The sequence below is a fragment of the Gluconacetobacter dulcium genome (assembly GCF_014174165.1).
Classification (GTDB): domain Bacteria; phylum Pseudomonadota; class Alphaproteobacteria; order Acetobacterales; family Acetobacteraceae; genus Gluconacetobacter; species Gluconacetobacter dulcium.
In genome coordinates, this window is sequence record NZ_JABEQN010000005.1 from 1 (window position 1) to 56,399 (window position 56,399).

Sequence of the window (56,399 nt, forward strand, 5' to 3'; positions counted from 1 at the left end):
GCTATGGTCCAGCCCGGGCGACCCGTCCCCTTCCCGTTCAGCCGGGGTGGCCACCCCGGCTGAACGGTCCTTTATCGCTCAACGCGACAAAAAAATCATAAGACAAGCCCTGAGACCTGGGCTTGCCACGAACGACAACAGGAGCCTCCCCAGACCGCCGCCGCTGTCACGGCATGGCGGGGCGGTCGGCCATGGACAGGTGAAGCAAGGGCTGGTTGGTGTTCAGCCAGATGCCGTGCGGCGAACGACCGGTGCGAATGGTGTCGACGATCTCGCCGCTCGTGGGGTCGATGATCGCGACATGCTGCCGCCAGCGCAGCGTTGCCCACATCTTGCCATCGGGCGCGAAGACGATGTCGTCCGGGCCGCCGGCCACATGATAGGACTGCACGACGTTCAGCGTATCCCAGTCCAGCCGCTCGATCACGCCCGAGGCGCGGCAGGTTACATACAGGTGCTTCTGGTCGGGGGAGACGAACAGGTTGTGCGGGCCGGGCGCCATTTCGATCTTGCGCGCGATATGCCCGTCGGCCGGGTCGAGGACGGCGACGTAGTTGGTGCCCATTACGCCCACCAGCACCTGCCCGTTATGCCACAGCACGCCGGCGGGCGTGGACCCGACATCGGAGGTCCACAGCACGTTGCCGGTCGCGGTCTCGATGGCCGTGACCTTGCCGGTATCCTGGAGGCTGACATACACGACCGAGGAGTCCGGCGCGTAGTTCATGTGGCTCGGCATCGCGTCGACATGCAGGCGGTGCAGCAGGTGATAATCCGAGCCGTCGTAGATATCGACCTGGTTGCGCGCCAGTCCGGCGATGGTGAAGAAGCGGCCGTCGGGGCTGAACTGAAGCTGGTAGGGGTCGGCCAGGGGGATCTGCTTCAGCCGTTCGCCGGTGACGGCGTCGAGAAAGAACAGCATGTTGCCGGCGGTGTCGCCGACCAGCAGGTATTTGCCGTCCGGCGTGGGGGCCGTGTGGTGCGGTTCGCGCAGGACCGAGACCCGCCGGACTTCCTGATGGGTGTCGATATCGAATTCGCTGATGGTGGCATCGGCGGAATTCAGCACGAAGGCCAGGCGCTCGGCCCGCGCCGCTCCGGCGGACAGGACGGCCAGTGCCGCGCCGGCCATCATCAGCACGCTGGCGCGGTGAACAAGACGGGTGCGGCGGAACGGAACGGAACGCATGGTGGATTCGATGCCTCGGTTGTCAGAACGGGCCTTCGCCGTGGATCGCACGTCCGTCGCCGGGCCTGAGATCATGCAAGGCCAGAGCCCTTCCCGTGTGTCAACGCATTTCAGAGATATGGTGCGTCTTTCGCCATGACTTCGCGCAAGGATACATTGCGTTTCGGTCATTTTCACGAATTTTGCACGATATACGCAGTCGTCCGGCAGGCACGGACATGCCTCCATTCCGCCATCGGGGCTTGTTTCGCCGCGCATCTTGGCACATCTGGACAGTAACCGGACCGCTGCGGTCCGCCTTGCGCTGCCCCCCCCTGCCGGATAAGGCGATTATTGATGTTCATCGAAACCGAAGACACCCCCAATCCCGCGACCCTGAAATTTCTGCCTGGTCGCACGGTCATGCCCGGCCGCACCACCGCGGATTTCGTCAGCCCCGACGGCGTGGCCGGCCGGTCCGCGCTGGCGGAGGTCCTGTTCGACCAGCCCGGCGTGGCGCGGGTCTTCCTCGGGGGCGATTTCGTGGCGGTGACGAAGGACGAGAGCGTCGAGTGGTCGGCGCTGAAGCCGCAGATCCTGTCGGTCCTGGTCGATTTCTTCGTGTCCGGTCGCCCGGTCATTGATGAGGATACGGCGATCGAGGAAGACCTGATCGCGCCGGAGGACGAGGAAATCGTCCGCCAGATCAAGGAACTGCTGGATACTCGTGTTCGTCCGGCCGTGGCGGGCGATGGCGGCGACATCGTGTTTCGCGGCTATCGCGACGGCGTGGTGCGGCTGACGATGCAGGGGGCCTGCTCGGGCTGTCCGTCCTCGCGCGCCACGCTGAAGCATGGTGTCGAGAACATGTTGCGGCATTATGTGCCGGAAGTGGTGTCGGTCGAGCAGGTGGACGCCTGATCCGCCGCATACCGGTCACGTAAGGTGGGAGACGACATGGTTCTGGACGAAGCCGGGCTGGATCTGCTGTTCCGTACGGCGCGTACGCCCGAACGCTGGCGCGACGAGGCGGTGACGGACGATGTGCTGCATCGTCTGTATGATCTGGTGCGGCTGGGGCCGACCTCGGGCAATTGCTCGCCGGCCCGGTTCGTCTTCCTGCGGACCGTCGACAATCGCGAACGGCTGCGTTCCACCCTGTCGGAAGGCAATGTCGAGAAAGTGCTGTCGGCGCCGGTGACGGTGATCGTGGCGCACGATCCGCTGTTCTTCGACCGTTTCGCGACGCTGAACCCGGAGCCGGGCCTGCGGTCCTGGTTCGCGGCCGATGTCGGGCTGGCCGAGGAGACGGCCTTTCGCAACGGCACGCTCCAGGGCGGATACCTGATCATGGCCGCGCGGGCGCTGGGGCTGGACGTGCTGCCGGTTTCCGGTTTCGACGCCTATGCGGTCGAGGATTCGTTTCTGGCCGGGCAGGGCTGGCGGGTCAATTTCCTGGTCAGCCTCGGCTATGCCGACGGGCAGCCCGAGCGCCCGCGTGCGCCGCGCCTGTCCTTCGACGATGCCTGCATGATGCTCTGATCCCGCGTGCGGATTCTGGTTGTCAACGGTGCGCCGGCCGGGGCGGACGCAACGGCCCTGCTCGGTTGTGTCGAGGGGGACGAGGGGGCGTTGCGGCCGGTGCGCCTGCGCGACCTGCCCGGACGCGGCGGGGCCGAGGCGATGCCGGCCCATTGCAACGCGCTGCTGGCCGAATGCGGGTGGCGGCCGGCCGATCTCGACCTGATCGCGGTGGTGGTCGGGCCGGGTTCGTTTACCGGGCTGCGGGCGTCGCTGGCCATGGCGCATGGTCTGGCGCTGGGCACGGGTTGCCCGCTGGCGGGCGTGACCGGCGGCGAGGCCATGGCCCGCGCCCTGCGGGAAGAGGCCGGGCCGGGGCGGGCGGTGTTGTGCCTGTCGTTCGCGCGGCGCGGGCGCATCTTCGTGGAGCAGGACGGCGTGGTGTGCGCCGCGATGGGGGACGATTTCGTCTTTCCGCCCGGCAGGCTGCTGGTGGCGGGGGATGACGCCGCCGGAGTGCTGGCCGCGCGCGGCGAGGGACGGGAGGATATCGCCCTGTCGTCGTGGCGCGTGCCCGATGGGGTGATGATCGCCCAGGCGGCTCTGGACCAGCGGGCGGGCCGGGTGGCGGCGCGGGAAATTCTGCCGCTCTATGTCGATCCGCCGGAAGCGAAGCTGCCGGCGGCGGGGTTGCGGCCGGCGCCCTCCGCGCCATGATCGGGGGCGCTTGACCGGCATGGCGGCGCGGCCCGTCATCGTGGCGGGCGGCAGGCATGCGGGGGCGCTGCTCGCGGCCCTGCATCGTGCCGCTTTTCCGCCCGCCGAATGCTGGGACGAGGCCGCGATGGCGGCCGTGCTGGCGATGCCGGGCGTGCTGGTCGGGCTGGGCAGCCTGGGTGAGGAACCGGTGCCCGGCGGGTTCGTCATCGGCCGGGTGGCGGCCGACGAGGCGGAGATCCTGACGCTGGCCGTGACCGGAGGGGCACGGCGGCGGGGGCTGGGGCGCGCGCTGCTGGACTGGATGGCGGACCAGGTGGCGGCCCATGGCGCCGGGCGGCTGATCCTGGAAGTCTCGGCGGGCAACGATGCCGCGCGGGCGCTGTATCGGGGGGCGGGTTTTACCGAAATCGGCCGCCGCCGCGCCTATTATCCCGATGGGTCGGACGCGCTGGTGCTGGAACGGGCGTGGGTGGGCCAGGAGCCCGCCGCGCCCTGACGGGCGGTGAAATTTTCATGACGGGCCGGTGTCAGGCCGGTGACTTGACGATCAGGATTTCGTGGATCTCGTGACCGTGATCGGTCTGCGCCGCGATCGTATGGCCCAGTTGCCGGACGCTGCGGCTGACATTGTCGAGCGGTACCGCACCCCGGAGCCGGACCCGCAGCTTTCCGCCATCGGGCAGTCGATCGAGGGCCAGGCGGGTGCGCACGAAAGTCATCGGGCAGCTCTCCGCAGTAATGTCGAGTGACGCATTTTCCAGATCGTTCATCACTATCTCCTTCTGCCCGATGTGGTTGCGGCGGCGCGGGGTTCAATTATAAGGGACGCGATTTATTTGACTGGCAGGATCTTGGGTATGGCCACTGAAATGGAAAACAACACTCTGCGCGACCTGACGGCGCAGATCGCGGCGGCCTATGTTTCGGGCAATGCCGTCGAGGCGGCGGCCCTGCCGGACCTGATCCGGCAGATCTATGGCACGCTGGACGGGTTGGGCCGCGTGGCGCCGGAGCCGGAGCGCCCGGTGCCGGCGGTTTCGCCCAAGCGGTCGGTCTTTCCGGACTATATCGTGTGTCTGGAAGACGGCAAGAAGCTGAAAATGTTGAAACGGCACCTGAAGACGGCCTATGATCTGACCCCGGACCAGTATCGGGAGCGGTGGGGCCTGCCCCATGACTACCCGATGGTGGCACCGAACTATGCGAGCCACCGGTCGTCCCTCGCGCGGAAAATCGGACTGGGTACGAAGCGCGAGGAGTGAATATGGGGCGCCCGACGGCGGGTCGGCCCTTCTCGGAGGAGGCGGTAGCTTCGTTGGACCACACGTCTGAGGTTCGGGCCGGACTGCCAGCATGGTAGCGTCGGGCGATGTCATGGAATCGCGCATCGGCCAGATGTGCATCGAGCGTGGCCTGAAAATGACGGGGCAGCGGCGCGTGATCGCCCGCGTCCTGTCCGAGGCCGAGGATCATCCCGATGTCGAGGAGCTGTACCGCCGCGCGGTCAGCCTCGATGCGCGGATTTCGGTCGCGACCGTCTATCGGACGGTGCGGCTTCTCGAAGAGAAGGGCATTCTCGAACGCCGGGATTTCGGCGGCGGGCGTGCGCGCTACGAAGCGACCGAGGACGGCGACCATTATCACCTGATCGATGTGGACACCGGCAAGGTCGTCGAGTTTGAAGACGCGGAACACACGGCCCTGATGCATCGGATCGCGGCACGGATGGGTTTCGACCTGGTTTCCCACCGTTTGGAACTGTTCGGGCGCCGCAAGCCGACGCCGCCGGAAGAAAAGCCGGCCAGGGCTGCCCGGACGGCAAGCAAGGATGGATCACGTCGTTGAGCCTTGAAAAACCGATCCGGTCGCTGTCGACCCTGGAATTCGAACGGGATGGGTTTCCCGAACTGCGCGGCGGCAATCTTGGTGTGCGCATCGCCGCCACCGACGCGGAGCGCGATGCCGCCCAGGCGTTGCGCTATCGCGTCTTCTATGAAGAGATGGGCGCGCGGCCCGATGAGCGGACCCTGCGCACCCGCCGGGATGTCGATGAATTCGACGAACATGCCGATCATCTGCTGGTCATCGACCATGCGATTTCCTCCGGCCCCAAAGGGGTCGTGGGGACCTACCGGCTGTTGCAGGGCGACAACGCGCGCAAGGTGGGGCGTTTCTACAGTTCGGGCGAATATGACCTGTCGCCGCTGACCGATTTTCCGGGGCGGCTGCTGGAAGTCGGCCGGTCGTGCGTCGACCCCAACTATCGCGGCCGGGCGGCGATGCAGTTGCTGTGGCGCGGCATCGCCTCTTACATCTTCCTGCACCGGATCGACGTGCTGTTCGGGTGCGCCAGCCTGCCGGGGACCGATCCCGCGCCGCTGGCCGACGAGCTGACCTATCTCTATCACAATCATCTGGCGCCGCCCGCGCTGAGACTGCGCGCCCTGCCGCATCGGCGGGTCGAGATGCTGCGCGGCGATCCGAACCTGCTGGATCATCGCCGCTGCCTTGCCCGCCTGCCGCCCCTGATCAAGGGCTATCTGCGGCTGGGCGGCTATATCGGCGACGGCGCCGTGGTGGACGATCAGTTCAATACGACCGATGTCGCGGTGATCGTGAAGAGCGAACTGCTGGCCGACAAATATTACCGTCACTACGAACGACGGCTGCGTGACGCTCTCGACTAGGGCCATGCCCGCTGGCGCGCTGCCAGGGGGCGCCCTGCCCGTTGCGCCGGTTCCGCCCGTCTGGCTGGGGAATGGCTTGGCGCGGGTGATCGGGGCCGGCGGATGGCGGACCGACCTGCTGATGCTGCTGGCGGGCGCGCTGGCGGCGCTGGCCTTTCCGCCGGTCGATCTGTTTCCGATCCTGATTCCGTGCTTCGCCGTGCTGACGGCGGCGATCGACGCCGCCAGTTCGTGGCGGGGGGCCGCGCGGCGGGGTTTTCTGTTCGGGCTGGGGCTGCATACCGCCGGGCTGTACTGGCTGACCGATGCGATCCTGGTCCGTGCGGATACGTTCTGGTGGCTGGTGCCGCTGGCCTCGCCCGGCTGCGCGCTGATCCTCGCGCCCATCGCGGCGTTTCCGGCGGCCCTGTGCCGTCTGGCCCCCGCAGGCTGGCGGCGCCTGCTGGCATTCGCCGGACTGTGGACGCTGTTCGACATGGCGCGGGTCTTCATCTTCAGCGGCTTTCCGTGGAATCCGCTGGGCACGACCTGGGAACTGCCGGGCCGGCTGGGCGACGTGATGATTCAGCCGGCAGCCTGGATCGGGGTCGATGGACTGACCCTCTGTACCGTTCTGCTGGCCCTGCTGCCGCAGGCGGGGCGGCGCGGTGTGCTGGCGCTTGTGGCGGGACTGGCGGTCTGGGGGCTGGCGGGCTGGGGGCGGCTGGCGCTGACGCCGCTGCCTGCCGGTCGGAACCCGATGGTGGTGCTGGTTCAGGGCAATGTGCCGGAAACCGAGAAGATCGGCGGCCGCGACAATGTCGCGATCTTTCGCCGCTATCTGGCCCTGACGCGCTCCGGCATTGCCGACGCGCTGCCGGAGACCGGCGGACGACCATTGGTGTATGTCTGGCCCGAGACGGCCTTTCCCGGCCTGCTGGCGGAAGACGATATCGCGCGGCGGATGATCGCGCGGGCCGGCGCGGGGGCGGCGGCGGGGGTAATCGGCACGATCCGCAGCGATTCCGAGGGGCGCTGGCGCAATAGCGTGATGGCGGTGACCGGGCCTGACGGGCGGGTGGCCGATCTCTACGACAAATCGCATCTGGTGCCGTTCGGCGAATATCAGCCGCGTTTCCTGCCGTTCCACGTCGTGCCCGGCGAGGGCATGGCGGCGGGGAACGGCGTCCAGACCTGGCATCTGCCGGATGTGGCGCCGGTCGGGCCGCTGATCTGCTATGAGGTGATCTTCTCCGGTCAGGTCGTGGACGCGAAGGATCGTCCGGACTGGCTGGTCAATGTGACCAACGATGCCTGGTATGGCGACAGCGCCGGGCCGCGCCAGCATCTGGCGGCGGTGCGGATGCGCGCGGTCGAGGAAGGGTTGCCGGTGGCGCGGGCCGCCAACACCGGCATTTCCGCCGTGTTCGATGCCCATGGCCATGAACTGGCGCGGCTGGGCTGGAACCGGCAGGGGGTGCTGGCCGTTTCCCTGGGGGGGGCATTGCCCGTGACAGTGTTCGGCCGGTGGGGACGTTGGATCCCGATCCTGCTGGCGATGATGACGCTGTTGCCCGCATTGGGAAAATGGCTGCCGGGAATCGGCAGGCGCATGGCGATCCGCCGCCCGTAGCCGAGCGCTGCCTCGGATGACGGCGTGGCTGTATACGGTCATTTTTGGTAACATTTATACGTCTTGCGTATAGTCGGCTGCCCGTCACTGCCGGGCCGATCATGCGCGCACCGACGCGATATCTTACAAATTGATTGTCAAATTGTCAGTTAGCGGACTGTCAGGACGATGGTAAATCAAACGTTAATGTCGCATTATCCTGCCCGTCGCATATTGGACCCCGCTAATGCTCAGGGACAAGAAGAACCGTTGACCGACAAGCTTAGTGGTCCCAAGCCTGTGGATGTCCATGTTGGCGGTCGTATCCGGTTACGCCGGACGTTGCTGGGCATGTCGCAGGAACGTCTTGGCGAGGCGCTGGGTCTGACGTTTCAGCAAGTCCAGAAATATGAGCGCGGGACCAATCGGGTCAGCGCATCGCGGCTGTATGAATTGTCGGACGTGCTGGATGTGCCGGTCAGCTTCTTTTTCGATGGGCTGGACCGTGGTCGCCGTTCGTCCGGCCAGACGGCTGGCAGACCCGGCCTCGAAATGTCATACGGCTTTGCCCAGGCCCAGGAGGCTTTTGGCGGCACGCCCGATGGTGCGCTGGCATCGACCAGTGAAGTGACCCTGCTGGCGCGTCGCGAGACGATCGAACTCGTGCGCACCTATTATCGCATCGAGGACGCCGCGATCCGCCGACGGGTGCTGGACCTGATCCGGATGATGATTCCGCCTGAATAAGCGGGGTCAAGGGGCCGACTGGCCCCTTGCGGGTCGAGGGCTGAGCCCTCGCCTTTCCTACTCGCGCCGAAGAACCCGGTCATTGACGAAGGACGCCAGCCGCCCGGCGATGAAATCCCGGCGCAATTGCGTCTCGTCATATTCATCACGCACCCAGTCCAGAAACGGGATGCGGCCTTCGGCCTGCTGCTGGTAGCGCAGGAAGAAGGCATCGAGAATACCGGTGCGCGAGCGGTTGAAATGGCCGAACCGCCATGAAAGCTGGCGCAGGGCCTGCGCCGCGGTGCCGCCTTCGAACAGGATGACCAGCCCCGAGGCGAGGCCCGCCCGGTCGGCGCCGGATTTGCAGTGCATCAGCATCGGGAATGCGATTGTCTGGTACATCGCGGCGAAGCGCAGGATGCGTTCCCGGTGCGGGGCGCCCCGACTTTCGAAGGCCATGTCCAGATGGGCCAGCCCCAGCCGGGACGCGGCCTCGCGCGACAGGGCGTCGGACCCGCATTTGCGGTGGCCGCGCAGATTGACCAGCGTGCGCAGGTGATGGCGGCGCTTGGCCGCCGCCAGCCGGGCCGGGGTGGGGTGGTTGCAGCGATAGACCTTGCCGGGGATGACGGCGGCGAGGTTGGTCCAGGGGATGCGGAAGATGGCATGATCGACGAACAGGCTGTCGATCCATGCCCGCCTTCTGCCGCCGGGCGCGGCCAGAGAACCTTCGAACACGGCGGACGGCTTCCTCGGTCGGGGCAAAAAGAAAGGGCGCCGGATGTGTGTCATCCGGCGCCCCCTCCGTCAATCTCTTCCCGTTACACGGGATGGGAGATCGGGATCAGACCTTGCGTTCCAGTTGCAGTTCCTTGATCCGGGCGATGGCCTTCGCCGGGTTCAGGCCCTTGGGGCAGGTCTGGGTGCAGTTCATGATCGTGCGGCAGGCATACAGCTTCAGCGGATCTTCCAGCGCATCCAGCCGGTCGCCCGTATGCTCGTCACGGCTGTCGGCGATCCAGCGATAGGCTGCCAGCAGGGTGGCCGGGCCGAGATACCGGTCGCCGTTCCACCAGTAGGACGGGCAGGAGGTCGAGCAGCAGAAGCACAGGATGCATTCCCACATCCCGTCCAGCTTCTCGCGTTCCTCGATGCTCTGGCGGCGCTCGGAATCCGGCGGCGGCGCCGTGTCGGACTTCAGCCAGGGCTCGATCGAGCGGAGCTGGGCATAGGCGCCGTTCAGGTCGGGCACCAGGTCCTTGACCACGGGCATGTGCGGCAGCGGGTAGATCGATACCGCGTCCTTCACGTCCTTGATCGGCTTGAGGCACGCCAGCGTGTTCTCGCCGTCGATGTTCATCGCGCACGAGCCGCAGATGCCCTCGCGGCATGAACGCCGGAAGGTCAGCGTCGTATCGACGTTGTTCTTGATGTGGATCAGCGCGTCCAGCACCATCGGGCCGATCTTGTCCAGATCGAGCTCGTAGGTGTCGACCACCGGGTTGGCACCGTCGTCAGGATTCCAGCGATAGATCCGGAAGGGCTTGACGTTCTTGGCACCGGGCGCGGCCGGGAAGATGCGGCCCTTCCCGATCGTGCTGTTCTTTGGCAGGCTGAATTCGACCATCGTCTCGTTCCTTTTCCGCCGCTTCGCTCAGTAGACGCGCTTCTTGGGGGGGAAGACCTGGACCTCGTCGGTCAGCGTCTTCATATGCACCGGGCGGTAGGTCAGGGTGACGCCGCCCTTGTCGTCCAGATGGGCGACGGTGTGCTTCATCCATTCCTTGTCGTCACGGTCCGGATAGTCGTCGTGGGCCTGGGCGCCGCGGCTCTCGTGCCGGGCTTCGGCACCCGCCATCGTGACCGTGGCGTTGGCCAGCAGGTTCTCGAACTCCAACGCTTCCATCAGGTCGGTGTTCCAGATCAGCGAACGATCGGACACCGCGATGTCGGGCACCTCGGTCCAGATTTCCTTGATCTTCTCGACACCTTCCGCGAGGCTCTTGGAATTGCGGAACACCGCCGCGTGCTTCTGCATCGTGCGTTGCAGCTTGTCGCGCATGGCCGACACATGGGTGCCGCCCTTGGCGTTGCGCAGCTTGTCCAGACGGTCCAGCGCGGCCTCGCCGGCCTTGGGCGGCAGCGGCGCGATGGTCTCCAGCGGCTTGATCAGCTCGGCGGCGCGCTTGGCGGCGGCGCGGCCGAACACGACCAGATCCAGCAGCGAGTTGGTGCCCAGGCGGTTGGCGCCATGCACCGACACGCAGGCGGCCTCGCCCACCGCCATCAGGCCGGGAACGACGGCATCGGGATTGTCGGCGGTGGGGCGGATGACCTCGCCATGATAGTTCGTGGGAATGCCGCCCATGTTGTAATGCACGGTCGGCAGGACGGGCACCGGCTCCTTGGTCACGTCGACGCCGGCGAAGATGCGCGCGGTCTCGACGATGCCGGGCAGGCGCTCATGCAGCAGGTCCGCGCCCAGATGCTCGAGATGCATCATGATGTAGTCCTTGTGCGGACCACAGCCACGGCCTTCGTTGATCTCGATGGTCATGGAGCGCGAGACGACATCGCGCGATGCCAGATCCTTGGCGGTCGGCGCGTAACGCTCCATGAAGCGCTCGCCTTCCGAGTTCGTCAGGTAGCCGCCTTCGCCGCGGCAGCCTTCGGTCAGCAGGCAGCCGGCGGGATAGATGCCGGTGGGGTGGAACTGGACGAATTCCATGTCCTGCGTCGGCACGCCGGCGCGCATCGCCATGCCGCCACCGTCGCCGGTGCAGGTATGGGCCGAGGTGCAGGACTGGTACGCGCGGCCATAGCCGCCGGTCGCCAGCACCACCGTCTGCGCGCGGAAGCGATGGATCGTGCCGTCTTCCAGGCACCAGGCGACGACGCCGCGGCAGGCGCCTTCGTCGTCCATGATCAGGTCGATGGCAAAATATTCGACGAAGAACTCGACGTTATGCTTCAGGCACTGCTGGTACAGCGTGTGCAGGATGGCATGGCCGGTGCGGTCGGCGGCGGCGCAGGCGCGGGGCACCGGGGCCTCGCCGTAATTGCGCATGTGGCCGCCGAACGGGCGCTGGTAGATCTTGCCCTCTTCGGTGCGCGAGAAGGGAACACCCAGATGTTCCAGCTCCTGCACCGCCGGCACGGCCTCGCGGCACATATATTCGATGGCGTCCTGGTCGCCCAGCCAGTCCGACCCCTTCACGGTGTCGTACATGTGCCAGCGCCAGTTGTCCTCGGCCATGTTGCCCAGCGAGGCGCCGATGCCGCCCTGGGCGGCGACGGTGTGGCTGCGGGTGGGGAAGACCTTGGTGATGCAGGCGGTCTTCAGCCCGGCCGCCCCCATGCCCAGCGTCGCGCGCAGGCCCGACCCGCCGGCGCCCACGACCACAACGTCGTACGCGTGGTCGATGATGCGGTAGGCATTCGATGATGGAAGAGTGATCGCGTTCATTGTTTGGACGTGTCCCGATGCTCGTCCGGCCCGATGGGCGCCTTTGGCGGCTGCTCCGGGGCCGGAACTGTCCTCTGTGTCACTTGCCTCGCGGCCCCCCGGACATCCGCCGGGGGAGCCCGATCAGGCACCCGCCTTGGTCGACGGAGCCAGCGCCAGCTTCAGGACGGCGATCACCGCAAACAGCCCGATCAGAAGGGCGGCGCCCTTGAGAAGCAGGCTGGCCGGCAGATGCGCCTTGCCGTGCACGTAGTCATCGATGATGACCTGCAGGCCCAGCTGCATGTGGTAGAACGTCAGGACCATCAGGGCCAGCAGCATCGAGGCGTTGACGGGCTTGCCGCCCCATTCCACGACATCCTGCTGTTCCGCGCCGGCGAGGCGCAGGACCTGGATGACGAACCAGCCCGAAAGCGGGACCAGCGCCACGGCGGACATCCGTTCCAGCCACCAATGGTCGACACCGGTCTTGGCCGAGCCGAGGCCCCTGGCCCGGCCGAGTTGCGAGCGCATGACATCAATGCGCGGCGTGTGGGACGCGTTCATGTCAGGATGCCTTCTTCTTTCTGGAGCGGCAGGCGGCGACGCCGAAGATGCTGGCGAGCAGCACCAGCGTGGCCCCCACCGTCACACCCACGGCCACCGGGCCGTCTTCGTTGATCTCCTTCTTTTCGAAGCGGTGGCCGGTATCCCATGCGAGATGCCGCAGCCCCGCGACGAAATGGTAGACCAGCGCCAGCGTCCACCCCGCGAGGGCGAGCTTGCCCAGCGGATTGCGGGTGACCTTCTGAACCTTCTTGAAGGATTCTGGCCCTTTCGCCGCGGCGCTCAGCCAGCAGACGCCCAGCGCGGACCCTGCCGCAGCCGCGACGCCGGCTGCCCGGTTCGCAATCGAAAGAAACATGGAGAGGCGGAAGCGATAGACCTGGAGATGCGGGGACATGGGTCGCCGGGTCAGTGTTCCGTCGCTTCGGTGCCCTATATAGAGCGCATCACGGACATCCTGCATGGTCGTCTCGTCGATTTCCCTGATTATGGCTCCGGTTTGTTCCGTCGCCTTGTGCCTGTTCGGTCCTACGCCGGGGATGCGGCGCGGTCAACGCAGGGGGGAACACGAGGTCGCGAGACGCGCGGCCGGCATTCGGGTCCGGGGAACCGGAACGGTGTCGAACCGTTCCGGTTCCCCGGCAGTCAGGTGCGGTTATACTCGGTGGGCACGGGGGCGAATCAGGTCCAGCGCGATCATGGTTTCGGCGATCTGCACCGCGTTCAGCGCCGCCCCCTTGCGCAGATTGTCGGAGACGCACCAGAAGGCCAGCCCGTTGGGCACGGTGGGGTCGATCCGCAGCCGCGACACGTAAGTCGCGTCCTCGCCGACACATTCGATCGGCGTGACGTAGCCGCCATCCTCCTGCTTGTCGTGCAGGATGACGCCCGGCGCGTCGCGCAGGACGGCGCGGGCGCGCTCCAGGTCCACCGGTTCCTCGCATTCCACCACCACGGCCTCGGAATGGCCGATGAAGACCGGCACCCGCACGCAGGTAGCGAATACAGAGATATCAGGGTCGAGGATTTTGCGGGTCTCGACCGCCATCTTCCATTCCTCTTTCGTCGCGCCGTCATCCATGAAGCGGTCGATATGGGGAATGCAGTTGAAGGCGATCTGCTTGGTGAACTGTTCCGGGCTGGCCGGGTCGCCGACGAAGCTGCCGCGCGACTGGATGAACAGCTCGTCCATGCCTTCCTTGCCCGCGCCGGCCACCGCCTGGTAGGTGGCGACGACCACGCGGCGGATGGTGAACAGGTCGTGCAGCGGCTTCAGCGCCACCACCATCTGGATGGTCGAGCAGTTGGGGTTGGCGATGATGCCGCGCTTCGCCTTCTTCAGCGCGTCGGGGTTCACCTCGGGCACCACCAGCGGCACGTCGGGCTCCATGCGGAACTGCGACGTGTTGTCGATGACGATGCAGCCCGCCTTGGCCGCGCGCGGCGCATGCACGGCCGAGACCGAGGCGCCGGGCGAGAACAGGGCGATGTCCCAGCCGGTGAAGTCGAAGGTTTCCAGGTTCTGGACCTTCAGCACCTTCTTCTCGCCGAACGAGATCTCCTGCCCGGCCGAGCGGGCCGAGGCGAGGGCGGCAATCTCGGTAATCGGGAACGCGCGTTCGGCCAGCGTTTTGAGAATTTCACGCCCCACGGCTCCCGTGGCGCCTACGACCGCGACGCGGTATCCCATCGACACAATCCCTGATCTATGCCCCCGGCCTGTCCGGCGAGCGTTGAATCTCCGAAACGGAGCGTGGTGAGAGGTAGTGCCAGACCGGGTGCTATGCAAGCGAACGCCGCCGTCGGGCGCGGTTTTTCCCCGTTCCGGCCCCTGCGGGCTGGCCGGGGTCTCATGCTTGTGTTGCCTTTCGGGCGTTGCCGCGCGTTGTCATGATGGCCGCGCGGGTGCCACATGGGCGTGGTGATCCGGGGCGTGATGTCCGGCGCCATGCGTCCGCTTCCGCCATCGGTCCGCGCGGTGGCGGCCTGTCCAGGGGGATTCCTGTCATGTCGTTTTCTCGCGATATTTCGTCGCCGGCGCGCAGCAGGCACGCCATTCCGCCGTCGGGCACGAAGCCGGCACCGGCCTGCACGCTGGTCATTTTCGGCGCGCGCGGCGACCTGACCAAGCGGCTGCTGGTCCCGGCACTCTATAATCTGGCGGGCAGCTCCCTGCTGGACGCGGATTTCCGCGTTCTGGGCGTGGACCGTGTGCCCGGCACCGCCGCCGACTGGCGGGATGGGCTGGCCGCCACGATGCAGGATTTCACCAAAGACCCGGACGGTGAGTTTTATACGCCGACCATCGACCAGGACGCCTGGACCTGGGTCGCCGACCGGCTGGACTACGTTCAGGCCGATTTCGCGGATCTGGGGCAGATGCGCGCGCTGGCGGAGCGGGTGAAGGGCAATGCCGTCTTCTACCTGGCGGTGCCGTCGCGCTTCTTCGGCCCGTTGGTGGAGATGCTGGGGCAGGCCGGGCTGGTGACCCAGCAGGAGGGGACCTTCCGCCGCGTGGTGATCGAGAAGCCGTTCGGCTCCGACCTCGCCACGGCGCGGGCCTTGAACCGGCAGGTCCTGGGGGTGCTGGACGAGCAGCAGGTCTATCGGATTGACCATTTCCTGGGCAAGGAGACGGTCCAGAACATCCTGGCCATGCGGTTCGGCAACCTGATCTTCGAACCGCTCTGGCGCAGCGACTATATCGACCATGTGCAGATCACGGCGGCGGAGACCATCGGGGTGGAGCAGCGCGGCGCGTTCTACGAGCCCACGGGCGCGTTGCGCGACATGGTGCCCAACCATCTGTTCCAGTTGTTCGCCATGGTGGCGATGGAGCCGCCGGCCTCGTTCTCGGCCGAGACGGTGCGCACGGCGAAGGAGCAATTGTTCGAGTCCGTCCGCCCCGTGCGGCCGGAGGATGCGGTGCGCGGCCAGTATCGGGCCGGCACCGTCGAGGGCCGGCCGGTGGTGGCCTATCGCGCCGCGCCCGGTGTCGCGCCCGACAGCGTGACGGAGACCTATGTGGCGCTGAAACTGCATGTGGATAACTGGCGCTGGTCGGGGGTGCCTTTCTATCTGCGGACGGGCAAGTCGCTGGGCGGGCGGCGGACCGAGGTGGTGGTGCAGTTCAAGAAGCCGCCGGTGGCGATCTTTCGCGGCACCGCGACCGACAGCCTGCCGCCCAACCGCATGATCCTGAACGTGCAGCCGGCCCAGGGCCTGACGATCGAGATGGCGGCCAAGCATCCCGGCCCGGCGATGGATCTGGCGGGGGTGCAGGTGAAGTTCCGCTATGAGGATGCGTTCGAACTGCAACCCAATGTGGGGTACGAGACGCTGCTGTACGATTGCCTGACCGGCGATGCCACGCTGTTCCAGCGGGCGGACAATATCGACGCGGCCTGGGCAGCGGTCGATCCGGTGCTGCAATCCTGGGGGCAGGGGGCCGAGGGGCTGGAATTCTACGATGCCGGGGCCACCGGGCCAGCGGGCGCCGATGCGCTGCTGGCGCGCGACGGGCGGGCCTGGTACCCGCTTGACGGGTCCTGAAGGCGGGCTCTGCCCGAACCCGGCAGGGGTCGCGGACCCCTGCACCCCAATAGGTCGATCGTGCTCAGTGCGTGGCGGCAGCCTGTTTCGGATGGTTGTCCGACTGGCGGAACAGGGTGTCGGCGGCTTTCTTCTGCGCGTCGCTCAAGCCGTTATACAGCGTGCGGAAGGCCATGTTCAGTGCCTGGAGGTCCTGCGCGCGCTGGGTGATCAGGTCGGCGTAGGACTGCATGTTGTCCGGCGCGCTCATGGTGGCGAGCTTGGCGCGGCGCTGCTCGATCGTGTCATGAAAACGCGCGGCGTTGTCGCGCATCACCTGCGCGAAGGCGTTCCATGCGCTTTCCTGCGCGGTGGTGATGCCCAGTTGCCGATGCAGCGTGGCGATATGGGATTCGAGCTGGTCCGGTGAAGGATCATGCGGCGTGTGGACCGGCACGGCCGAGCCCTGCGTGGCCGCAGGCGTGGCGGAGGTCGGGGCCGTGGTGTCGGCGGCCGCCAGGGCTGGCGTGGCCAGCAGGGTGAGGGCGGCGATGAGGGAAAGCCGGCGGACAGTCATGGACGGAGGTCTCCGGAAAATCATGGGCTGAACGGGGCCGGACCTTTCGGCCTGGGCGAGTTCAGTAAGGGGGCGCCCCGTAACCGTAGGGCGCCTGAGGATAATAAGCCGGCGGGGGCGGCGGCGGTTCCGGCTGGGGCGGATAATAGACGGCGGGCGGCGGCGCGGCCTGCGAGGCCAGCGCGCCCCCCAGGAGGGCGCCGACCGCCAGGCCGGCGATGCCGGCACCGATGGCGGCCCCGGCGCCGGGACCGCGACGGCGGCCCCGGTCATCGCCGCGCCAGCCGGGTCCGCCGCCCCGGTTCCAGCCGCCGCGCTCCGGCCCGCGACCGTGCCAGCCATTGTCGTGACGGCCACGGTCCCAATGTTGCGCATGGGCCGGGCCGGAGGCCGCGATTGGTGTGGCGGTGGCCAGCAGGAGGCAGGCCATCAGAAGTGGGCGTGTGCGGACCCGCATGACGGGACTCCTATGGGTCTGTCGCCAGTTCGGCCCTGGTGAACCGAATTCTGTTTCATGTCAGGATGATCGGTGCCGATCGTGTCAGAAACAGGGCTGAAGCGGGGTGCGGATCGGGCGTTCGGGGTCAGGCGGCGGGCGACAGGCGCTTTGCCAGGGCGGACAGGCGGTGCCGGCGCAGTTCGTTCCGGGCCTTGGCGTCGTTTTCCATGTAGTTGAGCTGGATCGTGTAGCGCCGGCCGACATATTGCCGGTGGCCGTGCCAGGTGGTGGGGCCATTGGGGAAGATCAGCAGCGTGCCGTCGACGGGCGGGATCTCGGCCGCGTAATCCTCGACATCGTCCGGGCCGCGCAGCAGGCGCAGGCAGCCTTCCTGCCGGGCCCACGCCTCGCTGGCCGGGTTGAGATACAGCAGCACCGTCACGCGCTTGGCCACGGAATCGCAATGGATGCGTCCATCCTTGGCCCGCGTGCGACCGCGCAGGGTCAGCATGGTCGGCGCGTCGGTCAGGTCCAGGGCGAATTTGCGGGCGATCGCCGCGCGCAGGACGGGGCCTTCCAGTTCCGCGACCAGGTCCCGTGCCAGGGGCGACAGGTTGAGCGAAGAGGGGGGGAACGACCCGCCGGACGACAGTTCGGGCAGGGAGGCCACCAGCGCCGCCAGGTCGTCCGGCCGGATGAAGTTCCGGACCACGGCATGGGGAAACGGCGTGCTGGAAACGGGAGCGGCTTCCAGGGCGGCATAATCGGGGCGGATGGGCGTGGTGACGGTCATGGAACCTGCATGGGATGATGAAAACCACATCCCGATTCCTAGAGCCGGAGCCGGCGAGAAAGCAAGGCGGCCGGAAACGGGGGCGGCGGGGCCGAGGCCCCGCCGCTGGGATTCAGGCCCCGCTGCCGGCCTTTTCGGCGGCATCGAGCGCCCGGGTGGAATAGACCGCGGCCGCGCCGGCGTTCAGCGCCACGGCCACGCCCAGGGCTTCGGCGATCTCTTCCTTCGTGGCGCCGGCTTTTACGGCAGCCTTGGAATGGACCGCGATGCAGCCGTCGCAGCGGGTGGTCACGGCGACGGCCAGCGCGATCAGTTCGCGCGTCTTGGCATCCAGCCGGTTGGTGGCCTTGGCGGCGTTGTCCAGCGTCGTCAGCCCTTCGACCGTGCCCGGTGAAAGGGTGGCGAAGGCGGGTACGGCCTGGCCGAGAAAATGGCGGTAGGCGGACCAGTCGATCATCGCGATATATCCTTGATGTGTGGTCATGGACCGCGGCGGAGTTCACCAGATGGAGAGCAGGCCTGTCACGACACGGTTTGGCGAGTTGATGCCCTTGATGAGATGCGTCGCCGGCGCTATCGGCCATAGATCATGGAATCCGCGCTGACAGCCTTCGCATCCGACCTGAACCTGCCCCCTGGCTCGGGGCCTCTGGCAGCGTACGAGGCGCGCGTGGCCGCCGGGTTGCTGTCCCGCGACCCCGAGCAGGCCAAGGCGGCCGCGCGGCTGGACCGGTTGTGGCGGGAACTGCCCGGCTATCACCCCGTGGTGCGGCGGCCGAAACCCAAGGGCCTGCTCGGCGGCCTGAAAGCGCGGCTGGGCCTGGAAGGCGGCGCGCCGGAGGCCCCGCGTCCGCGCGGGGTCTACATGGTCGGGCAGGTCGGGCGCGGCAAGACCATGCTGATGGACCTGTTCTTCGAACTGGCGCCGGTCGAACACAAGATGCGGGTGCATTTCCACCGCTTCATGCAGGATGTGCACAAGCGACTGCATGACATGAAGCGCGCGCATCCGGAACTGACCGACCCGATACCGCCGCTGGCCCACGCCATCGCGCAGGACGCCTGGCTGCTCTGCTTCGATGAATTCCAGGTGAACGACATCGCCGATGCGATGGTGCTGGGGCGCCTGTTCGAATATCTGTTCGCCGATGGCGTGGTGGTGGTCGCGACCTCGAACACCGAACCGCAGGACCTGTTCCAGAACCGGCCGGGGGCCGATGCCTTCCGGCCCTTCATCGCGATCATCCAGCGCGAGGTCGATACGGTGGTGCTGGACTCGCCGCGCGACTATCGGCGTGGCGGCATGCGCGGCATGACGACCTGGATCGTGCCGCCCGGCCCCGATGCGGTGCAGGAACTGGATTCGATCTTCATGCGCCTGGCTGACGGCGCCCCGATCCGCCCGGTGACGCTGGAGGTGATGGGCCGCAAGCTGGCGGTGACGGTCGCGGCCGGTCCGGTCGCGCGCTTTACCTTTGCCGATCTGTGCGGGCGGCCGCTGGGCGCGGGCGATTACCTTGCGCTTGCCACGCGCTTCCCGGCGCTGGTGCTTGAGGATATTCCTCGTCTGGGCCCCGATAATTTCGATGTTGCCCGCCGTTTCATCGTTCTGATCGACACGCTGTACGAGCAGAAGGTGAAGCTGTTCGGCTCGGCCGAGGACCAGCCGGATGCGATCTACCAGAAGGGTGAAGGCGCGCAGGCGTTCGAACGCACGGCCTCGCGCCTGGAGGAGATGCAGAGTGCCGCCTATCTGGACCTGCCGCATCTCTCCTGATCCGGCGCGGGGCACCGTCGGGCCTGTTAAAATAGATGCAGGGTCTGCCTTTCTTTTCATCATGTCCAACGGGTGGGTGCGGGGCGGTGGCAGGGTCTTCCGGACCATGCGCGCCGGGGTGCGCGGGCGGCGGCATGGGGTGTTCGGCCTTCGGTGCGGGCGTTCCCTTCCGTCACGGTATCGTGACGCATATGGCGGTGGTGTGAGCGGTGCGGCGGTAGGCAAGTGGTTCGCTCTTTGCTTGGGTATGGGCGGCCCTTCGGGTCGTCCGCCGGTTTTGCCGCCGTTGGTGCGCTTTGCGTCTGGTCGCGGGTTCCGTGCCCCGTCGCGCAGGCGGGTGGAAACGGAAAGGTGAGTATGCGTGCGAAGCAATCCTGACCGTGGCGAAAGATGGCGGCGGATGGCCGAAGGTGGCGTTAGGGTTGAGACGATAAACGGCCGGGGCCGATATTCCGCCATGATTGGCGGCGATGGCTCCGGCCCGGATAATGACGTGGCCGGTCAGGTCATGAACGAGGAGATGTCTTCAAGATGGCGGGCGTAGATATCCTGTCGACCGCGTTCAGCGGAGCCAACACGGCCTATCTGGCCGACCTGTATGCTCGCTGGGCGGCGGACCCCGGCAGCGTCGATCCTTCTTTCGCATCGCTGTTCGCGGCGATGGACGAGGAAGGCGCTGCGATTTTGCATGACGCGGAAGGGGCCTCGTGGGCGCCGCGCCCGTCCAGCATCGATGGCGGCGACGTGGTGGCGGCCCCGGCCAAGGGCGCGCCCGTCTCGGCGGAGAGCCTGAATGCGGCGGCCGATGACAGCCTGCGCGCGACGCAGCTGATCCGCGCCTATCGCGTGCGCGGCCACCTTGAGGCCCGGCTCGATCCGCTGGGGTTGCAGGTGCCGAAGCCCCATACCGATCTCGACCCCGAGACCTACGGGTTCGGCCCGAAGGATCTCGACCGCCCGATCTATCTGGGCAAGATCGTTTCCAACCTGATCGGCAAGCAGACCGCGACGATCAACCAGGTGCTGGACGCGCTGCGCGCCGTCTATTGCGGGCCGATCGGCTCGGAATACATGCATGTGCAGGACCCCGAGCAGCGCAACTGGTTGCAGCAGCGGCTGGAAGGCGACAACTGGCGCGCCGGGGCCTCGGTCGAAGAAAAGAAGCTGATCCTGAGCCATCTGACCGAGGCCGAGGGTTTCGAGGCGTTCTGCCAGAAGCGCTATGTCGGCACCAAGCGGTTCGGGCTGGAAGGCGAGGACGTCACCATTCCCGCGCTGCACGCGCTGATCGACCAGGTGGCCAAGGACGGCGTGCGCACGGTGGCGATCGGCATGCCGCATCGCGGCCGCCTGAACACGCTGGTCAACATCGTACGCAAGCCCTACACGGCCATCTTCAGCGAATTCGCCGGCGCCTCGTTCAAGCCGGACGACGTGCAGGGCTCGGGCGATGTCAAATACCATCTCGGCACCTCGACCGACGTGGATATCGACGGCAACCCGGTGCACATCTCGCTCCAGCCCAACCCGTCGCATCTGGAAGCCGTCGATCCGGTGGTGATCGGCAAGGTGCGCGCGGCCCAGGACGATGACGACCCGAATGTGCGCAGCCGCCATATGGCGGTGCTGATGCATGGCGATGCCGCCTTCGCCGGCCAGGGCCTGGTCTACGAGACCATGGCGATGTCGCAACTGATCGGCTATCGCACCGGCGGCACGGTCCATATCGTGGTGAACAACCAGATCGGGTTCACCACCGTTTCGGCCCATGCGTTCTCCGGCCTGTATTGCACGGACGTTGCCAAGGCGGTGCAGGCGCCGATCCTGCACGTCAATGGCGACGAGCCCGAAGCCGTGATCTACTGCGCGCGTCTGGCGGCCGATTTCCGCCAGAAATTCGCGACCGACATCGTGCTGGACATCGTGGGCTATCGCCGCCACGGCCATAACGAGTCCGACGAGCCGTCCTTCACCCAGCCGACGATGTACAAGGCCATCGCCGCCCGGCCGACGGTGCGCACGCTCTATGCCGACCGTCTGGCGCGCGAAGGCGTGGTGAGCGAGGCCGACGCCGCGGCGCAGTGGGATGCGTTCCACAACAAGCTGGAAGAAGCCTATCAGGCCGCGCAGACCTACAAGCCCAACAAGGCCGACTGGCTGGAAGGCGCCTGGACGGGCCTGAAGCCGCCGCCGGTGGGCAAAGTGGATGCCGAGCCGGCGACCGGTATTCCGGTCGAGGCGCTGCGCAAGATCGGCGCCGCCATCAGCACCGCCCCGGCCGATTTCAACGTCAACCCGAAGATCGTGCGCCAGCTCAAGGCCAAGGCTGCGATGTTCGAGACCGGCGAAGGCATCGACTGGGCGACGGGCGAGGCCCTGGGCTTCGGCTCGCTGCTGCTGGAAAAGCATCGCGTCCGCCTGTCGGGCGAGGATTGCCAGCGCGGCACCTTCAGCCAGCGCCATGCGGTGCTGATCGATCAGGTCAACCAGAACACCTATGCGCCGCTGAACAATATCGACCCGGCGCAGGGCGTGTTCGAGGTCTATAACTCGCTGCTGTCCGAATTCGGCGTGCTGGGCTTCGAATATGGCTACTCGCTGGCCGATCCGAACGCGCTGGTGCTGTGGGAAGGCCAGTTCGGTGACTTCGCCAACGGTGCGCAGGTCATCATCGACCAGTTCATCGCATCGGGCGAGACCAAGTGGCTGCGCATGTCGGGCCTCGTGCTGCTGCTGCCGCACGGCTATGAAGGCCAGGGTCCGGAACATTCCTCGGCCCGTCTGGAGCGTTACCTCCAGCTCTGCGCCGAGAACAACATGCGGGTGTGCAACATCACCACGCCGGCGAACTATTTCCACGCCCTGCGTCGCCAGCTCAAGATGGATTACCGCAAGCCGCTGGTGATCATGACGCCGAAATCGCTGCTGCGTCATCGTCTCGCGGTGTCCAATCTGGAAGAGTTCGCGTCGGGCACCACGTTCCGCCCCGTCATCGGCGAGATCGATCCGATCGCGTCGGGTGACAAGGTGGAGCGGGTCGTGATCTGCTCGGGCAAGGTCTATTACGACCTGCTGGCCGAGCGGCGCGAGCGTGGGCTGGACAAGGTCGCGATCCTGCGGCTGGAGCAGTTCTATCCCTTCCCGGAAAAGCTGCTGGCCGAACAGCTTGCGCTCTATCCCAAGGCCCAGGTGATCTGGTGCCAGGAAGAGCCCGAGAACATGGGGGGATGGACCTTCGTCGATCGCCTGATCGAGGGCGTGATGGGCAAGGTGGGCCGCAAGGGCGGGCGTCCGATCTATGTCGGCCGCGTCGCGGCCGCCAGCCCGGCAACGGGTCTGGCCCGCGTGCATGCCAGCGAACAGGCGGCCCTGGTCGCCAGCGCGCTGGGCGTGGCCTGAGGGTGCGTCCCGGCCAGCGGGCCGGGACGTTCGCAGGTCGGCCGGCGCGGTCTTTTCGCGCCGGCTTCAGTCTGGTTAAGTTGAGAATACACAAGCCGGCAGACGACGGGTGGGGGGCATGGAAGGCCATGCCCCGTTCCAGCACGCGGATCTGACCGGCAGAGGGAATGGAAAGAAAGATGTCTGCCGAGATCAAGGTTCCGACACTGGGCGAGAGCGTGACGACCGCCACGATTGCCAAGTGGCTGAAGAATCCGGGTGACAGCGTCGCCGCCGACGAACCGGTGGTGGAGCTGGAGACCGACAAGGTCAGCGTCGAGGTCGCAGCACCCGAAGCCGGCGTGCTGGGGCCGCAGCTCGTCGCCGAAGGCGCCGAGGTCGAGGTCGGGACCATCCTGGCGTCGGTCGAGGCCGGCAGCGGCGCCCCCAAGGCAGCCGCGCCCGCCAAGGCCCCCGAGGCCCCGAAGGCCCCTGCCGGCGTGCAGGCCCAGCCGGTCGCCGCCGGTCCGGTCGCGCGTCCCGCCACCCCGCCCTCCGATGTCGCGGCGCAGGGCGCGGCCCATGCCCCGATGCCGTCGGCGCAGAAGATGATGGCCGAGAAGGGGATCTCGACCGCCGAGATCGGCACCGGCACCGGCAAGGACGGCCGGGTGACCAAGGGTGACGTGCTGTCGTTCCTGGCCCAGCCGCCGGTGGCCAAGGCCGCTGCCGCCCCCGCCACGCCGCGCACCGACGATCCGCGCGAGGAACGGGTGAAGATGACCCGCCTGCGCCGGACCATCGCCCGCCGCCTGAAGGACGCCCAGAACACCGCCGCCCTGCTGACCACCTTCAACGAGGTGGACATGACGGCGGCGAAGGAACTGCGCGCCGAATATCGCGACGCCTTCGAGAAGAAGCATGGCGGCACCAAGCTGGGCTTCATGTCGATCTTCGCCAAGGCGGTGATGGCGGCGCTGAAGGAATTCCCGGCGGTCAATGCCGAGATCGATGGCGAGGACATCATTTATCGCGAGTTCGTCAATCTCGGCATCGCGGTCGGTGGACCCAACGGGCTGGTGGTGCCGGTGATCCGCGACGCGGAGAAGCTGAGCTTCGCCGGAATCGAGAGCGCGATCGCGGGCTTCGGCAAGCGCGCGCGTGACGGGTCGCTGAAGCTGGACGAACTGTCGGGCGGCACGTTCTCGATCACCAATGGCGGCATCTACGGCTCGCTGATGTCGACGCCGATCATCAACGCGCCGCAGTCGGCCATCCTGGGCATGCATGCCATCGTGGATCGGCCGATCGCCCTGAACGGGCAGGTCGTGATCCGGCCGATGATGTATATCGCCCTGACCTACGATCACCGCATCGTCGACGGCAAGGAAGCCGTCAGCTTCCTGGTGCGCGTGAAGCAGAACGTGGAAGACCCGCGCCGTCTGCTGCTCGAGGTCTGATGCGCCGGGGCGGACCGGGCTTTCGGCCCGGTCCGCCGATCTGATTCCGACGCAGCGAACGCAGGACAAGAAGATGACCATTGAAATCAAGGTGCCGACTCTCGGCGAGAGCGTGACCACGGCCACGATCGGCAAGTGGCTGAAGCAGCCGGGCGACAGCGTTGCCGCCGACGAACCGGTGGTGGAACTGGAGACCGACAAGGTCAGCGTCGAGGTCGCCGCGCCGTCGGCCGGCCGTCTGGGCGCGCATGCCGTGGCCGAGGGTGACGAAGTGGCCGTCGGCGCCGTGCTGACCACCGTCGAGGACGGTGCCGGCGCCGCCCCGGCGAAGCCCGCCGCCGCCAAGCCCGCCCCGGCGGCGAAGCCTGCCGAGGCCAAGGCCGCGCCGGCTCCCGCTCCCGCCGCCCCGGCGGTCGCCCCCCCGGCCGAGACCGATTACGATGTGATCGTCATCGGTGCCGGTCCCGGCGGTTATGTCTGCGCCATCCGCGCGGCGCAGCTTGGCTTCAAGGTCGCCTGCGTCGAGAAGCGCGCGACGCTGGGCGGCACCTGTCTGAATGTCGGCTGCATTCCCTCCAAGGCGCTGCTGCAATCCTCCGAGAATTTCCATGCCGCCGGCCATGATTACGCGGGCCATGGCATCCTGATCGACAGCGTCAAGCTGGATCTGAAGCGGATGATGGCGCGCAAGGCCGAGGTGGTCGATGCCAACGTCAAGGGCGTCGAGTTCCTGTTCAAGAAGAACAAGGTCACCTGGCTGAAGGGCTTCGGCAAGCTGGAAGGCACCGGCCGCATCACCGTTGACGGCAAGCCGGTAACGGCGAAGCACATCGTGATCGCCAGCGGCAGCGACAGCGCCGGCCTGCCGGGCGTCGAAGTCGATGAGAAAGTCGTCGTCACGTCGACCGGCGCGCTGGAACTGTCGGCCGTGCCGAAGAAGCTGGTCGTCATCGGCGGCGGTGTGATCGGTCTGGAACTGGGCAGCGTGTGGCACCGTCTGGGCGCCGAGGTCACGGTGGTCGAATATCTCGACCGTCTGGTGCCGGGCACGGATGGCGAAATCGCCAAGCAGTTCCAGCGCATCCTGACCAAGCAGGGTCTCCAGTTCAAGCTGGGCCACAAGGTTACCAAGGCCGAGAAGACCGGCAAGGGCGTGACGCTGACCGTCGAGCCGGCGGCCGGTGGCGCCGCCGAGACGCTGGATGCCGATATCGTGCTGTTGGCGATCGGTCGCACCGCTGCCAGCAAGGGCATGGGCCTGGAAGAAGCCGGCGTGGCGCTGGACAAGCGCGGCCGTGTTGTCACCGACGCGCACTACGCGACCAATGTGCCGGGCGTGTATGCGATCGGCGACGTGATTGCCGGCCCGATGCTGGCGCACAAGGCCGAGGATGAGGGCGTTGCCATCGCCGAGATCCTGGCCGGCCAGGCGGGCCATGTGAATTACGATGCCATCCCCGGCGTCGTCTACACCTGGCCGGAGGTCGCGACCGTCGGCCGCACCGAGGAAGACCTGAAGGGTGCCGGCGTCGCCTACAAGACCGGCAAGTTCCCCTTCACCGCCAACGGCCGCGCCCGCGCCATGGGCATGACCGACGGTTTCGTGAAGGTGCTGGCCGATGCCACCACCGACAAGGTGCTGGGCGTGCATATCATCGGCCCCGGCGCCGGCGAACTGATCGCCGAAGCCACGCTGGCGATGGAATTCGGTGCTTCGTCGGAAGACATCGCCCGGACCTGCCATGCCCACCCGACGCTGAGTGAGGCGGTCAAGGAAGCGGCGCTGGATGTGGAGAAGCGCGCGATCCATATCTGATCGCACGTTCGCAGTCGTTTCTGTCGCGCCCGGTCATTTCGATGGCCGGGCGTTTTTTTTGTGCTTTGGATAATAGAAGATGAAGAGCCGGCTTTGTCCGGCCCTGTGTTCGTTCATGCCTTGCGCAGGAACTCGGCTTTCAGCATGTAGCCGCCCGCTTCGACCGCATGGTCGCCGCCGCGCAGGCGGATGTTCTTGATCTTGGTGCCGACCTTCAGCGTCGTTGACGAGCCTTTGACCTTCAGATCCTTGATGACGACCACGGTGTCGCCGTCGGCCAGTGCGACGCCGTTGGCATCGCGGACCGTTTCTTCCGGCGGTGCCGTATCCGCGATCTCGACGGGCCATTCATAGCCGCACGTATCGCAGACATGGTTCGTACCGTCGATATGCGTTTCGTCCAGAGTGCATTGCGGGCAGGCGGGTGCGGTGGTGCTCATGAAACGGGGCTTAAGCCTGCGCCATCTGACATGCAATCCCTGGCGCGGAACAGAAATCACTTTGGAGGGGAGGGCAGCCAGCCGCTTCCCGCGGGATGAGAGCCTGTTCTGGAAATACACGCCGGACGCGACATTTTGGGTCGATCTTGCCCTTCACCCCACATGTCCAGACAGGTTCTGAGAATGTCTTCTCTCCCTGGGAACCAGAAACAGCGATTGAGAGTCTGATCCGAAAGTTTTTCAATGATGACAATGTTTTGCGGCTCTGCGGGTGAGCATTCGGATTGATGCGATCAGGGTCCATGCGTTTGATGAGGCTACGGACTTTTCCCAATCTTTGGCGCGCCGCCGGCAACGACCCAACGGCACCTCGAACAGTCCGGCATCACGCCACGCATAAAAGTAACGTCGGACCGTCGAGACCGGTGGAAAGCATTTCGGCAGGCGACGCCACGCCCGCCCGCCTGACGCGATATAAAGCATGGTGTTGACGACTTCGCGCATGTCTGTCGTTCGAGGGTGTCCGCCTCGCCGCAGGCGCGCATGGCAAGACCAAAGCCCTCTCCGCGTCCGTCATTGCGGCGTGATCCATGAAACGCCCGATCATCCAGAAGATCTGTAGAAAACTGATCTCCTACCGCCCATCCGTGTGGCAGTAGAAAAAGGCACCGGATGTTCCGGGCAGCGTCATCATGGGGATGACGCTGCCTGCGGCGGGTTTCAGTGGGAGGGGTTTTCGGTCGCGGCGCGCAGGGCGCGGTCGCCGATATCGCGCCGCCAGATGGCGTCTTCCCAATGGATGGCGGGGATGGCGTTGTAGGCGCGGGAGCGGGCTTCACCCAAGGTGGCACCCGTGGCACAGACGGTCAGGACACGGCCACCGGCGGCGACGAGCTGGCCCTGGTCGTTCCGTTTGGTGCCGGCATGGAAGATATGGACGCCGGGCTGGGCTTCGGCCTGTTCCAGCCCCGTGATCACGCCGCCGGCGGCGGGCTTGCCGGGGTATCCGCGCGCGGCGAGGACGATGCTGATGGAGTGATCGTCGGAGAAGCGGATGTCCGCCGCGTCCAGCGTGCCGGCGGCGACCGAGGCCAGGGCCGGCAGCAGGTCGGATTGCAGGCGGATCAGCAGGGCCTGGGCCTCGGGGTCGCCGAAGCGGACGTTATATTCGATCAGTTTCGGGCCGTCGGCCGTCAGCATCAGGCCGGCGAAGATGACGCCACGGAAGGGTGTGCCACGCCGCGCCATTTCCGCCAGCATCGGGCGTACCAGCAGGTCGAGCGCGGCTTCCTGCCTTGCACGGTCGAAGCCGGCGGGGGGCGAGACCGCGCCCATGCCGCCGGTGTTGGGGCCGGTGTCGCCCTCGCCGATGCGCTTGTGGTCCTGCGCCGCGCCGATCAGCACGGCGGTTTCGTCGGCGCAGAAGGCGAACAGCGACACTTCGTCGCCCATCAGGCATTCCTCGATCACCACCGACTGTCCGGCGGCGCCGAGGGCGGCATCGTCCATCATGGACCGGATGGCCTCTTCGGCTTCCGCGACCGTCATCGCGACGACCACGCCCTTGCCGGCGGCCAGGCCGTCGGCCTTGATCACGATCGGCGCGCCACGGCGGCGGACGAAATCCAGCGCCGGGGCGGCTGCGTCGAACCGTTCCCAGCGGGCGGTGGGGATGGAGGCGGCGTCGCAGACTTCCTTGGTGAAGCTCTTGCTGCCTTCCAGTTCGGCGGCGGCGCGGCTGGGGCCGGCGCAGGGGATGCCGGCGTCGCGGCAGGCATCGGCCAGGCCGGCGACCAGCGGGGCTTCGGGGCCAGGCACCACCAGGTCGATCCGCTCGGCCTTTGCGAAGGCCACCAGGGCCGGTACGTCGTCGACGGCGATGGCGACATTGGTGCCCAGCGCGGCGGTGCCCGGATTGCCGGGCGCGATGAACAGGGCCTCCAGCGCCGGCGAGCGGGCGATCGCTGCCGCCATCGCATGTTCCCGTCCACCCGATCCGACCAGAAGCACCCGCATCACGTTACCGTCCCTGTTGCTGACATATCTGACATCCCCGGCTGTCCGGGGAGGCCGTCTCTATCATACCCGGCGCGGCGGGACGATGTCCTTTGCGGCGGCGCGGGGTCATGACCGGCGTTTCCGCCCGCGTTTCACGAGCCTGTCCACGGTTCTTCCCAGGCCGGCGAGCAGGCTGCGCCGCTCGGGCGGTCGTGGCCCGGCGCGCCGGATGGTGACGCCGCCGAAGGAAAGCGCGGCCGAAAAGGGCTTGGAGAATGCAACGCGGAATTCGGTGGTCGGATCGCCGGCCGGCAGGTCGAAACGCAGCGTAAAGATTGTGGATGGCCCGATTGTCGCGGCACGCAGCCGGTGCCTGCCGACGACGCCGCCGGGCATGCAGAAGACGTCGATCACCACGTCGCTGGCGAACGGGTTGCCGGCAGGGTCGATGACGAGATCGAATACGACCTCGAAATAGCCTTTCGGCAAGGTGAGATAGGGTCCGAAGATCCGGTGGCCGGATGGGTAGGGGCCGGCCGCGAAGTCCAGCCTGCCGTCGACCAGTCTGGAATCGCGGCCAGTGAACAGTTCCGCCCCGAAATGGAGCTGCCCCTGCGTTGCTGGCGCTCCAAACGCCGCGGCATGGAGGGCCTCCCGCCCCTCTGTGAGATCGCGGAACATCCGGAGATCGTGGAACGAGACGAGATTGCTGCCGCTGTCATGCAGCACCGCGGTTTCGAACGCGTCGATCGCGGGCGGCTGGCTGCCGCGTGCGGTCTCGCCCGCGCGCAGCAGCCAGCCGCCGAGGGCTTTTTCGATGTCGGGCGTCAGGGCGCTGGTGTCCTCCGACAGCGCGCGCAGCCTGGCCATCGTCGTCTCTCGGTCGTTTTCGGCCAGACGGCGGAGACCTTGCGTGATCTGGTCGCGCACCACGCGCGGGGAATAATGTTCGCGGATATGCTGCTGGGCGTCGAGGACCTGACTGTGCACCAGCGGGTCCGCAAGGCTGGCCACGGCGGCGGCGAACAGGTTCAGGTCGTAATGCTGGAAGGCCAGCGGATGCTCGGCGAGAAGGGAGTCCAGCGCCGTATTGCGCCAGGCGACGACCGGCAGGTCGCACCGCATGGCCTCGAAGACGGGCAGGCCGAATCCTTCATGCTCGGAGAGGCAGAGAAGTGCGTCGGACTGCCTGTAGAGCGCGCTGAGTTCGGCTTCGGAAATCTCGCCCAGGAAACGGACATCGACCTGGAGCTTCGCCGCGAATGCCGCGATGTCCTTCTTGACGTCATCTTCCCGGCCGGCGAAGCGCACGATGACGGGGCGGCCGGTGAGGGCCGCGACGCGCCGGGCGATCGCCACGATGGAGCGATGGCCCTTATGGGCCACCACGCGGCTGACGAAGACGAGATTGATCGGCCCTTCCTGCGGGAAAATCCGGTGCCGCGGCGTGCTGTCGGGGTTTGTCGCGGCGGTCAGGTAACGGCTCGCGGGGAAGACGGTCGTGCATCGGCCGGGATCGCCGCCCAGGGCTGCGAACTGGTCGCGTGTGAAGTCCGAATTGACCCAGAAACGCAGATGCGGTGCCTGTGCGAGGGCAACGATGTTTTCGAATCCTGCCAGCGTATGCGACAGGTGCGTGGACTGGGAGAGGTAGAACCACGGCGCGGTGTTGTTGTGCCAGCGTATGACCGCGCGGGCAGGGCGCCCGCGCAGGAAATCGTCGATCGCCGGCCATGCGCCGCAATAATGATAGATGATGATGCCATCGGGGTTTTCGTCGCACCATGCGTGGAATTGGGGCAGGTCCTCGATCGGCACGTCGGGGTGGCGGGCCTGGTCGAAACGCTCGGCGAACAGGCGGGCTGTTTCGCCGCCCGGCATGTCGCGCAGGAGACGATATTGATAGACGCAATCGAAGCCGATCGAGTCGCTGATTTCGAACAGGCCCTGAACAAGGAAAGCGATTTTCATGAATGGCTGGTCCGAGGTTCCGGGCGATGGCGCGGGCGATGTCACGATCCTGCCCCCTGAAGTTCGGCACGCGCCAGGCTGGCGGCGGGATGCCGGGTGGCCGCGGCGGCTTCGTAATACCGTCGCGCGTCGTCGGGCCGTCCGGTTATCTTGTAGAAATGGCCGATCTGAAGAGTGAGATCGGGATCGTCGGGGCGCATGCCGAGCGCCCGCAGATAAAACCGCTCCGCCACGGCCATCGCCCCTGTTTCCTTGAGCATATGGGCACATTGAACGGTATAGTCGAAATGATCCGGTTGCAGCAGCAACCCCTTTAAATAGAGCCTGGCCGCGCCCGCCCATTGGGCTTCGTCACGCGCAACGTCGCCGGCGCGGAAAAGACGGCGGGCACGAACCTTGCCCAGAACAGCGCGGCCGCGCCCCCCTGTCAGCAGCGTTTCGATCTCCGATACCGGAAGCGGCGGATTTTCCTGGTCTTCGGTCTCGTGCTCGACCGTGAAACCGCGATGTGCGTTCCGCAGCCTGGCACCGCCGAACGTCACCGTCCCTGTGAAAGCCTGGCGGGGATGGATGCGAAACGTGACCGGGGCGGATGCGTCCGCCGTCTCGAAGGTAACGCCGGCGGGGGGCATTTTCTCTCCCGGCCGGCGTGTCAGGCAGTCGCGACCAACGACGTGCGTGCCGTTCACGACGGCTTCGATATCGACCGTCAGTTCGCCTGGGGTGTGGAGCGTGATGTCGAGGATGAAGCGTATCCGATAGGCGCCGGCGGGCAGGGTGATGGAGGGGCCGGTGACAAGGGGCCTGGCAGGATAACGCCGTGCCGTGCCAGTGGAGCCGGATTGACGCGCAGGCGTGGTGATGACGGCGGGAAAGCACTGGAAATCCGCTGGGCTGATTGGAAGGTCGGTATCGTTTTCCGTCGCCAGGGCCGCATAGCGCCGGGCTGTCGTCATCTCGGTGTGTGCGCGTGTCAGCCTGAGGTCGTGAAGCGAGGTGATGTTGATATGGCTGTCATAGGCCAGGTCGGCTTCGCTGCTTTGCGGAAAATGCTCTGCCGCGCGATGCCATTCGCGCACGACCTGCCGGAGGATGGCGGGATAGCGCTCAAGCGACGGTTCGCCCAGATCCGCATCGGGCGCCGATGCCGCCTTGTCCTGCCGGCCGGTCGGAAACACGCCGGCCAGGCCCGCGAGAATCTGATCGTTCGTGATCTCGGGCCGATAGCGGGGCAGGAGCGTTGCCTGGCATTCCAGAACGCGGCTGCGCACCGCCGGATCGTGCAGGGCGGCGATGGCGGATGCGAACGTGTCGATATCAAAATGCCGGAAAGCGAAAGGATGGCCATCCAGCAGGGTTTCCAGCGCCGTCACCGCCCAGGCGACCACCGGAACGCCAGCAAGCAGCGCGCCGAAGACATCGTGCCCGAAGCCCTCATGTTCGGAAAGACTGAGACATGCATGCGACCGGGTGTGGAGATCGCGCAACGTGCTCTGTGAAATGCCTTCATGCAGCACGATTTTGCAGTCTGCCGTTTCGATGCTGTCGCGCAGGGCACAGGCATAAGGTGTGGGATCGTGGAAGCCATTGCCCACGAAATGGAGCGTGAGAGGGCGGCCGGTGAGCGCCTTGACCCGCTCGGCGACATGGATGGCGTTGATCTGCCCCTTGTGGGGGGCGACGTGTCCGATGACCAGAACGATCGTTTCGTGGGGGGACGTGTCATGCGCCGTTCGTGCTTCTGGTGTCGCCTGTTCCGCGACGGCATGTGTTGCGGGAAAGACGACGCGGCTTCGGTCGGCCCGGCCACCCAGGGCACGGAACTGTTCGCGCGTGAAAGGCGAATTGCACCAGACGTGGATGTTGGGGTGGCGCGCGATCTCGGCAATGGTTTCGTAGCCCGCCAGGGCGGCGTGTGCATCGGCATTCTGCCGGCCGAACGTGAACCAGGGAGGTGTGGCGTTATGCCAGCGCAGGATCACGGGCGCGCGCCGGCTGGTCAGAAGATCGAGGAGCGGAAGCGGGCCGTCCCGGTAATGGACCAGGAGGACGGCATCGTCATGTTCCGCACACCAGCGCGGAAGATCGGCCGGGGAGGCGATGTCGGAGGTCGGGGACGTGCCGGAGTCAGGCTGGTCGGTAAAGAGCGTTACCGCCTGGTCAGGGAAATGATCGCGCAGGAACCGGTATTGCGCGGCACAATCGAACCAGGCCGGATCGCCGGGGTCGGAGAGAGGGGCGGTCCATAAAGCAATTTTCATCATATTGCCCTGGTTATTGCCAAAATGAAGTGTCCAGCCAACGAAAACGCGCATCAGGCGGCATAAGGCGCGGGAGGTGGCGCCTGATCGGGAGAAGGGAAAAAGCGGGCCGTCGGCACCGCGTCGGCGGCGACCGGGTGCATTGCGCGCGCATGGCGGGCAGCGCGCCGCCGTCGCTGATCACTGCCGGGGCGCCAGACGCCATCGTGTCCGGCCCGGCAGGCCGTTCTTGACTCGACATCGGCACTTTTCAGACAGTCTTTTAATGGTGTTACCCATTACGCCCTATCGGTAACAGAGGCAACCGTCCGGGGCCGGCCGGGATGGGGTGTGACGGCTGGAAAGCGGCGACCACGCCGGCGGCACCGTCGGGAATGAGTCCGGTCGGGTCTGTCCGGTCTTTCGGGATCGGCGCGTCTATCCTACCTTACGGCGATGGACGAAACGCTGCGCACTTCCGGTGGCCCCGGACCGGGTAACGTGCCCGAATATTCAGTCTCCGAGATTTCGGGGGCGATCCGCCGTACGCTTGAGGGGACCTTCGGCCGCGTGCGCGTGCGGGGCGAGATCACGGAATTCAAACGCTATTCCTCCGGCCATCTTTATTTCTCGCTGAAGGATGAGAGCGGGAAAATCTCGGGCGTCGTCTGGCGCGGGTCGGTGTCGCGGCTGGGGCTGGTGCCGGAAAACGGGCTGGAAATCATCGCGACCGGCAAGGTCTCGTCGTATGGCGAGCGCTCGTCCTACCAGTTGATCGTCGAGCGGATGGAATATGCCGGCGAAGGGGCGCTGCTGGCGCGCATCGAGCGGCTGCGCCTGAAACTGGCCGCCGAGGGGCTGTTCGATGCCGCGCGCAAGCGGGCGCTGCCGTTCCTGCCCGGTGTGATCGGTATCGTCACCTCCGCGCAGGGGGCGGTGCTGCATGATATCCGCACCACCGTCGCCCGGCGTTTTCCGCGCCGGCTGCTGGTGTGGCCGGTCGCCGTGCAGGGCGAAGGGGCCGCGGCGCAGATTGCCGCCGCCATCGCCGGGTTCGATGCGATCGACGGGCGCGGGGCGGTGCCGCGCCCTGATGTGCTGATCGTCGCGCGCGGCGGCGGGTCGCTGGAAGACCTGATGGCCTTTAATGACGAGGCCGTGCTGCGGGCGGTGGATGCCTGCCGCATTCCGCTGATTTCGGCGGTCGGGCATGAGACCGACACCACGCTGATCGATTACGTCTCCGACCGGCGCGCGCCCACCCCCACGGCGGCGGCCGAGATGGCGGTGCCGGCGCGGGCCGAACTGGTGGCCGACCTGGCGCATCGTGTCGCGCGCCTGACCAGCGGGTTGACCCGCCTGACGCAGACCACGCGGCTGCGGCTGGACCGGGCGGCGGCGCGGATGCCCGACCTGCCGTCGCTGCTGGCCACGGCGCGGATGCGGGTGGACGACCGGGGCGAGCGGCTGGACCGTGCATTGCCGGGGCTGATCGAGCGGCGGCGCGCCGCCCTGCTGGCGACCGGGCGCATGATGCCCTCGCCGTTGCTGCTGACGGGGCCGGCACGGGCGCGGTTGGACCTCGTGGCCAGTCATCTGCTCTCGGGCCTGCGCCAGGCGCTGCGCGACCGCCGGGCGCGAACCGACCGGATGCGCCTGTCGGCGGCGCCGCTGGCGGGGATGGTGCGCGAGCGGCGCGCCCATCTGAACGGGCTGGCGGGGCGGCTGGAGTCGCTGTCGCCCATGGCGGTGCTGGAGCGCGGCTATGTGCTGGTGCGCGATCCGTCAGGCGTGCCGGTGACCCGCGCGGCCGACGTGCGGCCGGATGGCCGGCTGGAACTGACATTCGCCGATGGCGTGGCGGAGGTTCGCGCGCTGCGGCCCGACGGGTCGCAGGGGCGGCTCGATCTTTGACCCTGCGGGCGATAAGACGGATGATGGATCGGACCGGATCGGCTTGCCCGATAGCCGGCCGGAGGACACAGGACAGAGCCATGAACACACGTCTCCGGTCTTCTTTCGCGCGCTCGGTCGGCCGGGTGGCGCTGGGCGTGCCGCCGGTTCTGGTTCTGCTGGCCGGCTGCGCCCAACCCCCCGCGCCGGTGGCGAGCCAGCCGGTGCGGCATCCGCCCTTGCAGTTCGCGCCGGGAACGGTGACGGAAGCCCCGCCGCCCGCCAACGAGGCGCAACTGGTGAACGATCCCTCCGCGCCGCTCGATACGCCGCTCTGCGGTGCCGCGGCGCATGCGACGCAGGCCATGGCGGCGCGGGTGAATCCGGCGCCGCTGGCGTCGGGGAATGCCTGCGTGGCCAATGCGTGCTTTGATCCGCTGACCGGGACTTATATCGGCGCGGACGGGGAGCGGCATATCTGCCGTTGAGTATTTGTTCTTTTTTGAAAAAAAGAACCAAAAAACTTTTGATCTGTTTAGGACTCTTCTGCGCGGGTAGAGAGCGTTCTTAAACGAATAAAAGTCTTTTTGCTTCTTTTTCTTCAGAAAAAGAAGGCTCTTTCTTTGCCCTCATGCCAACACAGACCGAGATCGCATAAGGCTTATCCGGAAACACGCCTGCGGTCGGTGCAGGTTATGATTGACAGCCGAAGCCACGGGGCAACATCGTCGGGGGGATGAGCGGCCTCACTCCTCCGGATGGCGCCAGTGACGGCTTGGCGACCGTTCACGTTTTTCCGCTGCGGCGCATGTTGCCGCTGGTCGATGCTGCGCTTTATCTGGGCATTCCCGCGCGACGGCTGCGTATGTTGGGCCTGCTGCATGCGGGGCCACGCCCGGCGGCGCGGAACGGGCGGACCCTGATGTATCGGGTCGAGGACCTGGATCGCTATGTGACGCAATTATACGGTCGGGCCAGGATTTCGGCGGGAGAAGAAGCGCGGCAGCGGCAGGAATGGCGGGCGCGGATCGCGGCGCCGCCCGTGCGGGACGCACGCGGGCGCCCGGCCAGGCTGATCGACCCCTGCATGCAGGCTTTGACGCTGGATGCGTTGGTATCGTCTGGCGGGCCGCTGGGGCTGAAGCTGCTGTTCGCCTCGGGGCTGGGGCTGATCTTTCTCTCTCATACGCCGGTGATGTGGCGGCTGTATGCGATGTTGTGATGCTTGCCCGCATAGGGGTGTGACGTCGGGAACATTTGCATCACGCACCGACGCCACAACCGTGGATTGCGCTCGAATTACAGCGGAATTGTGGCTTTTGGGGCGTTTGTCAGCAGGCTCCGGCGCAGGGTGGTTCCGGCGGCGGCAGCAGGCCACCGGTCAGGCCGGGCGGGCGCATGGAGGGCTCGGGCGCGCGGGCGCCGGGTGGTGGCGGGGGCACGATCTGCGGCACGTTCGGCGGCAGGCTCTGCACGTCCATCGGCTGGGCCTGGGGGATGGGCTGGCCGCGATAATAGAGCGGCCCGCGATAGCTCTGCGGCAACTGGGCCGCATTCAGCCGGTCGACCAGCGAGTCGCCTGTTCCATCGGGATAGGCGGAGTGCGATGGCCGGGGGGCCGAGGCCGGTGCGTGGCGCGCGCAGGACAGCGCCGGCGGCAGGCACAGGGCGGCGAGGGTGAGGCAGCCGGCAATCTGCCGATGGAGACGCGGGTTCAAGGCGACGGACCCTTTCAGAGTGGGAGAGAGGGCAAGTATGGCATGTTCCGGGGTTGATCGTCGTGCCTGCATGTACGTGTTTGAACGGCCGAGGACTGGTCAGGCTCCCGGTGATCGGCTAGGCAGGGCAGCATTGCTGTTCTGCTGTTTCCGGCCTTCGCGCCGTCGCGTTTGCTCCCTGCCTTACGGATTGCGATCATGACCGATATTTCCCGGCCCTCGTGCCGCCGGCTTCTGGCTGGATTCTTCGTTGTGACCGGGATGGGCGCCGTCCTGACCCCCGCTTTCGCGGCGGCGCCGGCGGCGCGGACAGCGCATGCGGCAGCGCCCGCGCCCGCGGCGGCTTCCGCTCCCGCCTCCGCTCCCGCCGGTGCCGACCAGCAGCCGCTTCTGCCCGCGCCGCCGGTGCCCGATTTCGCGCCGTTGCCGCCTGGCGCCAAGCCGCCCGCGCCGATCGTGGGCGTGTTCGATACCGATGCGATCATGCGGCAATCGGTTGCGATCCAGGAAGTCGAGAAGGAAATGGCCGCGCGGCGCGATGCCCTGATCCGCGAGGTGCGGACCGAGGAACAGCAGCTTCAGACCCTGCGCCAGCAGATGATGAATGCGCCCCGGGCCGAGGCGGAGGCCCAGCAGCGCGCCTTGCAGCAGCGCGCGGCGGCCGATCAGCGCAAGTTCGGCAATCGCAACCGCATTCTGGAGGAAGATATCCAGATCGCGTTGAATCAGGTTCAGCGTGAAATCGCCCAGGTGGTGCATACCGTGGCGAAGGCGCGCGGGCTGACGCTGGTGGTGCAGTCGGGCCTGACCGTGCTGCATGGGCCGCAGGTCGATATCAGCGACCAGGTGGCGAGCCGGCTGAATGCCATTCTGCCGCATGTCTATCTGCCGGCGGCGAACGAGGACCCGGAAGTGATCGCGAAATCGGGCAAGTTCCCGACCGCGCCGGTACAGATGACCGACCCGCAGCAGCAGCAGGGATAAGAAGGCGTTCTTCTGTAAGAAAAGACCCAAGAAACTCTTGAATCTTTAGAACGTGATGCGGCCCGACAAATGGCCGCCTCACGTCCCGAACTCGCCTGCCGCAAGCAGATCGAAAAACGGATAAAAGTCTTTTTGCTTCTTTTTCTTCAGAAAAAGAAGATCACTCCGCTGTCAGATCCGCCAATATGGCCGCGCTGGCGCGCAATGCGTCGGCCGGTACCAGGCGTACCTGCAAGCCGCGCTGGCCGCCATTGGTATAAAGATAAGGCAGGTCGGCGGCCTGCCGCGCGAAGGCCGTGGGCACGCGCTTCTTCTGCCCGAACGGGCTGATGCCGCCGACGCGGAAGCCGGTGATGCGCTCGGCATCGGCCGGCTTCATCATCCTGGCGCTCTTGCCGCCGAAGGCGGTGGCCAGTTTCTTCATGCTGACTTCGTGGTCCGACGGCACGACGACGCATACGGCGTTGCCGTCGATTTCCGCCATCAGGGTCTTGAAGACGCGGGCCGGGGGTTCGCCGATCGCTTCGGCGGCCTGGACGCCCAGGCGGTCGGCGTCGGGGTCGTAGCTGTAGAGTACGGCGGTGAAGGCGATTCCGGCGCGGGTGAGGGCCAGCGTGGCCGGCGTGCCGGGGGTCTGGGGTTTCTTGGCCATGAAGGTGTCATAACAGGATCGGGCGTGCGCGTCAGGCTCTCGCGTGTGCCGTGATCCGTTGGCCGTGGCGCTGCTCGTCGGGCCGGCACAGGGCGGCGATGGCGGTGGCGGCCTGTTCGGGCCGGGGCAGGGCGGACAGGTCGGCGGCGGGCATGGCCTGCACCCGCAGGCGGGTGGCGACCGGGCCGGGGTCGTAGAGATTGACCCGGAGCGCCGAGTCCGGCCCGATTTCGTCGGCCCAGGTCAGTACCACGGCCTCCATGACTGCTTTCGAGGCGGCCATCATGCCCCAGAAACTGGCGGGGCGGGTGGTGTGTCCGTCGGTCAGGAACAGGGCGCGGCCGGCGGGGGCGCGGTCCAGCAGGGGGGCGGTGGTGCGGATCAGCCGCCAGGCGGCGGTGGCGTTGACCGCGAGCGTGGTGTCCCAGTCGGTGTCGCGCATGTGGGTGACGGGCGTGAGCACGCCCAGCATGGCGGCGCAATGGACCAGCACGTCCAGCCGGCCGAAGCGGGCGGCGATCGAGGGACCCAGCGCGTCGATCGCGGCGCCGTCGCGCAGGTCCATGGGCAGCAGGGTGGCGGGCCGGCCGGTGCGGCGGGTGATCAGGTCGTCGGTTTCCTCCAGCCCGCCCGGCGTGCGGGCGGTGAGGATGCAGTGCGCCCCGGCATCGGCCAGGGCCAGGGCGGTGGCGCGGCCGATGCCCCGGCTGGCGCCGGTGATCAGGGCGATGCTGCCGGGAGGGGCGCTATCCGGCGGCATGTGGTCTCAGCCCCGGCAGGGGATCACGCGGCGTCGGAATGCGGGTCGCCGCCGGCGGCTTCGTAATCGACCAGGGCGATCGGGTAGTCGCCGGTGAAGCAGGCATCGCAATAGCGGCCGGCGGCGGCGTCGCGTCCCTCATGGCCCAGGGCGCGGTACAGGCCGTCGAACGAGATGAAGGCCAGGCTGTCCACGCCGATCAGTTCGGCCATTTCCTTCAGGTCGTGGCGGGCGGCCAGCAGCTTGCTGCGCTCGGGCGTGTCGATGCCGTAGAAGCAGGAATGGGTGGTGGGCGGCGAGGAGATGCGCATATGCACCTCGCGCGCGCCCGCCGCGCGGACCATGTCCACGATCTTGCGCGAGGTGGTGCCGCGCACGATCGAATCGTCGACCAGCACCACGCGCTTGCCGTCCAGCACCGGACGGTTGGTCGAGTGTTTCAGCTTGACGCCCAGATGGCGGATCTGGTCGGTCGGCTCGATGAAGGTGCGGCCGACATAATGGTTGCGGATGATGCCGAGTTCGAAGGGAATGCCGCTGGCCATCGCATAGCCCATGGCCGAAGGCACGCCGGAATCCGGCACCGGCACGATCACGTCGGCGTCCACCCCGCTTTCGCGGGCCAGTTCGACGCCGATGCGCTTGCGCGCCTCGTAGACCGGCACGCCGTCCAGCACCGAGTCCGGGCGGGCGAAATAGATATATTCGAACACGCAGAAGCGGGCCTTCCGCTCGCCGAAGGGCTTGACCGAGCGCACGCCGTCATTGTCGATGATGACGACTTCGCCCGGCTCGACATCGCGGACGAATTCCGCGCCCACGATGTCCAGCGCGCAGGTCTCGCTGGCCAGCACCCAGGAGGGCGAGGCGGACTCGGTTTCGCCGGGGATGCGGCCCAGGATCAGCGGCCGCACGCCCAACGGGTCGCGCACGCCGATCAGCGCCTCGCGTGACAGCACGACCAGCGAATAGGCGCCCAGCACCTGCTTCAGCGCGTCGATCAGCCGGTCGATCACCGAGGCGTAGAGCGAAATCGCGATCAGGTGGATGAACACCTCGCTGTCGGTCGTGGACTGGAAGATGCAGCCACGGCGGATCAGGGCGCGCTTCAGCGTCTCGGCGTTCGTCAGGTTGCCGTTATGCGCCACCGCCAGGCCGCCGAACTCGAAATCGGCGAACAGCGGCTGCACGTTGCGGATCAGCGTGGCGCCGGTGGTGGCGTAGCGGTTGTGGCCCACCGCCCGGTGGCCGGGCAGGGTAGCCATGACCCGTGCGTCGCCGAACACGTCGCCGACCAGCCCTAGCCCCTTGTGGGTGTGGAAACGCTCGCCGTCATACGACACGATGCCCGTGGCTTCCTGCCCGCGATGCTGGAGCGCATGCAGCCCCAGCGCCGTCAGCGCCGAGGCGTCGTTGACGTTCCAGACGCCGAAGACGCCGCATTCCTCATGCGGCTTGTCGTCGTCGTGCCACTGCGGCGGCACGTCGTCGCGGTGGCCCGACGGACACGCGGCGGCCGGGCTGCATGAGGTGGCGGCCTGCGGGACGGTGGGGCGGATCGGCATGATCAGTTCTCTCTTTCCTCGGCTTGCGACCGGGCGAAGACCCTGGGCAGGCCCCAGGGAGGCGAAGGGGGAAGGTCCCGTTCAGGGGTCATATCGGGGCGTCATGGCGCGTCTGCATCGGTTGCGCAAGGCGTGACTGCATGGAAATGGGCAGGAGTCCGCTCAGAAAGAAGGCCCCCCGTGCAACGAAAGCGGTTACCCGTGCGTCCTGCACCGGCTGGGGCCAGTCCATCGGGGCCACTTCCGTGCCGACCGCGATGTAGAGCGCGGCCAGAAGAACGTAGCCACGCAGGCCGCCGAACAGCAGGCCCAGCATGCCGTTCAGCCCCCCGAAAACCGAATCGCGGACGAGCTGGCCGAGAAGATGGGCCACCAGCGTGAAGACGATCAGCAGCCCGATAAAGGGCAGGACGAAGCCGGCGGCGGTGGCAACCAGCGGATTGTCGATCCAGGGCGCGAGCGCCTGATGCACCGGGTCCATCCAGCGCAGGGCCAGGACCAGCGCGCCGGCCCAGGTCGCCAGACCCAGGATTTCGCGGACCAGGCCGCGCGCCCACCCGAACAGCGCCGAGGCCAGCACGACCAGTGCCGCCGCCAGATCCACCCAGGCCCCGTTCATGGACCGGGATCGGCCACCGGGCCGGATGCTGGCGAAAAAGGGACCCGAGACATGAGGGGCAGGGCTGTCCTTGTGCTGCGGCGGGCCGTCATGGCCCGATGAGGCGCGATCCAGGCGCGCTTATGCCACCCGTTTTCCTTTGAAGCCAAAGGAAAGATCGCACCCCCGCCATCAGGGCAGCTTGGTGGACTGGATCTTCCACGGCCGGCCCAGGGCGCGCCCGGCCGACCGCCCGGCACGGCGGCGCGGCGTGTTGTTCAGCATCATCAGCAATTCGCCGACCTGGGTGCGGCGGTCCAGTTCGGTCCAGACGGCGCCGGCCGAGAGGTTCCGCGCCGCCCAGATCCGCATCAGGCTGGTCAGCACATGGGCGCTCTCGCGGATGAGCTGGCTCCTGTCGCCGGCGATCAGCCCCACCACGCAATGGTCGCCATGGACGCCGAAGGCGCGGGTCATGCGGCGGATGTCGCGCTCCGTGGGCGGGGGCGCCTGGGCGGCATCGTGCGACAGCGCCTGCCACAGGGCCTCGACCGCCTGCCGTGCCTCGGGCGCGGCGGCGGTGTCGTCATCCGGCGGTGGAAGGGGGGAAGGTGCCATCCCGCGATGATGCCGGGGGCGGGATCATGCGGTCAACATCATGCGGGGGCGGCGAGTGGCTGTCCTGCGTCAGATCGAAAAATATTTCGCCTGCGGATTGAGGACGACCAGCGCCGAGGTCGATTGCTCGGGGTGCAACTGGTAGCCGTCGGTCAGCGACACGCCGATGCGTTCGGCATCCAGCAGCTTCAGGATCGGCTCCTGGTCCTCCAGCCGGGGGCAGGCGGGGTAGCCGAAGGAATAGCGCGATCCGCGATAGCCCTGCTGGAGCAGCTTCGCCATGTCGCGGTCGTCCTCGGCGGCGAAGCCCAGTTCGGCGCGGATGCGCTTGTGGGTGTATTCGGCCATCGCCTCGGCCATTTCGACCGAAAGCCCGTGCAGGTAGAGGTAATCCTTGTAGCGGTTGGCTTCGAACCATTCGCGGGCCATGTCCGACGCCTTCTGCCCCACGGTGACGACCTGCAACCCGATCACGTCGCGGGCTTCGTCATCCACGTCGCGCACGAAATCGGCGATGCAGGCACCGTCCTCGCGCGGCTGGCGGGGCAGGGCGAAGCGGGCGACCTCGGTGGTGCCGTCCTCGGCGAACAGGATCAGGTCGTTACCCTGCCCCGCCGCCTTCCAGTAGCCGTAGGACGCCTGGGGCCGCAGGATGTCGTGCTCGGCCGCCAGCGCCAGCATGCGGCGCAGTACGGGGCGCAGCTCCTGCTTCGCCCAGCCCATGAAATCGTCCAGCGAGCGGCCCTGTTTGCGGAAGCCCCACTGGAATTGATAGAGCGACCGCTCGTTGAGGAACGGCAGCACGGCATCCGGCGCGGCTTCCAGCACCCTGGCCCCCCAGAAGGGCGGGGTAAGGGCCGGCTCGCCCTGCGTCAGGCGGTGGCGGCGGGCGCGGGCGGCGGCGAGATCGACCGGGCCGAAGCCGCGCTGCTCCTGCTGCTCCATGTCGCGGGGCCGCGAACGGGTGGCCTTGCCGGCGCGGCGGGAGCGGACGGCGGCGAGGTAATTGTCGAACTCGCCCTTCGCCACCTGATCCATCAGCGACAGGCCGTCGAACGCATCGCGGGCATAGGCCACGCGGCCGTCGGTGCCGTAGGCGGCGGCGCAGTCTTCCTCGACGTAATTGCGGGTCAGCGCGGCACCGCCCAGCAGCACGGGCAGGTCCACGCCCTGGCGGGCCATCTCTTCGAGGTTCTCGCGCATGATCACCGTCGATTTGACCAGCAGGCCCGACATGCCCACCGCGTGGGCGTTGTGCTCGCGCGCGGCGGCGATCATGTCGGCGACCGGCACCTTGATGCCCAGGTTGATGACCCGGTAGCCGTTGTTGGTCAGGATGATATCGACCAGGTTCTTGCCGATATCGTGCACGTCGCCCTTGACGGTGGCCAGCACGATGATGCCGCGCGCCTGGCCTTCGACGCGCTCCATGTGCGGCTCCAGATGCGCGACGGCGGCCTTCATCGTCTCGGCCGATTGCAGCACGAAGGGGAGCTGCATCTTGCCGGCACCGAACAGTTCGCCCACCACCTTCATGCCGTCCAGCAGGATGGTGTTGATGATGTCCAGCGGCGGGATGGTCTGCATCGCCTCGTCGAGATCGGCTTCCAGCCCCTTGCGGTCGCCATCGACGATGCGATCCTTCAGCCGGCCTTCCACCGTCTCGGCGCGCACCTTCTTCACCGCGTCGCTGGCCTTGCGGTCGGCGAACAGTTCCAGCAGCTTTTGCAGCGGGTCGTAGCCCTCGGCGCGGCGGTCGAAGATCAGGTCTTCGGCCACTTTCACCTCTTCCGCCGGGATCAGGTGCAGCGGGCGGATCTTGGAGACATGGACGATCGCCGCACTCATGCCCGCGCGCACCGCGTGGTCGAGGAACACCGAGTTCAGCACCGCGCGCGCCGCCGGGTTCAGGCCGAACGAGATGTTCGACAGGCCCAGCACGATCTGGATATCGGGGAAGCGTTCATGGATCTGGCGGATGCCCTCCAGCGTCCACAGCCCCAGCTTGCGGTCGTCCTCGACGCCGGTGCCGATGGTGAAGGTCAGCGGGTCGATCATCAGGTCCGACTGCGGCAGGCCGTGGCGGTCGCAGGCGAATTCCACCAGCCGGGTGGCGATGCGCAGCTTGTCCTCGGCCGTCTTGGCCATGCCGACTTCGTCGATCGTCAGCGCCACCACGGCGGCGCCGAACTTGCGGGCCAGGATCATGCGATCGTGCGCGTGGCCCTCGCCATCCTCGAAATTGATCGAGTTGATGATCGCCTTGCCGCCATAGAGCTTGAGCGCCGCTTCGATGACCGGGGTTTCGGTGGAATCGATCACCAGCGGCGCGTTGACCGAGGCGGTGAAGCGGGTCACCACCTCGTTCATCTCGCGCATCTCGTCGCGACCGACGAAGGCGGTGCAGATATCCAGCGCGTTGGAGCCTTCGCCCACCTGCTCGCGGCCCACGGCCACGCAGCCGTCCCAGTCGCCCTCTTCCTGAAGGGTGCGCCATTTCTTGGACCCGTTGGCGTTGCACCGCTCGCCGATCGAGAAATAGCTGTTTTCCTGCCGCAGCGGCACCTGGGTGTACAGGCTGGCGACCGAGGGAATCCAGACCGGGCGGCGGACGATCGGGGCAGGGCGGTGGCGGCCGGTGCCCTCGGCCCGGCGGCGCAGCATGGCGTCCAGCGCCGCGATATGCGGGGTGGAGGTGCCGCAGCAGCCGCCGACCAGGTTCAGCCCGTCCTCGGTGATGAAGCGTTCCACCCAGCTTGCCATGTCGGCGGGCGAGAGCGGGTAGTGGGTCTGGCCGTTGACCAGTTCGGGCAGGCCGGCATTGGGCTGGATGGAGACCAGGCCCGGCCAGTTGGTGGCCAGCCAGCGCACATGCTCGGCCATTTCCTGCGGGCCGGTGGCGCAGTTCAGCCCCATCAGCGGCACGTCCAGCGCGTGGATGGCGGTGGCCGCCGCCGCGATGTCCGGCCCGACCAGCAGGGTGCCGGTGGTTTCGACCGTCACCTGTACGAAGATCGGCGTGTCGGTGCCGTGTTCGGCGCGGGCGATCTTCGCGCCGTTCACCGCCGCCTTGATCTGGAGCGTATCCTGGCAGGTTTCGATCAGCAGCGCATCGACGCCGCCTTCGATCAGGCCCCGGCACTGTTCGGCGATGCCGGATTCCAGCGTGTCGTAATCTATATTGCCCAGCGAGGGCAGCTTGGTGCCCGGACCGATCGAGCCGATCACATAGCGGTGGCGGCCGTCGGCGAAGCTCTCGGCGGCCTCGCGCGCCAGATGGGCGGCGGTGCGGTTGATCTCGCGCGCCCGGTCGGTCAGGCCGAATTCGCCCAGCGTGATGGGCGAGCCGCCGAAGGAATTGGTCTCGACCATGTCCGCGCCGGCTTCGAAATAGCCGCGATGGATTTCGCGCACCAGTTCGGGGCGGGATAGGTTCAGGATCTCGGTGCAGTTCTCCTGCCCCCAGTAATCGCGCTCGACATCGAGGTCGAGCACCTGCACGCGCGAGCCCATGCCGCCGTCGCAGAGCAGGACCTGGTCACGGAGGGCGTCGAGAAGGTGGGGGCGAGCGGTCATCGTGATCCTGCGATCCGGGCGGAAGGGGAAGCAGGTGTTATGCCCCAGCGCGGCCGCGTGTCCAGCCTGTTATGGCCGGACGGCCCGCCATGCCGCCGCCGCCAGCAGCATGAGGCCGAGCAGCGAGGACATGACCATGGCCACCGCGACGCCCATGGTGCCGAAATGCGGCATGAAGGCGCCGAGCCCGGCGAACAGCACGAGCGTGCGTATGAGGCGAACCCGCAACGCGCGTCCGGCATGGCCGATCGCGAGCAGGGCCGGTTCGAAATTGACGCCGATCAGATCCAGCGCGGCGGCGATGCCCAGCACCAGCAGGAGCGGGAAAACCCCCACGGATTCCCTGCCCGCCATGAGGTGCAGCACCGGCTGCCCCAGGGCGAAAAGCATGACGAGGATGATGGCCGTGCTGCCGATTGCCAGCCGGGTGGAGCGCCCCAGCAGCCGGCGGATGCTGGCCCGGTCCTCTGTCGCGTGCGAACGCGCGAATTCCGGCAGGACGGCGCGGGCGAACATTTCGGACACCCGCACCAGCGCCTGGCTGAGCTGATAGGCCAGGCGATAATGGCCGGCATCGGCGGCTCCGGTGGCGACGCCCACCACCAGCACGAGCATGTTGTTGCAGCCGGTGCCGACGATCGAATTCAGGTTGGTCAGCCAGGCAAAGCGCCAGATGCCGGGGTTTTCGTCGGGGGCGGACCAGATGGTGCGCAGGTTCATCGCGCGCGTAAAACCCGGCATGACCCGCTGCGCGCAGACCCAGTAGATGACGGCCGTGAAGATGTCGGCGACGGCCCAGGCGAGGAGAAAGCCCATGACCGTGGGAGCCCACAATACGGCCGCGACCGCACCGATGAAACGCATGATCGGTGTCGCCGCGTCGGCCATCGCGCCGATGCGGTAGCGGTCGCGCACGCGCAGCACGCCGACCGCCGTGGAGCGAATGGACAGCAGCAGCACGGAGCAGAAGGCCAGCGCGGCGTGGGACAGGCCGTCCGACCAGCCGAGCAGCGGTTGCAGGAGCGTGACGCCGCCCCAGGCGATCAGGCATCCAGCCACGGCACCGGCGATGTCGAGCCCCAGGCAGAAGCCGATCAGGCGTGCCAGCGCGCCTTCGTTGCCGGCCAGCAGGTGGCGCGCGCCGTAGCGGATGACGATCTGCCAGGTCTGGAAGCTGACGATCGCGGCGACGGACTGCGCGGTGCCGAAAATGAGGGTGAATTCACCGAAGCCCTCGCTTTTGAGCACCCGTACGGCCAGTCCCAAATAAATAAGGCTGAGTACTGCGCCGACGCCCTTGCCGGCCAGGAGCCAGGAGACGTTCATCAGTGCGCGTTTGAGCGAACCCTGCTTGTTTTCCACCAATGTCAGAAGCTCTTGTTCTTTATAAATCCATGGCTTATGCGTCGGGATATGATCGAGGTCGCCTTCCTGTACATTGCCGAATCCTATCAATGCTATCACGCCGCGGCGATTGCTCTCGAACTGGCGCAATATGACGGCGTGAAGGTGACGAATTTCCATAACGACCCCGAAACGCCCTATCACCTCGAACGTGTTCGCCAGGCCTTGGGGGGCGCCGAAATCCCCTGTCATCGCCTGCGCCGGTCTATGCCGACGGTCGCGATGCAGTCAATCCGCCGGCTCGGCATGTTCAAGGACATGGTCCTGCGCGACAACGCATTGATGCTTGACCGATATGATGCAATTGTAACGGTGGAGGACACCGTCGCCTCCGCGCGGCGGCTCGGGATCACCCGGCCGAAGCTTATTTATATCCCGCATGGCTGTGGAGATCGGGCGCGCGGTTTTACCGAGGAGGTGCGGTCGTTTGATTATGTTCTGTTGCCGGGACAGAAATCGGCGCGGAGAATGCTCGCGTCCAGTCTGATCAAACCCGACAATCATGCGGTGATCGGTTCGGTCAAGCTGGAGACATGCGCCATATTGCCGCATGGCGATGGCCCTCTTTTCCCGGTGGCCCGGCCTACCGTTCTCTATAATGCCCACAAGGCGCGCGGCCTGTCGTCCTGGCGGCGGTTCGTCAAGCCGATGCTGCGGCAGTTCGCCGATCAGTCGGAATTCAACCTGATCGTCGCGCCGCATACGAAGATGTTCCGCCGCCGCAGCCAGAAGGTGCGCGATCGGTGGAACGGGCTGGGCAATGCGACGACCCTGGTCGATACCGGGTCCAGCAAATGTGTCGATATGACCTACACGATGGCGGCGGATATCTATGTTGGCGATGTCAGCAGCCAGGTCTACGAATTTCTGAATACGCCAGGACCGTGCGTCTTTCTGAACGCGCATGATATTGCCTGGCGGGACGATCCGAACTTCCAGCACTGGCACCTGGGCGACGTCGTGGAGACGCCGGACGATCTTCTGCCCGCGATCAGGGCCGCCGAGGCGCGGCATGTGCTTTATCGCGCGCGTCAGGAGGACATGGCGGGCCGGTCTCTGGGGGATCGCTCTCCGGGTGCCGCGCGACGCGCCGCGACGATTATTCGGGACATTCTGCGGACATGAAAATCGGTTTTCTCTTCAATCACGATGCCTTGCACCAGATCCCCCATACGGCGCCGATCATCGCGGAACTGGTGGCGTCGGGTGCCGATGTGTCGGTTTTCACGTCCTGCCCCGCACAGGAAAGCAGGGCGCGGGATTTCATTCCGGCCGGCCTGCCGGTGCGTTTCGTCCGGCTCGCGACCTCCCGCGCGGCGGAGATCATGAATATTGCGACGCTGGGGGTGATTCCGTTCCGGCGTCTGGCAATCCTGCGAGGAAATTCTTCTGTTTTTCGGGAAATTGACGCGCTGGTGGTGCCGGAAACGACCTCCACGCGGCTGAAGCGCCAGCCGGGACTGGGCGATCTGAAGCTGATCTACCTGCCGCATGGGGCGGGAGACCGCTCGGTGGGGTTCCATGAAGTGACCCGCCTGTTCGATTTCGTCCTGCTGTCGGGCAACAAGGTGCGCGACAGGATGCTGCGCAGCGCCTTGATCTCGCCGGAGAACCATGCGGTCGTCGGTTATCCGAAGTTCGATACCGTGGATTTCGCGCATGCACCGCGCATCTTCGATAACGATCGGCCGACCGTCCTGTACAATCCCCATTTCGATCCGCTCCTGTCGTCGTGGGGGGCGATGGGCGAGAAGGTGCTCGATTACTTTGCCGCGCAGGACGGGTTCAATCTGATTTTCGCGCCGCATGTCATGCTGTTCAAACGGCGGCTGCATGCGTCGCTCGAACATCGGCGCATGCGGCTGCGCAAGGCGATTCCGCGTCACGTCCTGGACGCGCCGCATATCCATGTCGACATCGGGAGCACCCTGTCGACGGACATGACCTATACGCGCGCCGCCGATATCTATCTCGGGGATGTCAGCAGCCAGGTTTATGAGTGGATCTACAAGCCCCGGCCTTGTATTTTCATCAATTCGCACGATGCGGCATGGAAGGCCAATCCGGATTACGCGCATTGGTCGCTGGGCGAGGTGATCGACGACGTGTCCGGCCTGCCGGGCGCGCTGGCGCGTGCCGTGGCCGGTAACGGCGGGTTCGCCGGCCTTCAGTCCACAGCGTTCAGGGAGACGTTCTGCATGTCCGGCGTCCCGTCTTCGCGCCGGGCGGCGGATGCGATCAGGCAGTTTCTGGGGGCGCCCCCGGTCGCCTGCCCCTCGGACGCGCCGGTGCTCCAGAAAGCTCTGTAACCGCCTTCCCCGGCTGGCGGGGCGGGCCGCGAAGGCCGTGTCGCCTTGCGGACGGAGGTGGGCTTTTCTACCGTCCGGGTCACGCCGGCCGAGACGATAGCGGCCTGTCATCCCCTTGAAGGAGCCATCGCGGTGCGTCGTCAGTCATCCTGGGCCTCTCATCTGGCAGACGGCATGGCGTCCCCGGCCGAGCGCCTGGCCGAGGCGCTGGGCGGCGACATCCTGTCCGGCGTGCTGCGGGAGGACGAGCGGCTGCCCGCCCATCGGCCTTTGGCCTGGCAACTTGGGATCGGCGTGGGGTCGGTGACGCGGGCCTATGCCATCCTGGAGCGGCGGGGGCTGGTGCGCAGCGTACATGGGCGCGGCACCTTCGTCGCCGTGCGGCATGATGCGGCGAGGCCCATGCTGGACCTGGCGACGAACATGCCGCCGCCCATGTTCAGCGACCGCGCCCTGGCCCGCACGCTCAACCGGCTGGCGAAGCATGTCGATCCGGGCCTGTTCAACATCTATCCCCCCGTGGCCGGGCATCTGGAGCATCGGCGGATCATGGCCCACTGGCTGGCGGGAATGGGGGTCGCGGTGACACCGGACCGGCTGCTGCTGACCGGCGGCGCGCAGCAGGCGCTGAACGTGGCGGTCCATGTCGCCCGGCAGCATGTATCCTATGCCGTGGCCGAGGCGCAGACCTACCCCGGCATGCTGGGCGCGATGCGTCAGGCCGGGCTGGCGATCCGCCCCGCCGCCATGGACGGGCACGGCATGCGGCCCGCCGCGCTGGAAGCCATTCTGGCGGGCAGGCGCGGCGAACGCGCGATCGTCTATCTGACGCCGGAGATGCACAACCCGACCACGGCGACGATGGATCTGCGCCGACGCCGCGACATCGTGGCGCTGTGCCGGAAGTTCGATGCGCTGATCGTCGAGGATGCCGTGTATGTCCATCGGGACGATCCCGCGCGGCCCGCGCTGATGACGCTGGCGCCGGAACGCACGTTCCATGTCAGCAGCCTGTCGAAGATCCTCAGCCCCGGCCTGCGCATCGGCGCGCTGATCCCGCCTGACCGCTATGCGGAGGCATGTCTGCCGGCGCTGCTGGCATCTTCCCTCATGATCGCCCCGCTCTCCTACGCGATGATGGCGCAATGGATGCAGGACGGAACGGCGGAGAGCGTGCGCGCCGCCCTGCATGCCGAAGCCGTGCGCCGTCAGGATCTCGTGCTGTCCGTGCTGGGCACTTGGGTCGTAAAGCCCGCCAGCCATGCCTTCCACGCGTGGTTGCCCCTGCCGGCCGGGCAGGCGGCGCGCGTGGTGGCGCAGGCTCAGGCCCTGGGCGTGGCGCTGCCGCCGTCCGACGCCTTTCTCGGGGGCGAGGGCGTGAAGGGCACCGGGGTGCGCCTGGCGTTCGGCAACGTGACGTTCCGCGCCCTGCCGGAAGCTCTGGCGCGGGTCAGGCAGGCCTGCGCCGATAAAGTGGGAAAAGTGTCTCGTGACACTATGGCGATATCCTGAAAGTGTGTTGCCCTGTAGGGTCCTGCCACGTTCATCCGTGACGGAGGCAGGTCATGCACGAGGAACAGCGGGGCGTCGTGACGGTGGTTGCGGCGTTTCACATCAATCCCGGCCATCTGGACGCGGCGCTGCCGGTGATCGCCGCCTGCGTGAAGGCGTCGCGGCAGGAGGCGACGAACCTGGCCTATACCTGCCGGCAGGATCTCGACGATCCGTCGCATTTCGTCTTCATCGAGCAGTGGCGGAGCGTGGCGGCGATCCATGAACATGAGAAACTGCCGCATTTCCTGGCGCTGAAGGCGCTGTTCGAGAACGGGCTGGCCGGGTCTCTGCACGTGACCCTGCTGGGCGATGTCGACAGCCTGTCCTGATGACGGGGGGCAGGCACCTCATGGCATCGCACGTCTATATCCTGGGCACGGCGGACACGAAGTCTGACGAATTGCTGTTCCTGCGCGGCGTCCTGGCCGATCGGGGCGTCAGCGGCCGGATCGTAGATGTCAGCACCGGTGGCATGTCGCCGGACTGCGTCGATATCGCCGCGCGGGTGGTGGCCGATTGCCATCCCGAGGGCGCGGCGGCGGTGTTCTGCGGCGAGCGCGGCCGGGCCATCGCGGCCATGTCCGAGGCCCTGCGACGTTTTCTGCCGGCCCGTGACGATCTGGCCGGGGTGGTGGCGATCGGCGGGTCCGGCGGGGCCGCCGTCGTGGCGCCCGCCATGCAGGCGCTGCCCATCGGGTTGCCGAAGATCCTGGTTTCGACCGTCGCCTCGGGCAACGTGGCGCCCTATGTCGGCGATGTCGATCTGTCCATGGTCTATTCGGTGGTCGATCTCATGGGGCTCAACCGCATTTCGCGGAGCATCCTGACCAATGCCGCCAACGCCATGGCGGGCATGACGCGGCATCGTCCATCGCCGGATGCCGACCGGCATCCCGCTGTCGGCATCACCATGTTCGGCGTGACGACGCCCTGTGTCACCGAAGCCGTACGGGTTCTGGGGGAGTCGTTCGAAAGCCTCGTCTTCCACGCGACCGGCACAGGCGGCCGGTCGATGGAGCGGCTGGTCGATCAGGGCGTGATCCGGGGGGTGTTGGATATCACCACCACCGAGTTCTGCGATTTCGTGGCGGGCGGGATCTTCGCCTGCCGGGCAGAGCGGCTGGAGGCGATCGCGCGGACGGGCGTGCCGTATGTGGGAAGCTGCGGTGGGCTCGACATGGTCAATTTCGGAACCATGGAGAGCGTGCCGGACCATTATCGCGATCGGGTCTTCGTGCGGCATAATCCCTTCATCACGCTGATGCGCACGACGGCGGACGAATGCCGCGAGATGGGGCGGCTGATCGGCGAGCGGCTGAACCGATGCGACGGGCCGGTGCGGTTCTATTATCCCGAAAACGGGTTTTCGGAACTCGACCGGCCCGGACAGCCCTTTTACGACCCGGAGGCGGATGCGGCGTTTCGGGACGCGCTGCTGGCGACGCTCCGGCAGACGGCGCGGCGGCGCGTCGTCAGCCTGCCCTGCGCCCTGAACGACCCCGCCTTCGCCCGCGCGATGGCGACGGACTTCAAAACCCTTTTCAAGGAGACACAGCCCCATGCCCAGAATTGAACGTGACGCCATCCTCGGCCGCCTGCGCGGGCTGATCGCGGAGCGCAAGCCCATCGTCGGCGGGGGCGCGGGCACGGGCCTCTCGGCGAAATGCGAGGCCGCAGGCGGGATCGACCTGATCGTGATCTATAATTCCGGCCGCTATCGCATGGCCGGACGCGGATCGCTGGCCGGTATCCTGGCCTATGGCAATGCCAACCAGATCGTCATGGACATGGCGCGCGAGGTGCTGCCCGTGGTGCCGGACACGCCGGTGCTGGCGGGGGTGAACGGCACCGACCCGTTCGTGGATTTCGACGTGTTTCTCGACGATTTGCGCCGTGTCGGCTTCTCCGGCATCCAGAATTTCCCGACAGTGGGGCTGATCGACGGCAATTTCCGCAAGAACCTCGAAGAAACGGGCATGAGCTACAGCCTGGAGGTCGATGTGGTGGCGCGCGCGCGCCGCAAGGACATGCTGACGACGCCTTATGTCTTCGACGTGGCGCAGGCGAAGGACATGGCCCGCGCGGGTGCCGATATCCTCGTCGCGCATATGGGGCTGACGACCGGCGGCAGCATCGGCGCCGAGACGGCTTTCACGCTGGAGGATTCGATCGCGCTGATCAACCAGATCTCCGATGCCGCGAAGAGCGTGCGCGACGATGTCATTCTCCTATGCCACGGCGGGCCGATCGCGATGCCGGCCGATGCGCAGACGGTGCTGGATGCCTGCCCGGACTGCCACGGCTTCTATGGCGCATCGAGCATGGAGCGCCTGCCCACCGAAACCGCGCTGGTCGCGCAGACGCGCAACTTCAAGGCCATGACGCGGTGAGCCTCGTGTTTCCCGAACCTGCCGCCGCCGAGAGCGGGCCTGTACGAAAGGATGATCCCGCGATGGATCTTGATGTTGCCGCCTCCATCCGCAAACGCCGTGCGACCAAGGTGTTCGATGCCGCCCACCGCATGCCGGATGCCGACCTGGACACCATCCTCGGCCTCGCGCGGCGCATGCCCACCGCGTTCAATATCCAGAACTGGCGCTTTTTGGTCGTGACCGATCCGGATCTTCGCCGGCAGATCCGTGCGGTGGCGTGGGACCAGCCGCAGGTAACGGATGCCTCCGCCCTGCTGGTGCTGTGCGCCGATATCCGGGCGTGGGAGAAGGCGCCGGAACGCTATTGGGCAAATGCCGACCAGTCGGTGCGCGATTTCATGGTCGGGGCGATCGACCAGTATTATCGCGGGCGCGAGCAGGTGCAGCGGGATGAGGGCATGCGCTCCTGCGGCATGGCCGCCGGCGCGATCATGCTGCTGGCGGAAAGCATGGGCTATGCGACCTGCCCGATGGACGGCTTCGATTTCGCGGCGGTGGGGGAACTGATCCGGCTGCCGTCCGACCATGAGATCGTGATGTTCGTCGCCATCGGCAAGGCGGCGGCCGCGCCGTATCCGCCGGGTGGAATCATGCCTGAGAAGGAGATCATTTTCGCGAACCGCTTTTCCTGATCGCAGGATATCTGCCGCCTCCGCCTGCTTTCGTCTATCAAGGCGGAGAGCGGGGGCGGAGGACCATCATGCAAGGCGACGACGGGCGGATCGCATTGGACCTGATGGACGAGACCGCCTTCGCCCGCCTGTCGGGCGACGGCAAGACGCTGGTGCTGCGCATGGCGGGCACCGATGGCGGTGAGGGGCAATGGCTGGATCAGCTTGTGCTGCCGGCGTCCTCGCCCTTTGCGCATGGCGGAGGATGCGTTTGCTGTACGCCGGACGGTGCGATTGCCGCCATGCTGGCCGATCTGTTCCGTGCCCGCGTCACCGGCCAGCGCCCGTGGTTCGCGCGGGTCATCGTGGTGGTGCCCGCCGCGTTGCGCGAAGGCACGCGGCAGGCGCTGGAGGCTAACCGCGTGGTGGCGGCACGCTATCGCCCTGTCTGGCTTTCGATGACGAACACGCCCGCGCATTAACCGTCCATTCGTCTTCCCGCTTTAGGGTCGCCTGACCGGCACCAGCGAAGGACGATCCGTGGCGCAACCAGGTCAGGGGGCAGATCAAGGGACAGGGGCGCGGCCGACGCCGACGATGATCCGCCTTTATGCGGCGGTCGCGGCGGCGCGCTTCCATGGCCTGTCGGTGGATGTACGCGATTTCGTCGCCGAGCCCGGCGAGGCCGCGCCCTCGCCGGCGGCGCTGGCGCGCTGGCTGAACGAGTGCGGCGCGGTGGCGCGGGGCATGCGCCTGCGCTGGCGCGACCTGGTGCGGCTGCGCAACGTGCCGCCGATCGTCCTGATGTTTCGCGATGGCTCGGCGGGGCTGATGGTGGCGGGAGACCCGGACCGGGGCGTGGTGTGGCTGCGCGACCCGTTGGGTGACGAGGGCACGCCCCCCGTGCCGCTGGATGAACTGCGCCTGGCGCAGGTCTGGACGGGGGACGTGCTGCTGGTCAAGCGCCGCCGCGACCAGAGCGAGGCCGATGCGCCGATCAACGCCGCGTGGCTGGGCCGCATGGTGCTGCGCGAGAAGGGGCTGCTGCGCGATATCCTGCTGTCGTCGATGGTGCTGAGCGTGCTGGCGATCTTCCCGCCGCTGATCGTCATGCAGGTGGTCGACAAGGTGGTGAGCTACCACTCGTTCTCGACCCTGATCTCGATCGCCGCGATCCTGGGCATGATGAGCTTCTACGAGGTCCTGCTGTCCTATGCGCGGCGCGAGCTGGCGCTGGTGGTGACGACGCGGCTGGATACGAGGATCTCGCTGCTGGTGTTCGATCGCCTGCTGTCCCTGCCGCTGGAATTCTTCGAGCGCGAGCAGGCGGGGCAGGTGATCGGCCGCGTATCCGCCATCTACAAGGTGCGCGATTTCATGACCGGCAAGCTGATGAACACGGTGCTGGACCTGTTCACGCTGGTCGTCGTGCTGCCGTTCCTGTTCTATTTCAGCATGTCGCTGGCCTGGATGACCATCGCCGCCGCCTGCTGCATCGGCCTGGTGGTGTTCGGCTTCATGCGGCCGGTCGGGCATCTGGTCGGCCGCAAGGTGGCTGCCGACATGGCCCGTGGCGCCGTGCTGTACGAGACGGTAGCGGGCATCCGCACGGTCAAGACGCTGGCGCTGGAACAGACAAGGCGCCAGCTCTGGGACGACCGCTCGGCCGAATCCGCCCTGTGGGGGCTGGCCGCGGGGCGCATGGGCAACATGGCCGCGACCGTGGCCCAGCCGTTCGACATCTTCATCAATCGCGGGATCATACTGGTCGGCGCGTGGCTGATCCTGACGCATCACGGCGATATGGGCGCGGGGGCGCTGATGGCGTTCATGATGCTGGGCGGGCGCGTCGCGTCGCCGCTGGTCGGGCTGGCCCGTCTGCTGGACGACCTCAGCGAGGTGCGCACCGCGCTGGCCGAGGCCGGGCATGTGCTGAACCAGCCGACCGAACGTCAGGCGCTCACGACCGGGTTGCGCCCGGTGATTCATGGCGCCCTGTCGTTCCGCGAGGTGTATTTCACCTACCCCGGCGCGACCACGCGGGCGCTGTCGGGGGTGAATTTCGATGTCCCGGCCGGCAGCACGCTGGGGCTCGTGGGGCGCAGCGGTTCGGGCAAATCGACCGTCACCCGGCTGCTTCAGGGCGTCAGTCGCTCCTATACCGGTTATCTGCGGCTGGACGGGGTGGACCTGCGCGAGATCAACCTGACGCATCTGCGCCGGTCGCTGGGCGTGGTGTTGCAGGACAATTTCCTGTTCCGGGGCACGGTGCGCGACAACATCACCGCCGGGCGGCCGGGCCTGACGCTGGATGACGTGATCCGCGCCGCCCGGCTGGCGGGGGCGGAGGAGTTCATCGAGCGCATGCCGGCCGGGTACGAAACCTGGATCGAGGAAGGCTCGACCAACATCTCCGGCGGCCAGCGGCAGCGGCTGGCCATTGCCCGCGCGCTGATCTGCGACCCGAAACTGCTGATCCTGGACGAGGCGACCTCGGCGCTGGACCCGGAGAGCGAGGCCGTGGTCAACGCCAACCTGCAACGCATCGCGCGCGGGCGGACCATGGTCATCGTCTCGCACCGCCTGTCCTCGCTGGTCGATTGCGACCAGATCTGCGTCATGGACCAGGGGCTGGTGGTCGATATCGCCCCGCATGCCGTCCTGCTGGAACGCTGCGCGATCTATCGTTCGCTGTGGCAGCAGCAGAACCGGCATGAGGCAGGCGGACGGGGGCATGCCCATCCGGCGGCGATGCTGGCCGAGGGAGACATACCATGACGATGCCCCCGCTGGTGCCGCCGGAAACCGATGCGGTCGAAGCCTATGTGCTGCCCGAGACCGTGGATCGCGACATGCCGCGCGCGCTGCTGGAATTTC

General features: G+C 66.9%; 52 protein-coding genes and 2 pseudogenes (1 of these 54 running past the window's edge). 28 read left to right on the forward strand and 26 right to left on the reverse strand.

All coding sequences use genetic code 11. From position 1 onward, the window contains the following. Positions 1-166: 166 nt before the first annotated feature. A complete protein-coding gene (locus tag HLH25_RS05310) occupies positions 167-1,189 on the reverse strand; it encodes a YncE family protein (RefSeq protein ID WP_182973104.1) in 1,023 nt (340 codons plus the stop codon). A gap of 336 nt (positions 1,190-1,525) precedes the next feature. Between HLH25_RS05310 and HLH25_RS05315 the strand changes: the two genes are divergently transcribed. The 4 genes from HLH25_RS05315 to HLH25_RS05330 are packed head-to-tail and all read left to right on the forward strand — an operon-like array spanning position 1,526 to position 3,905. Further along, a complete protein-coding gene (locus HLH25_RS05315) occupies positions 1,526-2,089 on the forward strand; it encodes a NifU family protein (RefSeq protein WP_114725417.1) in 564 nt (187 codons plus the stop codon). A 36-nt stretch (positions 2,090-2,125) separates the two neighbouring features. After that, on the forward strand, positions 2,126-2,710 hold the full coding sequence (locus HLH25_RS05320; protein WP_182973105.1) for a malonic semialdehyde reductase: 585 nt from the start codon (positions 2,126-2,128) through the stop codon (positions 2,708-2,710). 6 nt (positions 2,711-2,716) lie between these two features. Next, positions 2,717-3,406 carry a tRNA (adenosine(37)-N6)-threonylcarbamoyltransferase complex dimerization subunit type 1 TsaB gene (gene tsaB, locus HLH25_RS05325; protein WP_182973106.1) on the forward strand — a complete coding sequence of 230 codons (690 nt, stop codon included), beginning with the start codon at positions 2,717-2,719 and terminating at the stop codon, positions 3,404-3,406. A gap of 19 nt (positions 3,407-3,425) precedes the next feature. Next, positions 3,426-3,905, forward strand: a complete 480-nt coding sequence (locus HLH25_RS05330; protein WP_182973267.1) for a GNAT family N-acetyltransferase — start codon at positions 3,426-3,428, stop codon at positions 3,903-3,905. Positions 3,906-3,936: 31 nt separating this feature from the next. Here the strand turns inward: HLH25_RS05330 and HLH25_RS05335 are convergent, their stop codons facing one another. Next, positions 3,937-4,179 carry a sulfurtransferase TusA family protein gene (locus HLH25_RS05335; RefSeq protein ID WP_114725423.1) on the reverse strand — a complete coding sequence of 81 codons (243 nt, stop codon included), beginning with the start codon at positions 4,177-4,179 and terminating at the stop codon, positions 3,937-3,939. Positions 4,180-4,266: 87 nt separating this feature from the next. On the opposite strand from HLH25_RS05335, the gene HLH25_RS05340 reads away from it, so the two are divergent. From HLH25_RS05340 to HLH25_RS05360, 5 genes are all read left to right on the forward strand, one after another. Next, positions 4,267-4,671 carry a MucR family transcriptional regulator gene (locus tag HLH25_RS05340; RefSeq protein WP_114725425.1) on the forward strand — a complete coding sequence of 135 codons (405 nt, stop codon included), beginning with the start codon at positions 4,267-4,269 and terminating at the stop codon, positions 4,669-4,671. 91 nt (positions 4,672-4,762) lie between these two features. Further along, entirely contained in the window at positions 4,763-5,254 is a 492-nt protein-coding gene (locus tag HLH25_RS05345; RefSeq protein WP_246401449.1) for a Fur family transcriptional regulator, read from the forward strand. After that, the gene (locus HLH25_RS05350) at positions 5,251-6,096 is read left to right on the forward strand and encodes a GNAT family N-acetyltransferase (protein ID WP_114725429.1); all 846 of its coding nucleotides are present in this window, start codon (positions 5,251-5,253) and stop codon (positions 6,094-6,096) included. Before HLH25_RS05345 ends, HLH25_RS05350 begins: the two co-directional genes overlap by 4 nt. Positions 6,097-6,217: 121 nt before the next feature. Continuing rightward, positions 6,218-7,708 (forward strand): apolipoprotein N-acyltransferase, encoded by a 1,491-nt coding sequence (gene lnt, locus HLH25_RS05355; RefSeq protein WP_246401515.1) that lies wholly within the window; start codon positions 6,218-6,220, stop codon positions 7,706-7,708. A 168-nt stretch (positions 7,709-7,876) separates the two neighbouring features. Beyond that, positions 7,877-8,434: a helix-turn-helix domain-containing protein gene (locus HLH25_RS05360; RefSeq protein ID WP_182973108.1), complete on the forward strand. Its 558-nt coding sequence runs from the start codon at positions 7,877-7,879 to the stop codon at positions 8,432-8,434. Between the two features lie 57 nt (positions 8,435-8,491). Here HLH25_RS05360 and HLH25_RS05365 read toward each other — a convergent pair whose 3' ends face one another. The 6 genes from HLH25_RS05365 to HLH25_RS05390 form a co-directional block, all read right to left on the reverse strand. Next, positions 8,492-9,154, reverse strand: coding sequence for a protein-tyrosine phosphatase family protein (locus tag HLH25_RS05365; protein ID WP_182973109.1), 663 nt, complete (start codon positions 9,152-9,154; stop codon positions 8,492-8,494). A 106-nt stretch (positions 9,155-9,260) separates the two neighbouring features. Then, a complete protein-coding gene (locus tag HLH25_RS05370) occupies positions 9,261-10,043 on the reverse strand; it encodes a succinate dehydrogenase iron-sulfur subunit (RefSeq protein ID WP_182973110.1) in 783 nt (260 codons plus the stop codon). 27 nt (positions 10,044-10,070) lie between these two features. Next, entirely contained in the window at positions 10,071-11,882 is a 1,812-nt protein-coding gene (gene sdhA / locus HLH25_RS05375; RefSeq protein WP_182973111.1) for a succinate dehydrogenase flavoprotein subunit, read from the reverse strand. Between the two features lie 123 nt (positions 11,883-12,005). Beyond that, a complete protein-coding gene (gene sdhD / locus HLH25_RS05380) occupies positions 12,006-12,428 on the reverse strand; it encodes a succinate dehydrogenase, hydrophobic membrane anchor protein (RefSeq protein WP_114725438.1) in 423 nt (140 codons plus the stop codon). Position 12,429: 1 nt separating this feature from the next. Then, positions 12,430-12,891, reverse strand: coding sequence for a succinate dehydrogenase, cytochrome b556 subunit (sdhC, locus tag HLH25_RS05385; protein ID WP_114725440.1), 462 nt, complete (start codon positions 12,889-12,891; stop codon positions 12,430-12,432). Positions 12,892-13,083: 192 nt separating this feature from the next. Further along, positions 13,084-14,118 carry an aspartate-semialdehyde dehydrogenase gene (locus HLH25_RS05390; RefSeq protein ID WP_182973112.1) on the reverse strand — a complete coding sequence of 345 codons (1,035 nt, stop codon included), beginning with the start codon at positions 14,116-14,118 and terminating at the stop codon, positions 13,084-13,086. A gap of 317 nt (positions 14,119-14,435) precedes the next feature. Here HLH25_RS05390 and zwf point away from each other — a divergent pair, with 317 nt between their 5' ends. Continuing rightward, positions 14,436-15,980: a glucose-6-phosphate dehydrogenase gene (zwf, locus tag HLH25_RS05395; protein WP_182973113.1), complete on the forward strand. Its 1,545-nt coding sequence runs from the start codon at positions 14,436-14,438 to the stop codon at positions 15,978-15,980. Between the two features lie 64 nt (positions 15,981-16,044). Here zwf and HLH25_RS05400 read toward each other — a convergent pair whose 3' ends face one another. The 4 genes from HLH25_RS05400 to HLH25_RS05415 form a co-directional block, all read right to left on the reverse strand. Beyond that, entirely contained in the window at positions 16,045-16,536 is a 492-nt protein-coding gene (locus HLH25_RS05400; protein WP_182973114.1) for a Spy/CpxP family protein refolding chaperone, read from the reverse strand. A gap of 61 nt (positions 16,537-16,597) precedes the next feature. Beyond that, positions 16,598-16,993: a hypothetical protein gene (locus tag HLH25_RS05405; protein ID WP_182973115.1), complete on the reverse strand. Its 396-nt coding sequence runs from the start codon at positions 16,991-16,993 to the stop codon at positions 16,598-16,600. A 127-nt stretch (positions 16,994-17,120) separates the two neighbouring features. Then, complete coding sequence (locus HLH25_RS05410) at positions 17,121-17,768, reverse strand: 2OG-Fe(II) oxygenase family protein (RefSeq protein ID WP_182973116.1); 648 nt, start codon at positions 17,766-17,768, stop codon at positions 17,121-17,123. A gap of 112 nt (positions 17,769-17,880) precedes the next feature. Next, on the reverse strand, positions 17,881-18,225 hold the full coding sequence (locus tag HLH25_RS05415) for a carboxymuconolactone decarboxylase family protein (protein ID WP_182973117.1): 345 nt from the start codon (positions 18,223-18,225) through the stop codon (positions 17,881-17,883). Positions 18,226-18,357: 132 nt separating this feature from the next. Here HLH25_RS05415 and zapE point away from each other — a divergent pair, with 132 nt between their 5' ends. The 4 genes from zapE (at position 18,358) to lpdA (ending at position 26,199) form a co-directional block, all read left to right on the forward strand. Beyond that, positions 18,358-19,545, forward strand: a complete 1,188-nt coding sequence (zapE, locus tag HLH25_RS05420; protein WP_182973118.1) for a cell division protein ZapE — start codon at positions 18,358-18,360, stop codon at positions 19,543-19,545. Positions 19,546-20,076: 531 nt separating this feature from the next. After that, on the forward strand, positions 20,077-22,944 hold the full coding sequence (locus HLH25_RS05425; RefSeq protein WP_182973119.1) for a 2-oxoglutarate dehydrogenase E1 component: 2,868 nt from the start codon (positions 20,077-20,079) through the stop codon (positions 22,942-22,944). Positions 22,945-23,123: 179 nt separating this feature from the next. Continuing rightward, complete coding sequence (gene odhB / locus HLH25_RS05430; RefSeq protein ID WP_182973120.1) at positions 23,124-24,383, forward strand: 2-oxoglutarate dehydrogenase complex dihydrolipoyllysine-residue succinyltransferase; 1,260 nt, start codon at positions 23,124-23,126, stop codon at positions 24,381-24,383. A 73-nt stretch (positions 24,384-24,456) separates the two neighbouring features. Then, complete coding sequence (gene lpdA / locus HLH25_RS05435; protein ID WP_114725458.1) at positions 24,457-26,199, forward strand: dihydrolipoyl dehydrogenase; 1,743 nt, start codon at positions 24,457-24,459, stop codon at positions 26,197-26,199. Positions 26,200-26,312: 113 nt separating this feature from the next. On the opposite strand, the gene HLH25_RS05440 is transcribed toward lpdA, so the two are convergent. The 6 genes and pseudogenes from HLH25_RS05440 to HLH25_RS05460 all read right to left on the reverse strand — a co-directional run bounded on the left by HLH25_RS05440 (position 26,313) and on the right by HLH25_RS05460 (position 32,872). After that, positions 26,313-26,639 (reverse strand): zinc ribbon domain-containing protein YjdM, encoded by a 327-nt coding sequence (locus HLH25_RS05440; RefSeq protein WP_182973121.1) that lies wholly within the window; start codon positions 26,637-26,639, stop codon positions 26,313-26,315. Positions 26,640-26,879: 240 nt separating this feature from the next. Further along, positions 26,880-27,002, reverse strand: a pseudogene (locus tag HLH25_RS20840) (IS5/IS1182 family transposase); the annotation flags it as partial. Positions 27,003-27,005: 3 nt separating this feature from the next. Further along, positions 27,006-27,216, reverse strand: a pseudogene (locus HLH25_RS20845) (transposase); the annotation flags it as partial. A 143-nt stretch (positions 27,217-27,359) separates the two neighbouring features. Beyond that, the gene (gene purD / locus HLH25_RS05450; protein ID WP_182973122.1) at positions 27,360-28,655 is read right to left on the reverse strand and encodes a phosphoribosylamine--glycine ligase; all 1,296 of its coding nucleotides are present in this window, start codon (positions 28,653-28,655) and stop codon (positions 27,360-27,362) included. 108 nt (positions 28,656-28,763) lie between these two features. After that, positions 28,764-30,608: a glycosyltransferase family 4 protein gene (locus HLH25_RS05455; protein ID WP_182973123.1), complete on the reverse strand. Its 1,845-nt coding sequence runs from the start codon at positions 30,606-30,608 to the stop codon at positions 28,764-28,766. Between the two features lie 41 nt (positions 30,609-30,649). Further along, on the reverse strand, positions 30,650-32,872 hold the full coding sequence (locus HLH25_RS05460) for a glycosyltransferase family 4 protein (protein WP_182973124.1): 2,223 nt from the start codon (positions 32,870-32,872) through the stop codon (positions 30,650-30,652). Between the two features lie 432 nt (positions 32,873-33,304). On the opposite strand from HLH25_RS05460, the gene xseA reads away from it, so the two are divergent. The 3 genes from xseA to HLH25_RS05475 all read left to right on the forward strand — a co-directional run bounded on the left by xseA (position 33,305) and on the right by HLH25_RS05475 (position 35,963). Further along, positions 33,305-34,762 carry an exodeoxyribonuclease VII large subunit gene (xseA, locus tag HLH25_RS05465; RefSeq protein ID WP_182973125.1) on the forward strand — a complete coding sequence of 486 codons (1,458 nt, stop codon included), beginning with the start codon at positions 33,305-33,307 and terminating at the stop codon, positions 34,760-34,762. An 80-nt stretch (positions 34,763-34,842) separates the two neighbouring features. Next, a complete protein-coding gene (locus HLH25_RS05470) occupies positions 34,843-35,229 on the forward strand; it encodes a BA14K family protein (protein ID WP_182973126.1) in 387 nt (128 codons plus the stop codon). A gap of 287 nt (positions 35,230-35,516) precedes the next feature. Continuing rightward, positions 35,517-35,963, forward strand: a complete 447-nt coding sequence (locus tag HLH25_RS05475; RefSeq protein ID WP_310889049.1) for a DNA-binding protein — start codon at positions 35,517-35,519, stop codon at positions 35,961-35,963. A gap of 109 nt (positions 35,964-36,072) precedes the next feature. On the opposite strand, the gene HLH25_RS05480 is transcribed toward HLH25_RS05475, so the two are convergent. Further along, positions 36,073-36,459 carry a hypothetical protein gene (locus HLH25_RS05480; RefSeq protein ID WP_182973128.1) on the reverse strand — a complete coding sequence of 129 codons (387 nt, stop codon included), beginning with the start codon at positions 36,457-36,459 and terminating at the stop codon, positions 36,073-36,075. A 198-nt stretch (positions 36,460-36,657) separates the two neighbouring features. Between HLH25_RS05480 and HLH25_RS05485 the strand changes: the two genes are divergently transcribed. After that, positions 36,658-37,443 (forward strand): OmpH family outer membrane protein, encoded by a 786-nt coding sequence (locus HLH25_RS05485; RefSeq protein ID WP_182973129.1) that lies wholly within the window; start codon positions 36,658-36,660, stop codon positions 37,441-37,443. 160 nt (positions 37,444-37,603) lie between these two features. Here the strand turns inward: HLH25_RS05485 and ybaK are convergent, their stop codons facing one another. The 7 genes from ybaK to HLH25_RS05520 form a co-directional block, all read right to left on the reverse strand. Continuing rightward, positions 37,604-38,095 (reverse strand): Cys-tRNA(Pro) deacylase, encoded by a 492-nt coding sequence (gene ybaK, locus HLH25_RS05490; RefSeq protein ID WP_182973130.1) that lies wholly within the window; start codon positions 38,093-38,095, stop codon positions 37,604-37,606. 31 nt (positions 38,096-38,126) lie between these two features. Further along, positions 38,127-38,855, reverse strand: a complete 729-nt coding sequence (locus HLH25_RS05495) for an SDR family NAD(P)-dependent oxidoreductase (RefSeq protein WP_182973131.1) — start codon at positions 38,853-38,855, stop codon at positions 38,127-38,129. Positions 38,856-38,878: 23 nt separating this feature from the next. Then, a complete protein-coding gene (gene purF, locus HLH25_RS05500) occupies positions 38,879-40,420 on the reverse strand; it encodes an amidophosphoribosyltransferase (RefSeq protein ID WP_220791698.1) in 1,542 nt (513 codons plus the stop codon). An 88-nt stretch (positions 40,421-40,508) separates the two neighbouring features. After that, positions 40,509-41,039, reverse strand: coding sequence for a CvpA family protein (locus tag HLH25_RS05505; protein ID WP_182973132.1), 531 nt, complete (start codon positions 41,037-41,039; stop codon positions 40,509-40,511). Positions 41,040-41,210: 171 nt separating this feature from the next. After that, entirely contained in the window at positions 41,211-41,636 is a 426-nt protein-coding gene (locus HLH25_RS05510) for a phosphoribosyl-ATP pyrophosphatase (protein WP_182973133.1), read from the reverse strand. A gap of 69 nt (positions 41,637-41,705) precedes the next feature. Beyond that, a complete protein-coding gene (gene metH / locus HLH25_RS05515; RefSeq protein WP_182973134.1) occupies positions 41,706-45,212 on the reverse strand; it encodes a methionine synthase in 3,507 nt (1,168 codons plus the stop codon). Positions 45,213-45,281: 69 nt separating this feature from the next. Beyond that, positions 45,282-46,574: a lipopolysaccharide biosynthesis protein gene (locus HLH25_RS05520; protein ID WP_310889050.1), complete on the reverse strand. Its 1,293-nt coding sequence runs from the start codon at positions 46,572-46,574 to the stop codon at positions 45,282-45,284. Positions 46,575-46,625: 51 nt separating this feature from the next. Here HLH25_RS05520 and HLH25_RS05525 point away from each other — a divergent pair, with 51 nt between their 5' ends. From HLH25_RS05525 to HLH25_RS05570, 10 genes are all read left to right on the forward strand, one after another. Beyond that, complete coding sequence (locus HLH25_RS05525; RefSeq protein WP_182973271.1) at positions 46,626-47,741, forward strand: hypothetical protein; 1,116 nt, start codon at positions 46,626-46,628, stop codon at positions 47,739-47,741. Further along, positions 47,738-48,925: a hypothetical protein gene (locus HLH25_RS05530; protein WP_182973135.1), complete on the forward strand. Its 1,188-nt coding sequence runs from the start codon at positions 47,738-47,740 to the stop codon at positions 48,923-48,925. Before HLH25_RS05525 ends, HLH25_RS05530 begins: the two co-directional genes overlap by 4 nt. A gap of 132 nt (positions 48,926-49,057) precedes the next feature. After that, on the forward strand, positions 49,058-50,437 hold the full coding sequence (locus HLH25_RS05535) for an aminotransferase-like domain-containing protein (RefSeq protein ID WP_375288956.1): 1,380 nt from the start codon (positions 49,058-49,060) through the stop codon (positions 50,435-50,437). Positions 50,438-50,490: 53 nt separating this feature from the next. Beyond that, complete coding sequence (locus HLH25_RS05540) at positions 50,491-50,808, forward strand: putative quinol monooxygenase (protein WP_182973136.1); 318 nt, start codon at positions 50,491-50,493, stop codon at positions 50,806-50,808. Between the two features lie 20 nt (positions 50,809-50,828). Beyond that, positions 50,829-52,052, forward strand: coding sequence for a Tm-1-like ATP-binding domain-containing protein (locus HLH25_RS05545; RefSeq protein ID WP_182973137.1), 1,224 nt, complete (start codon positions 50,829-50,831; stop codon positions 52,050-52,052). After that, on the forward strand, positions 52,039-52,869 hold the full coding sequence (locus HLH25_RS05550; RefSeq protein ID WP_182973138.1) for a phosphoenolpyruvate hydrolase family protein: 831 nt from the start codon (positions 52,039-52,041) through the stop codon (positions 52,867-52,869). The genes HLH25_RS05545 and HLH25_RS05550 overlap by 14 nt, the downstream gene beginning before the upstream one ends. A 62-nt stretch (positions 52,870-52,931) precedes the next feature. Next, the gene (locus HLH25_RS05555) at positions 52,932-53,543 is read left to right on the forward strand and encodes a nitroreductase family protein (protein WP_182973139.1); all 612 of its coding nucleotides are present in this window, start codon (positions 52,932-52,934) and stop codon (positions 53,541-53,543) included. A gap of 68 nt (positions 53,544-53,611) precedes the next feature. Next, on the forward strand, positions 53,612-54,004 hold the full coding sequence (locus HLH25_RS05560) for a hypothetical protein (RefSeq protein WP_182973140.1): 393 nt from the start codon (positions 53,612-53,614) through the stop codon (positions 54,002-54,004). 115 nt (positions 54,005-54,119) lie between these two features. After that, a complete protein-coding gene (locus HLH25_RS05565) occupies positions 54,120-56,300 on the forward strand; it encodes a peptidase domain-containing ABC transporter (protein WP_182973141.1) in 2,181 nt (726 codons plus the stop codon). Then, positions 56,297-56,399, forward strand: partial view of an HlyD family type I secretion periplasmic adaptor subunit gene (locus tag HLH25_RS05570; RefSeq protein ID WP_182973142.1) — the 5' end (the start) only. The gene runs 1,331 nt beyond the window's last position; only the first 103 of its 1,434 coding nucleotides appear in the window; it begins with the start codon at positions 56,297-56,299; its stop codon lies off the right edge, out of view. The genes HLH25_RS05565 and HLH25_RS05570 overlap by 4 nt, the downstream gene beginning before the upstream one ends.

What these genes read in the sequence shown, in the direction of transcription:
- HLH25_RS05310 (WP_182973104.1), bottom strand. Translation starts at nt 1,189, where the DNA reads ATGCGTTCCGTTCCGTTCCGCCGCACCCGTCTTGTTCACCGCGCCAGC.
- HLH25_RS05315 (WP_114725417.1), top strand. Translation starts at nt 1,526, where the DNA reads ATGTTCATCGAAACCGAAGACACCCCCAATCCCGCGACCCTGAAATTT.
- HLH25_RS05320 (WP_182973105.1), top strand. Translation starts at nt 2,126, where the DNA reads ATGGTTCTGGACGAAGCCGGGCTGGATCTGCTGTTCCGTACGGCGCGT.
- HLH25_RS05330 (WP_182973267.1), top strand. Translation starts at nt 3,426, where the DNA reads ATGGCGGCGCGGCCCGTCATCGTGGCGGGCGGCAGGCATGCGGGGGCG.
- HLH25_RS05335 (WP_114725423.1), bottom strand. Translation starts at nt 4,179, where the DNA reads ATGAACGATCTGGAAAATGCGTCACTCGACATTACTGCGGAGAGCTGC.
- HLH25_RS05340 (WP_114725425.1), top strand. Translation starts at nt 4,267, where the DNA reads ATGGCCACTGAAATGGAAAACAACACTCTGCGCGACCTGACGGCGCAG.
- HLH25_RS05345 (WP_246401449.1), top strand. Translation starts at nt 4,763, where the DNA reads ATGGTAGCGTCGGGCGATGTCATGGAATCGCGCATCGGCCAGATGTGC.
- lnt (WP_246401515.1), top strand. Translation starts at nt 6,218, where the DNA reads ATGCTGCTGGCGGGCGCGCTGGCGGCGCTGGCCTTTCCGCCGGTCGAT.
- HLH25_RS05360 (WP_182973108.1), top strand. Translation starts at nt 7,877, where the DNA reads ATGGTAAATCAAACGTTAATGTCGCATTATCCTGCCCGTCGCATATTG.
- HLH25_RS05370 (WP_182973110.1), bottom strand. Translation starts at nt 10,043, where the DNA reads ATGGTCGAATTCAGCCTGCCAAAGAACAGCACGATCGGGAAGGGCCGC.
- sdhA (WP_182973111.1), bottom strand. Translation starts at nt 11,882, where the DNA reads ATGAACGCGATCACTCTTCCATCATCGAATGCCTACCGCATCATCGAC.
- sdhD (WP_114725438.1), bottom strand. Translation starts at nt 12,428, where the DNA reads ATGAACGCGTCCCACACGCCGCGCATTGATGTCATGCGCTCGCAACTC.
- sdhC (WP_114725440.1), bottom strand. Translation starts at nt 12,891, where the DNA reads ATGCAGGATGTCCGTGATGCGCTCTATATAGGGCACCGAAGCGACGGA.
- HLH25_RS05390 (WP_182973112.1), bottom strand. Translation starts at nt 14,118, where the DNA reads ATGGGATACCGCGTCGCGGTCGTAGGCGCCACGGGAGCCGTGGGGCGT.
- zwf (WP_182973113.1), top strand. Translation starts at nt 14,436, where the DNA reads ATGTCGTTTTCTCGCGATATTTCGTCGCCGGCGCGCAGCAGGCACGCC.
- HLH25_RS05400 (WP_182973114.1), bottom strand. Translation starts at nt 16,536, where the DNA reads ATGACTGTCCGCCGGCTTTCCCTCATCGCCGCCCTCACCCTGCTGGCC.
- HLH25_RS05405 (WP_182973115.1), bottom strand. Translation starts at nt 16,993, where the DNA reads ATGCGGGTCCGCACACGCCCACTTCTGATGGCCTGCCTCCTGCTGGCC.
- HLH25_RS05410 (WP_182973116.1), bottom strand. Translation starts at nt 17,768, where the DNA reads ATGACCGTCACCACGCCCATCCGCCCCGATTATGCCGCCCTGGAAGCC.
- HLH25_RS05415 (WP_182973117.1), bottom strand. Translation starts at nt 18,225, where the DNA reads ATGATCGACTGGTCCGCCTACCGCCATTTTCTCGGCCAGGCCGTACCC.
- zapE (WP_182973118.1), top strand. Translation starts at nt 18,358, where the DNA reads ATGGAATCCGCGCTGACAGCCTTCGCATCCGACCTGAACCTGCCCCCT.
- HLH25_RS05425 (WP_182973119.1), top strand. Translation starts at nt 20,077, where the DNA reads ATGGCGGGCGTAGATATCCTGTCGACCGCGTTCAGCGGAGCCAACACG.
- odhB (WP_182973120.1), top strand. Translation starts at nt 23,124, where the DNA reads ATGTCTGCCGAGATCAAGGTTCCGACACTGGGCGAGAGCGTGACGACC.
- lpdA (WP_114725458.1), top strand. Translation starts at nt 24,457, where the DNA reads ATGACCATTGAAATCAAGGTGCCGACTCTCGGCGAGAGCGTGACCACG.
- HLH25_RS05440 (WP_182973121.1), bottom strand. Translation starts at nt 26,639, where the DNA reads ATGAGCACCACCGCACCCGCCTGCCCGCAATGCACTCTGGACGAAACG.
- purD (WP_182973122.1), bottom strand. Translation starts at nt 28,655, where the DNA reads ATGCGGGTGCTTCTGGTCGGATCGGGTGGACGGGAACATGCGATGGCG.
- HLH25_RS05455 (WP_182973123.1), bottom strand. Translation starts at nt 30,608, where the DNA reads ATGAAAATCGCTTTCCTTGTTCAGGGCCTGTTCGAAATCAGCGACTCG.
- HLH25_RS05460 (WP_182973124.1), bottom strand. Translation starts at nt 32,872, where the DNA reads ATGATGAAAATTGCTTTATGGACCGCCCCTCTCTCCGACCCCGGCGAT.
- xseA (WP_182973125.1), top strand. Translation starts at nt 33,305, where the DNA reads ATGGACGAAACGCTGCGCACTTCCGGTGGCCCCGGACCGGGTAACGTG.
- HLH25_RS05470 (WP_182973126.1), top strand. Translation starts at nt 34,843, where the DNA reads ATGAACACACGTCTCCGGTCTTCTTTCGCGCGCTCGGTCGGCCGGGTG.
- HLH25_RS05485 (WP_182973129.1), top strand. Translation starts at nt 36,658, where the DNA reads ATGACCGATATTTCCCGGCCCTCGTGCCGCCGGCTTCTGGCTGGATTC.
- ybaK (WP_182973130.1), bottom strand. Translation starts at nt 38,095, where the DNA reads ATGGCCAAGAAACCCCAGACCCCCGGCACGCCGGCCACGCTGGCCCTC.
- HLH25_RS05495 (WP_182973131.1), bottom strand. Translation starts at nt 38,855, where the DNA reads ATGCCGCCGGATAGCGCCCCTCCCGGCAGCATCGCCCTGATCACCGGC.
- purF (WP_220791698.1), bottom strand. Translation starts at nt 40,420, where the DNA reads ATGCCGATCCGCCCCACCGTCCCGCAGGCCGCCACCTCATGCAGCCCG.
- HLH25_RS05505 (WP_182973132.1), bottom strand. Translation starts at nt 41,039, where the DNA reads ATGAACGGGGCCTGGGTGGATCTGGCGGCGGCACTGGTCGTGCTGGCC.
- HLH25_RS05510 (WP_182973133.1), bottom strand. Translation starts at nt 41,636, where the DNA reads ATGGCACCTTCCCCCCTTCCACCGCCGGATGACGACACCGCCGCCGCG.
- metH (WP_182973134.1), bottom strand. Translation starts at nt 45,212, where the DNA reads ATGACCGCTCGCCCCCACCTTCTCGACGCCCTCCGTGACCAGGTCCTG.
- HLH25_RS05525 (WP_182973271.1), top strand. Translation starts at nt 46,626, where the DNA reads ATGATCGAGGTCGCCTTCCTGTACATTGCCGAATCCTATCAATGCTAT.
- HLH25_RS05530 (WP_182973135.1), top strand. Translation starts at nt 47,738, where the DNA reads ATGAAAATCGGTTTTCTCTTCAATCACGATGCCTTGCACCAGATCCCC.
- HLH25_RS05540 (WP_182973136.1), top strand. Translation starts at nt 50,491, where the DNA reads ATGCACGAGGAACAGCGGGGCGTCGTGACGGTGGTTGCGGCGTTTCAC.
- HLH25_RS05545 (WP_182973137.1), top strand. Translation starts at nt 50,829, where the DNA reads ATGGCATCGCACGTCTATATCCTGGGCACGGCGGACACGAAGTCTGAC.
- HLH25_RS05550 (WP_182973138.1), top strand. Translation starts at nt 52,039, where the DNA reads ATGCCCAGAATTGAACGTGACGCCATCCTCGGCCGCCTGCGCGGGCTG.
- HLH25_RS05555 (WP_182973139.1), top strand. Translation starts at nt 52,932, where the DNA reads ATGGATCTTGATGTTGCCGCCTCCATCCGCAAACGCCGTGCGACCAAG.
- HLH25_RS05560 (WP_182973140.1), top strand. Translation starts at nt 53,612, where the DNA reads ATGCAAGGCGACGACGGGCGGATCGCATTGGACCTGATGGACGAGACC.
- HLH25_RS05565 (WP_182973141.1), top strand. Translation starts at nt 54,120, where the DNA reads ATGATCCGCCTTTATGCGGCGGTCGCGGCGGCGCGCTTCCATGGCCTG.